54 protein-coding genes (1 of these 54 running past the window's edge) are annotated in these 57,671 nt (G+C 68.6%); 16 read left to right on the top strand and 38 right to left on the bottom strand.

Annotated features, from left to right (window positions below):
* From H9Y04_RS36425 to H9Y04_RS36400, 6 genes are all read left to right on the top strand, one after another.
* A protein-coding gene (locus tag H9Y04_RS36425) for a VirB4 family type IV secretion system protein (RefSeq protein ID WP_187818475.1) crosses the window boundary here: on the top strand, positions 1-837 show its final stretch. The gene continues 999 nt to the left of window position 1, outside the view; the window shows 837 of its 1,836 coding nt (coding positions 1,000-1,836); its start codon lies off the left edge, out of view; it ends in the stop codon at positions 835-837.
* Positions 834-3,233, top strand: a complete 2,400-nt coding sequence (locus tag H9Y04_RS36420; protein WP_187818474.1) for a type IV secretion system DNA-binding domain-containing protein — start codon at positions 834-836, stop codon at positions 3,231-3,233. Before H9Y04_RS36425 ends, H9Y04_RS36420 begins: the two co-directional genes overlap by 4 nt.
* A gap of 16 nt (positions 3,234-3,249) precedes the next feature.
* Positions 3,250-4,236 carry a replication-relaxation family protein gene (locus H9Y04_RS36415; RefSeq protein ID WP_187818473.1) on the top strand — a complete coding sequence of 329 codons (987 nt, stop codon included), beginning with the start codon at positions 3,250-3,252 and terminating at the stop codon, positions 4,234-4,236.
* 3 nt (positions 4,237-4,239) lie between these two features.
* Positions 4,240-5,202, top strand: coding sequence for a C40 family peptidase (locus H9Y04_RS36410; RefSeq protein ID WP_308801595.1), 963 nt, complete (start codon positions 4,240-4,242; stop codon positions 5,200-5,202).
* Positions 5,199-6,116, top strand: coding sequence for an extensin (locus H9Y04_RS36405; RefSeq protein ID WP_187818472.1), 918 nt, complete (start codon positions 5,199-5,201; stop codon positions 6,114-6,116). Before H9Y04_RS36410 ends, H9Y04_RS36405 begins: the two co-directional genes overlap by 4 nt.
* A gap of 329 nt (positions 6,117-6,445) precedes the next feature.
* Complete coding sequence (locus tag H9Y04_RS36400; protein WP_187818471.1) at positions 6,446-7,180, top strand: hypothetical protein; 735 nt, start codon at positions 6,446-6,448, stop codon at positions 7,178-7,180.
* 138 nt (positions 7,181-7,318) lie between these two features.
* Here H9Y04_RS36400 and H9Y04_RS36395 read toward each other — a convergent pair whose 3' ends face one another.
* Entirely contained in the window at positions 7,319-8,584 is a 1,266-nt protein-coding gene (locus tag H9Y04_RS36395; RefSeq protein ID WP_187818470.1) for a hypothetical protein, read from the bottom strand.
* 409 nt (positions 8,585-8,993) lie between these two features.
* Between H9Y04_RS36395 and H9Y04_RS36390 the strand changes: the two genes are divergently transcribed.
* Positions 8,994-9,857 carry a GIY-YIG nuclease family protein gene (locus H9Y04_RS36390; protein ID WP_187818469.1) on the top strand — a complete coding sequence of 288 codons (864 nt, stop codon included), beginning with the start codon at positions 8,994-8,996 and terminating at the stop codon, positions 9,855-9,857.
* A gap of 182 nt (positions 9,858-10,039) precedes the next feature.
* Here the strand turns inward: H9Y04_RS36390 and H9Y04_RS36385 are convergent, their stop codons facing one another.
* The 32 genes from H9Y04_RS36385 to H9Y04_RS36230 form a co-directional block, all read right to left on the bottom strand.
* A complete protein-coding gene (locus tag H9Y04_RS36385) occupies positions 10,040-10,387 on the bottom strand; it encodes a hypothetical protein (RefSeq protein WP_187818468.1) in 348 nt (115 codons plus the stop codon).
* A 157-nt stretch (positions 10,388-10,544) separates the two neighbouring features.
* A complete protein-coding gene (locus H9Y04_RS36380) occupies positions 10,545-10,946 on the bottom strand; it encodes a hypothetical protein (RefSeq protein WP_187818467.1) in 402 nt (133 codons plus the stop codon).
* Complete coding sequence (locus tag H9Y04_RS36375) at positions 10,943-11,143, bottom strand: hypothetical protein (protein WP_187818466.1); 201 nt, start codon at positions 11,141-11,143, stop codon at positions 10,943-10,945. The genes H9Y04_RS36380 and H9Y04_RS36375 overlap by 4 nt, the downstream gene beginning before the upstream one ends.
* 205 nt (positions 11,144-11,348) lie before the next feature.
* The gene (locus H9Y04_RS36370) at positions 11,349-11,750 is read right to left on the bottom strand and encodes a hypothetical protein (RefSeq protein ID WP_187818465.1); all 402 of its coding nucleotides are present in this window, start codon (positions 11,748-11,750) and stop codon (positions 11,349-11,351) included.
* 212 nt (positions 11,751-11,962) lie between these two features.
* Positions 11,963-12,439, bottom strand: a complete 477-nt coding sequence (locus H9Y04_RS36365) for a hypothetical protein (RefSeq protein ID WP_187818464.1) — start codon at positions 12,437-12,439, stop codon at positions 11,963-11,965.
* A 65-nt stretch (positions 12,440-12,504) separates the two neighbouring features.
* Positions 12,505-12,885 (bottom strand): hypothetical protein, encoded by a 381-nt coding sequence (locus H9Y04_RS36360; protein WP_187818463.1) that lies wholly within the window; start codon positions 12,883-12,885, stop codon positions 12,505-12,507.
* Positions 12,886-12,912: 27 nt separating this feature from the next.
* Positions 12,913-14,763, bottom strand: a complete 1,851-nt coding sequence (locus tag H9Y04_RS36355) for a vWA domain-containing protein (RefSeq protein ID WP_438818200.1) — start codon at positions 14,761-14,763, stop codon at positions 12,913-12,915.
* Between the two features lie 92 nt (positions 14,764-14,855).
* Positions 14,856-16,013, bottom strand: a complete 1,158-nt coding sequence (locus H9Y04_RS36350) for an AAA family ATPase (RefSeq protein WP_187818462.1) — start codon at positions 16,011-16,013, stop codon at positions 14,856-14,858.
* Between the two features lie 197 nt (positions 16,014-16,210).
* On the bottom strand, positions 16,211-16,501 hold the full coding sequence (locus H9Y04_RS36345) for a hypothetical protein (RefSeq protein ID WP_187818461.1): 291 nt from the start codon (positions 16,499-16,501) through the stop codon (positions 16,211-16,213).
* A gap of 676 nt (positions 16,502-17,177) precedes the next feature.
* Entirely contained in the window at positions 17,178-19,871 is a 2,694-nt protein-coding gene (locus tag H9Y04_RS36340) for an AfsR/SARP family transcriptional regulator (RefSeq protein WP_187818460.1), read from the bottom strand.
* Positions 19,871-20,314, bottom strand: coding sequence for a pilus assembly protein TadG-related protein (locus H9Y04_RS36335; RefSeq protein ID WP_187818459.1), 444 nt, complete (start codon positions 20,312-20,314; stop codon positions 19,871-19,873). Before H9Y04_RS36335 ends, H9Y04_RS36340 begins: the two co-directional genes overlap by 1 nt.
* Complete coding sequence (locus H9Y04_RS36330; RefSeq protein WP_187818458.1) at positions 20,311-20,733, bottom strand: TadE/TadG family type IV pilus assembly protein; 423 nt, start codon at positions 20,731-20,733, stop codon at positions 20,311-20,313. Before H9Y04_RS36330 ends, H9Y04_RS36335 begins: the two co-directional genes overlap by 4 nt.
* Positions 20,734-20,737: 4 nt before the next feature.
* Positions 20,738-21,097 carry a TadE/TadG family type IV pilus assembly protein gene (locus H9Y04_RS36325; RefSeq protein WP_187818569.1) on the bottom strand — a complete coding sequence of 120 codons (360 nt, stop codon included), beginning with the start codon at positions 21,095-21,097 and terminating at the stop codon, positions 20,738-20,740.
* Between the two features lie 70 nt (positions 21,098-21,167).
* The gene (locus H9Y04_RS36320; RefSeq protein WP_308801593.1) at positions 21,168-21,365 is read right to left on the bottom strand and encodes a hypothetical protein; all 198 of its coding nucleotides are present in this window, start codon (positions 21,363-21,365) and stop codon (positions 21,168-21,170) included.
* A 39-nt stretch (positions 21,366-21,404) separates the two neighbouring features.
* A complete protein-coding gene (locus H9Y04_RS36315) occupies positions 21,405-22,310 on the bottom strand; it encodes a type II secretion system F family protein (protein ID WP_214661987.1) in 906 nt (301 codons plus the stop codon).
* Positions 22,310-23,179 carry a type II secretion system F family protein gene (locus H9Y04_RS36310; RefSeq protein WP_187818456.1) on the bottom strand — a complete coding sequence of 290 codons (870 nt, stop codon included), beginning with the start codon at positions 23,177-23,179 and terminating at the stop codon, positions 22,310-22,312. Before H9Y04_RS36310 ends, H9Y04_RS36315 begins: the two co-directional genes overlap by 1 nt.
* Positions 23,176-24,519 (bottom strand): TadA family conjugal transfer-associated ATPase, encoded by a 1,344-nt coding sequence (locus H9Y04_RS36305; RefSeq protein WP_187818455.1) that lies wholly within the window; start codon positions 24,517-24,519, stop codon positions 23,176-23,178. Before H9Y04_RS36305 ends, H9Y04_RS36310 begins: the two co-directional genes overlap by 4 nt.
* Positions 24,516-25,304, bottom strand: a complete 789-nt coding sequence (locus H9Y04_RS36300) for a hypothetical protein (RefSeq protein ID WP_187818454.1) — start codon at positions 25,302-25,304, stop codon at positions 24,516-24,518. Before H9Y04_RS36300 ends, H9Y04_RS36305 begins: the two co-directional genes overlap by 4 nt.
* Positions 25,305-25,357: 53 nt before the next feature.
* Positions 25,358-25,945, bottom strand: a complete 588-nt coding sequence (locus tag H9Y04_RS36295; protein WP_187818453.1) for an SAF domain-containing protein — start codon at positions 25,943-25,945, stop codon at positions 25,358-25,360.
* A 224-nt stretch (positions 25,946-26,169) separates the two neighbouring features.
* The gene (locus H9Y04_RS36290; protein ID WP_308801620.1) at positions 26,170-26,787 is read right to left on the bottom strand and encodes a hypothetical protein; all 618 of its coding nucleotides are present in this window, start codon (positions 26,785-26,787) and stop codon (positions 26,170-26,172) included.
* Between the two features lie 266 nt (positions 26,788-27,053).
* Positions 27,054-27,476: a hypothetical protein gene (locus tag H9Y04_RS36285; RefSeq protein WP_187818452.1), complete on the bottom strand. Its 423-nt coding sequence runs from the start codon at positions 27,474-27,476 to the stop codon at positions 27,054-27,056.
* A 323-nt stretch (positions 27,477-27,799) separates the two neighbouring features.
* Positions 27,800-28,306: an ATP-binding protein gene (locus tag H9Y04_RS36280; RefSeq protein WP_187818451.1), complete on the bottom strand. Its 507-nt coding sequence runs from the start codon at positions 28,304-28,306 to the stop codon at positions 27,800-27,802.
* Between the two features lie 299 nt (positions 28,307-28,605).
* The gene (locus H9Y04_RS36275) at positions 28,606-29,460 is read right to left on the bottom strand and encodes a phosphotransferase enzyme family protein (protein WP_187818450.1); all 855 of its coding nucleotides are present in this window, start codon (positions 29,458-29,460) and stop codon (positions 28,606-28,608) included.
* Complete coding sequence (locus tag H9Y04_RS36270) at positions 29,450-29,890, bottom strand: NUDIX domain-containing protein (protein ID WP_187818449.1); 441 nt, start codon at positions 29,888-29,890, stop codon at positions 29,450-29,452. The genes H9Y04_RS36275 and H9Y04_RS36270 overlap by 11 nt, the downstream gene beginning before the upstream one ends.
* A gap of 12 nt (positions 29,891-29,902) precedes the next feature.
* Positions 29,903-31,015 carry a hypothetical protein gene (locus tag H9Y04_RS36265; RefSeq protein ID WP_187818448.1) on the bottom strand — a complete coding sequence of 371 codons (1,113 nt, stop codon included), beginning with the start codon at positions 31,013-31,015 and terminating at the stop codon, positions 29,903-29,905.
* On the bottom strand, positions 31,012-32,709 hold the full coding sequence (locus H9Y04_RS36260) for an HAD-IA family hydrolase (RefSeq protein WP_187818447.1): 1,698 nt from the start codon (positions 32,707-32,709) through the stop codon (positions 31,012-31,014). Before H9Y04_RS36260 ends, H9Y04_RS36265 begins: the two co-directional genes overlap by 4 nt.
* Positions 32,706-33,731: a Gfo/Idh/MocA family protein gene (locus H9Y04_RS36255; protein WP_187818446.1), complete on the bottom strand. Its 1,026-nt coding sequence runs from the start codon at positions 33,729-33,731 to the stop codon at positions 32,706-32,708. The genes H9Y04_RS36260 and H9Y04_RS36255 overlap by 4 nt, the downstream gene beginning before the upstream one ends.
* Before the next feature lie 30 nt (positions 33,732-33,761).
* Positions 33,762-34,460, bottom strand: coding sequence for an SDR family NAD(P)-dependent oxidoreductase (locus H9Y04_RS36250; RefSeq protein ID WP_187818445.1), 699 nt, complete (start codon positions 34,458-34,460; stop codon positions 33,762-33,764).
* Positions 34,457-35,350, bottom strand: coding sequence for an aminoglycoside phosphotransferase family protein (locus tag H9Y04_RS36245; RefSeq protein ID WP_236071901.1), 894 nt, complete (start codon positions 35,348-35,350; stop codon positions 34,457-34,459). Before H9Y04_RS36245 ends, H9Y04_RS36250 begins: the two co-directional genes overlap by 4 nt.
* A complete protein-coding gene (locus H9Y04_RS36240; RefSeq protein ID WP_187818443.1) occupies positions 35,347-36,708 on the bottom strand; it encodes a glycosyltransferase family 2 protein in 1,362 nt (453 codons plus the stop codon). The genes H9Y04_RS36245 and H9Y04_RS36240 overlap by 4 nt, the downstream gene beginning before the upstream one ends.
* The gene (locus H9Y04_RS36235; protein WP_187818442.1) at positions 36,692-38,710 is read right to left on the bottom strand and encodes a sugar phosphate nucleotidyltransferase; all 2,019 of its coding nucleotides are present in this window, start codon (positions 38,708-38,710) and stop codon (positions 36,692-36,694) included. The genes H9Y04_RS36240 and H9Y04_RS36235 overlap by 17 nt, the downstream gene beginning before the upstream one ends.
* Before the next feature lie 174 nt (positions 38,711-38,884).
* A complete protein-coding gene (locus tag H9Y04_RS36230; RefSeq protein WP_187818441.1) occupies positions 38,885-39,583 on the bottom strand; it encodes an HAD family hydrolase in 699 nt (232 codons plus the stop codon).
* A 92-nt stretch (positions 39,584-39,675) separates the two neighbouring features.
* On the opposite strand from H9Y04_RS36230, the gene H9Y04_RS36225 reads away from it, so the two are divergent.
* The gene (locus H9Y04_RS36225) at positions 39,676-40,419 is read left to right on the top strand and encodes a helix-turn-helix domain-containing protein (RefSeq protein WP_187818440.1); all 744 of its coding nucleotides are present in this window, start codon (positions 39,676-39,678) and stop codon (positions 40,417-40,419) included.
* A gap of 3 nt (positions 40,420-40,422) precedes the next feature.
* Positions 40,423-40,890 (top strand): NUDIX hydrolase, encoded by a 468-nt coding sequence (locus H9Y04_RS36220; RefSeq protein ID WP_187818439.1) that lies wholly within the window; start codon positions 40,423-40,425, stop codon positions 40,888-40,890.
* Here the strand turns inward: H9Y04_RS36220 and H9Y04_RS36215 are convergent.
* From H9Y04_RS36215 to H9Y04_RS36195, 5 genes are all read right to left on the bottom strand, one after another.
* On the bottom strand, positions 40,878-41,459 hold the full coding sequence (locus tag H9Y04_RS36215) for an HD domain-containing protein (protein ID WP_187818438.1): 582 nt from the start codon (positions 41,457-41,459) through the stop codon (positions 40,878-40,880). The two genes, H9Y04_RS36220 and H9Y04_RS36215, sit on opposite strands and share 13 nt — an antisense overlap.
* A 193-nt stretch (positions 41,460-41,652) precedes the next feature.
* Entirely contained in the window at positions 41,653-44,961 is a 3,309-nt protein-coding gene (locus tag H9Y04_RS36210) for a type I restriction endonuclease subunit R (protein WP_187818437.1), read from the bottom strand.
* Positions 44,958-46,163 (bottom strand): restriction endonuclease subunit S, encoded by a 1,206-nt coding sequence (locus H9Y04_RS36205; RefSeq protein ID WP_187818436.1) that lies wholly within the window; start codon positions 46,161-46,163, stop codon positions 44,958-44,960. Before H9Y04_RS36205 ends, H9Y04_RS36210 begins: the two co-directional genes overlap by 4 nt.
* The gene (locus tag H9Y04_RS36200; RefSeq protein WP_187818435.1) at positions 46,156-47,790 is read right to left on the bottom strand and encodes a class I SAM-dependent DNA methyltransferase; all 1,635 of its coding nucleotides are present in this window, start codon (positions 47,788-47,790) and stop codon (positions 46,156-46,158) included. The genes H9Y04_RS36205 and H9Y04_RS36200 overlap by 8 nt, the downstream gene beginning before the upstream one ends.
* Before the next feature lie 16 nt (positions 47,791-47,806).
* Complete coding sequence (locus H9Y04_RS36195; RefSeq protein WP_187818434.1) at positions 47,807-49,948, bottom strand: DNA methyltransferase family protein; 2,142 nt, start codon at positions 49,946-49,948, stop codon at positions 47,807-47,809.
* 306 nt (positions 49,949-50,254) lie between these two features.
* Here H9Y04_RS36195 and H9Y04_RS36190 point away from each other — a divergent pair, with 306 nt between their 5' ends.
* The 7 genes from H9Y04_RS36190 to H9Y04_RS48000 all read left to right on the top strand — a co-directional run bounded on the left by H9Y04_RS36190 (position 50,255) and on the right by H9Y04_RS48000 (position 57,613).
* A complete protein-coding gene (locus tag H9Y04_RS36190; RefSeq protein ID WP_187818433.1) occupies positions 50,255-52,012 on the top strand; it encodes a DUF6119 family protein in 1,758 nt (585 codons plus the stop codon).
* Positions 52,013-52,305: 293 nt separating this feature from the next.
* Complete coding sequence (locus tag H9Y04_RS36185) at positions 52,306-52,638, top strand: hypothetical protein (protein ID WP_187818432.1); 333 nt, start codon at positions 52,306-52,308, stop codon at positions 52,636-52,638.
* Positions 52,639-52,663: 25 nt separating this feature from the next.
* Positions 52,664-52,975, top strand: a complete 312-nt coding sequence (locus H9Y04_RS36180) for a pore-forming ESAT-6 family protein (RefSeq protein ID WP_187818431.1) — start codon at positions 52,664-52,666, stop codon at positions 52,973-52,975.
* A gap of 71 nt (positions 52,976-53,046) precedes the next feature.
* The gene (locus H9Y04_RS36175; RefSeq protein ID WP_187818430.1) at positions 53,047-53,433 is read left to right on the top strand and encodes a DUF6507 family protein; all 387 of its coding nucleotides are present in this window, start codon (positions 53,047-53,049) and stop codon (positions 53,431-53,433) included.
* Complete coding sequence (locus H9Y04_RS36170; RefSeq protein ID WP_187818429.1) at positions 53,430-55,712, top strand: ICP22 family protein; 2,283 nt, start codon at positions 53,430-53,432, stop codon at positions 55,710-55,712. Before H9Y04_RS36175 ends, H9Y04_RS36170 begins: the two co-directional genes overlap by 4 nt.
* Positions 55,709-56,725 (top strand): hypothetical protein, encoded by a 1,017-nt coding sequence (locus H9Y04_RS36165; protein ID WP_187818428.1) that lies wholly within the window; start codon positions 55,709-55,711, stop codon positions 56,723-56,725. Before H9Y04_RS36170 ends, H9Y04_RS36165 begins: the two co-directional genes overlap by 4 nt.
* A 456-nt stretch (positions 56,726-57,181) precedes the next feature.
* Positions 57,182-57,613, top strand: a complete 432-nt coding sequence (locus H9Y04_RS48000; RefSeq protein ID WP_187818427.1) for a DUF6177 family protein — start codon at positions 57,182-57,184, stop codon at positions 57,611-57,613.
* The last annotated feature ends 58 nt before the right edge of the window (positions 57,614-57,671 follow it).

Below are 57,671 nucleotides of genomic sequence, written 5' to 3'. Positions count from 1 at the left end.
TTCCTGAGCGTGCTGCTCGGCACCGAACTCGCCCCGGGGGAACGGTCGGTGCTCGACCGGGCGATCCTCGCCACCTACCGCGCCGCCGGCATCACCACCGACCCCACCACCCACAGCCGTCCCGCACCGTTGCTCGCCGACCTCCACGCTCAGCTCACCGCCCTGGGCGAAGACACGGCGAGTGAACTGGCCGCGCGCCTTGACCCGTACGTGAACGGCTCGCATCAGCGGCTCTTCTCCGGCCCTACTACCACCCGGCCCACGGGTCACCTGGTGGTCTTCTCACTGCGCGAGATCCCTGAGGAGTTGAAATCCGCGGGCATGCTGCTCGCGCTGGATGCGACCTGGCGGCGCGTCGCCTCTGGTACGCGGCGTCGGCGACTGGTCGTGGTGGACGAGGCATGGCGGCTGATGCGCGACCCGTATGCGGCTCGATTCCTGTTCCAGATGGCCAAGGCCGCCCGCAAGTACTGGGCCGGTCTCGCCATGGTCACTCAGGACGCCGATGACGTCCTCGCCTCCGAGCTCGGCCGGGCGATCGTCTCCAACGCCGCCACCCAGCTCCTGATGCGGCAGGCCCCGCAGGCCATTGACCAGATCGCGGCCGCCTTCCACCTCTCCCGCGGCGAACGCCACCATCTGCTCGCCGCCCCAAGAGGGTGCGCCCTGCTGCTCGCGGGCCGGACCAAGATCTCTTTCAGCCCGCTGGCGTCCGAAGCGGAACATTCCTTGATCACCACAGACCCGGTGGAACTGGCCGCGGATGCCGAGCGGGCGTCGGCGGAAGAACCCGGCGATCCGTACGGGCTGCCGGATCTGACGGGACTGGAGCTGTGAGCCCGCTCCACGGGGCCGGTATCCTCGGCGACTTCCTGATCGATCCGGCGGGTTTTGTGCCCTCGGTCCTGCAGACGGCGGGCAGATTTCTCGCCACGTCCTGGCCGTGGCTCATCCCCGCCACCACTGTGTCGATTGCCGTCGCGCTCTGCCTGCGTACCGCCGTGCTGCGCCGCAGGCGCGCTGCGTTCGCGGCCGGCTCCCGGCTGGTGACGATCCAGGCGCCACCGACCGTGCCGGCCAAAGGCGGGGAGGTGTTGTGGGCCCAGCTGTCCGGTCTGCTGCGGCCTTGGCATCAGCGCCTGCTGCATGGCCAGCCGCACCTCGGCTTCGAATACGCATGGTCCCGCGCCGGGTTGACGATCCGCCTGTGGCTGCCCGGCACCATCCCCACCTCCCTGGTCCGCCGCGCGGTCGAGGCCGCCTGGCCCGGCGCCCACACCACCCTCACCGACGCCACCGCGCCCCTGCCCGCCGGGCATGCCTGCACGGCAGGGGCGCTGCGCCTGGCCCGCCCGGAGAACCTTCCGCTGCGCACCGACCACCCGGAAGACCCGCTGCGCGCCCTGCTGCAGGCCGCCACCGCCATGAACGAGCAGGAACACGCGCTGGTTCAAGTGTTGGCCCGGCCCGCCACCGGAGCCCGGTTGCGCCGGGCCAGGCGCAGCGCGCGTCGGCTGAAGGCTGGTCACACAGCGCCCCGGATCTCCTCCCTGTTCCGGCTGTTCGCGCACGCCCCACAGCGCACCTCGGCCGCCACCACCGACCCCTCACACGGCGTGGAGGTACGCGACAGCGCCGGCAAACTCCTCGGTCCCCAATGGGAGGTGGCAATCGGCTACGCCGTCACCCAGGGGGTGAAAGTCACTGAGCCGAGCAAGACCACGGACCGACTGCGGGGCCGGGCGCACGCCATCGCCTCCGCCTTCTCGTTGTTCGCCGGCCGCAACTGGCTCACTCGTCACCGTCTTACGAGACCGCACCCGGTGCTCGCCGACCGGTACTTCCCGCGCCGCGGTGACCTGCTGTCGGTGCCCGAACTTGCCGCACTGGCCCACTTGCCCGTCGATCCGGACGCCCCCGGACTGGTCCGCGCCGGAGCCCGCGCCGTCGCACCACCCCCGACGGTGCCCGCCCCCGGCCCCGGCGTGAAACCACTCGGTCACGCCGACACCGGCACCCCCCGCGCCGTCGGACTGGCCGTTACTGACGCCCGCCAGCACACGCACCTCACCGGAGCCACCGGCTCGGGCAAGTCCACCCTCATCGCGCACCTCGTCCTCGACGACGTCCGAGCTGGTCGCGGCGCCGTCGTCATCGACCCCAAGGGCGACCTGGTCACCGACCTCCTGCACCGGCTGCCCGCCTCGTGCGCCGACCGTCTGGTCGTCATCGACCCCGACGATCCCCACACCCCACCGTGTCTGAACGTCCTGGACGGCAGCGACATCGACGTCGTCGTCGACAACATCACCGGCATCTTCCGCCGCATCTTCGCCGCGTTCTGGGGGCCGCGCACCGACGACATCATGCGCGCAGCCTGCCTGACCCTGCTGCGCCACGCCCAGACCACCCACCGCCTCGTCACGCTCGCCGACATCCCACGCCTGCTGGGCGAGAGCGCCTATCGGCTCCGGATCATCCCCACCATCAAGGACCCCGTCCTACGCGGCTTTTGGACCTGGTACGAGTCGATGTCGGAGCCCATGCGAGCCGCCGTCATCGGCCCCGTCATGAACAAGCTCCGCGCCTTCCTGCTGCGCGCCTTCGCCCGCCAGACCATCGCCTCCGGCGAATCGACCTTCCACCTCACCGATGTCCTCGACGGCGGCATCCTCCTGGCCCGCCTCCCCAAGGGGGCGCTCGGCGAGGAGACCTGCCGGCTGCTCGGCTCGTTCATCGTCGCCAAGACCTGGCAGGCCACCGCCGCTCGCGCCCGCACTCCCGAACACCAGCGGATCGACGCCTCGCTGTACGTCGACGAGACCCACAACTTCCTCAACTTGCCCTACCCGCTGGAGGACATGCTCGCCGAGGCCCGCGGCTACCGCCTCGCCATGACCCTCGCCCACCAGAACCTCGCCCAGCTTCCCCGCGACCTGCGCGAAGGGATCTCCGCCAACGCCCGCAACAAGGTCTTCTTCAACGCTTCCCCCGAAGACGCGGCCCAGCTGGAGCGCCACACCCTGCCTCTCCTCGGCGCGCACGACCTCTCCCACCTCGGCCCCTTCCAGGCCGCCGCCCACCTCCTTCACGGCGGCGCCGAGCAGGCCGCCTTCACTCTCACCACCCGACCACTGCCGCCACCTTCCCCTGGGCGCTCCAGCGAACTGCGCGCGGCCGCCGCACGCCGGGTCGGCGGCTCCGCCACTTGCGCAACCCATATCCCGCTCTAGTCGCAGGAGTTACAGCATGACCACCGACAGCCCGCACCCGAACCCCGGCTACCTCCCACGCACCGCCACCCGCAGGCGCCGCCCTGCCCAGCCGTCACGGACGCGCACCGACCTCGCCTACCTCTCCTCCCGGCTCACCGGCCGCGACGTCTGGCTGGCCGAGATGCTCCACGAGCACAAGGTGCTCACCACCCACCACATCACCGCCCTCGCGTTCCCCGGCCAGCGCACCGCCAACCGCCGCCTGCGCCAGCTGTACTTCATGGGCGTCCTCGACTCCTTCCGCCCCCTGCGCCAGCGCGGCACCGCCGCCGAGCACTACACCCTCGGCCGCGCCGGAGCCGAAGTCCTCGCCGCACGTGCCGGCGTCGACCTGGCGGCCACCGGCTGGCGCAAGGACACCTGCTCCCGTATCGCCTTCTCTCCCACTCTCGAGCACACCCTCGGCGTCAACGCCCTCCTCGTCCACCTCGCCACTACCGTCCGCCTCACCACATGGCTTTCGGAACGCTCGGCCAACCGCCTGTGGGGCGACTGGATCCACCCCGACGCCTACGCCCACACCACCTCGACCGACAGCACCAGCGGCCTGCCGTTCTTCCTGGAATACGACACCGGCTCCTACAACCTCGCCCGCGTAGAGGGCAAACTCCCCGGCTACGCCTCCCTCAACGCCACCACGGCCACCTACACCCCACTACTCATCCACACCCACGGCAGCCGTCGTGAAACGGCCCTTCGCCGGCGCCTGGCCAGCACCGCCGCCCGCCTCGACCTCCCCATCGCCACCAGCAACACCGACCTCGGCGATCCCACCGGTCCCGTATGGCTTCCCCTCGGCGGGGCGCCCGCCGCCCGCCTCGACCTGCCTCAACTCGCCGCGCATTGGCCCCGGCTCACCCCCGCGCTCGCATCCGACACCGCTTCTCTACCGGTTACCGGCCGCCCCGACTCCTTGCCTTGGCGTCCCACGCCGCCCCGGCCCCCGAGCGGCGAGGAGTAGACGGTGGGCGCGCTCGCCAAGACGGTGGGGGCTGTGGGGTGCATCGTCCTCGCCCTGCCGCTCCTCGCCGCCCTCGTCGTCGCCGCGACCGTGAGCAGCTTCCTGCCCTCAGGCACCACTGCCGGTGCGGCCGCTGCCCCCAGCAAGACCGCGCTTGCCGACATTCCGGCCTACTACCTCGCGCTCTACCAGCGCGCCGCCCCCGAATGCCCCGGCCTGTCCTGGACGATCCTCGCGGCCATCGGCAAGGTCGAAACCGACCATGCACGCCACCCCACGATGCGCTCGTCGGCAGGAGCAGTGGGGCCGATGCAGTTTCTGCCGACCACATTTCGGGCGTACGCGTACCCCGTTCCACCTGGGGGAAAGCGTCCGCCGACGCCGTGGGACCCGGTAGACGCGGTCTATGCCGCCGCCCGACTCCTCTGCTCTAATGGCGCCAAGAACGGCAAGAACCTCAAAAGGGCCATTTGGCACTATAATCACGCCGACTGGTACGTTCGGAAGGTCCTCAAGCAGGCATCCGTCTACGCAGCCGCCTCTCCAGCCCCAACCGTCGCTGCTGCCCGAGCAGTTGCCTTCGCCCGCGCCCAGATTGGCACCCCGTACGTATGGGGCGGCGACGGACCGTCCGAGGGTGGTTTCGACTGCTCGGGCCTGACTCAGGCCGCCTACCGCGCCGCCGGAGTCAGCATTCCCCGTGTCGCCCAGGCGCAGTACGACCACGGGCCACGCCTGCTCCGCCAATCACCGCTGGCTGTAGGCGACTTGCTGTTCTTCGGCAGCAGCCCGCACAACATCACTCACGTCGGTATCTACGCGGGCGGCGGCCGCATGATCGACGCACCCCGACCGGGAGCACGCGTCAGGGAAAGCGCGATCGACCTGTCGTCCCGGACGGACTACCAAGGCTCGTCCAGGCCCGCCGCCACCCCTGTGCGCACGAATGTGCAGGACGGACAATGAGCGCGCCGACCCCCTCCGAAGCGCAGGCGCTGCTGCGGGTACTGACTCGTACACTGTGCGCGGTCGCTGTCCTGGCCCTCGTCTTCACCGCCGTAAACATCACCCTCTTCGCCCACTCACGTGGCATTCCGCTCGGCATCGCGGTGCTCCTGGACCCGATGCTCAGTCTGGCCCTGGCCGCTGTACTGCTGGCAGACTCGCGCCTCGCTTCCTGGGGGCTCAGGCCACCGCGCTGGTCGGCCACGCTGCGCTGGTTCACCGGCGGCGCCGCCACCTTGATGAACACCTGGGAATCGATCTGGCCGACCGGACAGATCGGCTGGCCGATCAACGCCGATCCGGCCGCCGTACTGCTGCACGCCGCCCCGACCGTTCTGCTGATCCTCCTCACCGAGACGATCGCCGCCTACCGCAGAGTCGTATCCGACATCCTGCGCCGCACGGATGAAGCCGACCCTCCTCCCGCCCCGTCTTCTCCGACCGCCGCTCACTGCACGGCCGGCACCGATCGGCCAGACCAGATCGACGTCGACACCGCACCCTCCATGCGGCGTGACTCCCACACCCCAAGAGAGCCCCGCACGCCAGCGCCCACCGTTCACCCGACACCGACCGGGGTAGCGTCGTCGGCTGGCATCCCCGCCGTCGCGCCCCGCACCCCGCCCGCCGGGTCCGTCGGCCCGCCGCCGGACGACAGCCCGGCAGACGGCGATCTGTGGCTGCGCGCCCTGGCCGTCGACGCCGACGCACGGGCCGCTGGGCGCGGCCCGGCCAGCCGTTGGCGGCTGCGCTCCGAACTCCACATCGGCCCGTCCCGCGCCCGCCGGATCCACAACCAGCTCACCGCCCACCACCAAAGCGCACTCACCATCGGCCCAGATCCGTCCATCGGCACTGCGCGATCCGATTCGTGACCATCGATCGCGCTCACCGATCGGTCGACGATCTGGCCGTCTCTAACAGCGCTGCCCGGAGGGCGAGTTCACGTGCGGCCTCGGCCTCCACAACGCTCACCGTCACGCTCTCCACCAGCGCGAACGAGCCGCTTGACTTCACCGGCGATCAGAGGGTCCATGGTGGTCCGCCAGACGGGTTTCACGATTTCCGAAGTCCCATCGGCGGACCGGCGGGCGAACTCCGCGCAGCGCACGCGGCCCACCGGAACCGCGGCCCGCTCTCCGCAGACCGCACCCCGGCCGGGGACCTCACCCACCCATCACCACCAGGACCGAGGTACCCCACCATGTCCAAGAACCCGACCACCGAACCCTGCACGCTCCAAGCCGTACCCCAGCCCCAACCGCTGACCGGCCTCACCGGCGCCCCCGCCGCCGTCTACACCGAACTCGCGGCCCTGACCGCACCGGCCACCACCGCCGAACTCGCCCTCGCCACCGGACTCGGCCGCTCCACCGTCGGCAACGCCGTCGCCCTCCTCGAAAAGCACGGCCTCGCCCAGCGCACCCCCGGCGGTCACGAAGGCGCCCGCAGGGTCCCCGACCGCTGGCAGATCGCGCCCGCGGACGGGCACCGAGTGAGCCCGGAACCGCACCAGGCAGCGGAAGAGCCGTCGGCCACGGGCGATGACCCCTCCGAGCCGACCACCATGCAGGCCACCTCCACCACGGACACCGAGCCCGAAGCGGCCGCCCAACCCGCCGCTGCCCCTGAGGACGCCCCCGACGCCGAAGTCACCGAGTCCGAAGCATGCAGCCTGGACACGAACGAACCCCCCGTGCCCCATATCTCACTGGAGGCCAAGCAGCGCCTCGCCCCTGGCGCCCTGCGGCAGATGGTCATCGACTATCTGGAGGCGAACCCGGAGGAGGCCTTCACGGCCACCCGTATCGGCCGGGTACTGGGGAAGTCATCGGGCGCCGTGGCGAACGCGCTGACGAAGATCGCTTCCGAAGGCGGCGCTGAACAGGTGACTGAGTGTCCGCGCACCTACCGGTGGGTCAAGTCCCAGACGATCTAGGAGGATCCGGAAGCGCTTGTGGGTGTGGCTGGTTTCTGGGCCTCACCCACAAGCGCTCTGCCGTGACACCCCACGCACCTATCGGGCACCACCCCGCCCACACCCGCGTGGCCACGCTCGGCGGCCGGTTCGGGTAGGTCAGCGCCGCACGCGTAGCGACAGCACCGGAATGTCGTCCGTATTGCGGTCCACGAACAGCCCGGTCGTCTTCAGGGCGCGCAGGGGCAGCTTCGTTCCCGTGGCGAGAGCCTTCGGCTGTGCACTGTTCAAGGGCACTTGGACTGCGACGCCTTCGCTGCCCGCTTCCGCGGCCACCGCGCCGTAAGCCATTCCGTCGTTGTCGATGGTTCCGATGATGACGGCCTTGCGGTCGCCGTCTCCGGACAGGCACGTGCCCGTCTTCTTCTCCCGGTCGAAGACGACGGAACCGGCCCCAACGTAGCGGTTGTTGGCCGAAACGGTGAGAGAGGGGATGCGGTCGTCCGCGCTGGACGTATTCGGGTCCAGACATGCGACGCTCGCCATGACTTTCCCGGTGCCGGTGTCGTGCAGGGTCCAGATCGGCGCGTCGTCCCGGTTGGCCCCGGTCTGCCAGGACGCGACCAGATGACCCGAGGCCGCGCCGCGCACGGCACCGTTCCATCCCCCGACGAACCCCCACCGAGCCGGTGCGCCTTGCGGAACGACGTCTCTGCTCAGCCAGTTGCCCTCCACGCCGAACCCGCCGCCGTTCATCGCCACCACAGGCCCGCCCGGAGACAGCGCGGCGACCCGGCTTCCGTAGCAGGCTCTGTCAGCACAGGGCGACAGGATGTCGTCGGCGGATCCGTACGGGGTGACCTTTCCGGAGGCCATGTCGACCCGCGTGCCGAAGGTGGTGTTGGTCATCCCCTGGCCCCAGGTGATCAGTAGGCCGGCGCCGCCGTCGCGGACCCTCAGGCTGTCGTCCCCGGGACTGACTGGAACAGAGACCTCGCGTACCGGCTCGACCTGGTCTCCCTTGCCCTGCACCTCGTAGAAGGCGAGTTGGACGACTTCCTTGCCATCGTGCAGTTCGTCCTCGCCCTTCATGCCGTGCGAGTAGGCGACGATGTACTCGCGGCCGTCCTGCTCCACCGTGATCACATCGGGGATTTCGGCAGGCTCACCCATGCTCGGATCGCCTTCGGCGCCGTCCATCTGGGGCGGTGGGTTCCACAGCTTGGAGGTGAAGCGCACCCGCCCCGTGCCGGCTTCCCGGGCCTGCACGGTGTAACCGCCGGAGGACGCCAGCAGGTAGGCCACCACGTCGGCGCGCGGAGCGGTCGTGATCGGAAACGAACCGGCGTGTTCCGGAACCCAGGCGAGCTCCTGATCCCATCCCCGCTCTGCGTCGTACGTGGCTGGCAACTCCAGCTTGGCCAACGGGCGCTCGTCCCGTTGGAGGGGGCCATTGCCCTGCTGGGAGCCTGACTTGCCGTCGGAGCTGGAACTGCAGGCAGCGAGTAGTCCCACCGCCGCCGCTACAGCCAGCCCTCGTCTCAACCTGCGCATGCGCACCCCCGTCTCGCGGGCAGGAACCAGTGGCCGCACCGATGTCGGCCCCGCCCGGATCAACACAACGGAAGCGGACGGTAGCAGCACAGCAACCCCAGATTCCTCACCCGCCCCAGACCATGGCCGGGAACCGCCGTCTCTCCAATTCGACTTGGTGTGACGGCAGTTGCTCACCTGCGTGAGATAGCCCGACCCGAGTGTCAGGGCCACCACTCGGCGAAGGGAGGGTTGGCCGCGCCCTCTCGTCAGCCACACTTCGCCTCCGTACGCTGCCGCCATGACGATCACCGAGGCCAGCGAAGCCGTCAGCGCGGAGTACTACGTCTACATCTACCGAGACCCGGAGACCCGCGAGGTCCGCTACATAGGCAAGGGCGTACGGAACCGTGTCGAGAAGCATCTCGACGAATCCCACAATCCCGAACTCGCCGCCTGGATCGAGCGCTTGCGCAAGCGGCGTGTGGCGCCACTCGTGGAGCACTTCCCCTGCGCGAGCGAGAAGGAGGCGTACGCGGTTGAGGGCGCATTGATCTCCACATTCTGGAGCGACCCGGCGGCACGCAACGGCTCGGGAATCTTCAACGGGGTACACGGCCGTGGCCACTTCGCCCCGCTCGGCCTGCCCTCCACGCTCGCCAAGTCCGCGTACAAGCCACCGCTCACGCGCGACGACATCGCGGAACTCGGCGGTGCACTGATGGTCCTGATCAGCACCACCGACTTCGAGAACGAGTTCGACCAACGCCCCGGCGCAATGCCCCGCCTGCACCTGCCCGACGCAGTAGTCTACGAGCGCATCGTCGGGTGGTGGCAGATTCACCAGCACGTCAAGGCCTGGCAAGACGGCCAAGGCGCGCCTCCCCAACTCATCATCGGCGTCACCGGCCCGATGAGCCGACGCTGGGTCTGGGGCTCGGTGCGGGTGCCCAGGTCAGCTTGGGCGAAGGCCGAGCACGAGAGCGGAGGCCTGTGCCGCGTGCCCGCGTCGACGAAGACCATCAACGCGGCCCATCTGCGTGGACGCCTCCTCACTTCCGACGACTTCGGTCCGCTGCAGGCCTCCGGTGTCCGCCGCTTCGGCAGCGTGCGCGCCCACCAGTTCGACATCGTGGAGCCGGCGCCACCTGCGGATGCCCCCTGAGCCACCCGGCTGCTCGGACAAGGTATCCGAGTCATGGCCGTCGGCAGTCCGCCAAGGCGCAAGGGCGGCGTCGGCGGCCGCCCAGCTACTGCTCGGGGACGGTCCACTTCAACGGGTCCTCGCACCTTCTTCCAGACCGTGTCGCCGAGGCTCCGGTCGCCGTCAAAGCCCGCGCGCAGGTGCTATTCGCCAGTGTCCTGGAGATCTTCGCGGCCGAGGCTGACCAGGTCAGCGCGGACGTACCCGGTGACGTCGAGGTCGTGGAAGGTGCCCTTGATCCATCGGCCGTCGGTGCGACCGTGCACCCGGCACCGATCGCCAAGGTGCGCGATGGCCAGTGCGGTGGAGGTGGTGCGGGGCTTGGCCCGCACCACGGCCGCATCCACGACGACCGTGCAGGTCGCCGCACGAACGGCCCGTGCTGCCGCGGGCGTTGCGAGGGCCCCGGTGTCGGCGTGCGCGGCCGAGGGCAGTGCGCACAGCCCGATCATTGTTGCCATGGACAGTGCGATGTGTACGCGACGGGTCATGGGCCCGCCTCCTTTCCTGTGCCCTTGATAGGGGCCGGTGCCCGGCAGTGGGCGGGCGCTCGGACGGCACCCACCGGGTGGAATGCCCGGCCTTGCGCGAAAAGATCATTTGCCGGGCTGATTCAGCGCATCGAGTGACCTGAGCCGCGTGATGGTGTCATCCAGTCGCCTCGCGCACGGTCGCATCGCCGCCCGCCGGGACCACGGGAATGACCAGATCGAGATAGGCCGCGAGCAGCCGGACAAGCGCCGTGTCGATCAACTCGCAGTGGGCGAGAACAGCTTCCAAGTCGCGCGCGATATGGGTCGGTTCGGTTGAACGGTGGGCCAGTTGCGTGGTGCCCGAGGTCTGGTCGCATTGCCTGCGCAGCTGGCGTCCGAGGCTTTGGGCGTGGGCGTAGGCCGTGTCGAGTTCGGCGGCGGTCTGCACCAGTGCTCGTGCCAGCCGGAAGCCTGGCTCTCCTGCGGGGTGTCGCCGGCCCAGGAGGCTTCGAGGATCGGTGGTGTGCAGGTACTCGGCCAGCAGGCGGGTGCCCGGTCCGGCCTCGGGCTTGTTCACGGCGGGTCCACCTCCTTGAGGGTGCCGAGCGCACGAGCGAGGCGAAGGGCGAGGCTGCGGTGCCGGTCCGGGCCGTCCGCGTAGCCTCGGCAGATCGCCGGTTCGGCCGTGCCCAGCGTGGAGTGGCAAATCACGTGGCCCTCTGCGGCGGAGGCTTCGGCGACCATGGCTGCCACCCGCCCCGGCTGGAGATCCATCGCGCCACGCCGGAAGATGCACGTCGTGCACATGCTCGCGCACAACCGGACGGTTCCGGTGTGGGGTCGGCGACGTCTCCGAATAGCTCGCCATCGGTTTCCGGTTCGAGATCGTCATCCGGCGCGACGTCGCCCGACAGCGGCCGTTCCGGGCTCAGGTGGGGCACGGGGACGGGGTGGCGCCGGTCGGGGCCGTAGGGGGTGTTCACCGCCTCCCACCGCCGCATCCGGCATGGCCGCATCCCCCGCAGAACCCGCCGCTCGTACACGCGCAGGAGCACGTATCTACGGCGCGGCGTCCGCCGGGCCGCGACGGCGCCCCGGTCGTGGCGACGGCCCGCACGCGTCGTTCAGCGCGGTCAGTGGTCGCGGGCGCGAGGCGGCGGGCGGCGGTACGCAGCAGCTCCGTCTTGACGGCGAGCGGTTGCTCGTCGAGCCGGGCCAGGTATGCGGCGAGGTTGGGGTCGGTCAGGCCGCTGACCGTATACCCGGCTGTAGCGACCAGGTGCCACGCGGCCTCCGTGGCGAGCAGTGCGACGAGGTGCGGCGGAAGGGGAGCGTCGCCGTCGAGTACACGGCTGTGCCGCGTCGCAGTGAGTAACAGCACCTCAATTGATGGGACTTGGACGCAGTCGGTTTGGGTTTGGGCGTTGTCCAGGACGATGTGGCAGTGATCGAGGACTGCGCGGACGCGGGTGCGGTGTTCTGTGAGGCCGATGGCGTTCACGAGGAGGACTCCCGTCGAGGGTCGGTTCAGCGGGTTGCGAGAGGGTGCCGGGGCCGCCCCCGGTGCGGCGGCCCCGAGTCGTTGCGGGCTGGTCAACACGGGTCGCCGTACGCACAAGCGCTGGCGTGCCCTGAGTCGTCGGCGAAGGTCTCCGGGACTCCGCCAGGGCGGTTGATGTCCGTGTCCGTGAGTGGAGGGCGGGCGAGGAAGTCGCCCAGGTCACCAAGGTGACGCACCCACGCGACCGGTACCGGTGCCGCGCATTGCGGGCACGGGCCGAGCAGTTCGAAGGCGTCGTCCTCGTAAAGAGGGTGGCGGGCGAGGAACACGTATTTCTGCCCGGTGTCGGGGCACGTTGCGGTGGCCAGAACCGGCTCGCCCGCTTGGGTACGGCGGCGGCGCCAGTCCATGTCGGTGGTGATCTGGTCGATCGGCAAGCCGAGGGCGGCCGCGAGGCGGAGCGCGGTCCGGGCGTGCTCCTCGCCTCGGTAGGGGCCGTGCGGATGTGCGGCACGGGTGCGGTTGATGAACACGGCGGCGGCGTGGGCGCGTTCGGCGAGGCTGGTCATGGCATGGAGTCCTTGTCTGTGTGGAGGGGCCGCCCCGAGGTGCCGGAACGGCCCTGAGTGGGGTTTCAGGTCGTGCGGGTGAAGGCGGCGAGCAGCCGCCGCAGCTGGGTGGCGGTCCAGGTGCGGCGGGCGCAGTGGTCGGCGAGTTCGGCGGCGAGCTCGTGTACGGCGCGGGCGTCGCGGAAGGGGCCGTCGCTGTAGCGGGAGCCGTGGGCGGCGCGGTGTGCGAGCTGGACGCGCAGCGCTTCGGTGTCTGCGTCCAGGGTGTCCAGTTCGCGCACGGTCAGGATGATCAGCTGGGCGAATTTCGCGAGCGGGCCGCCGTGGCGGTGGGCGGCGTCCAAGGAGTCGAGTGGGTCGGGTGATCCGGTGAAGTCTCGGGCCAGGCGGCTGCCCAGCCACAGCTCGGGGGCGTACTCGGGCGTGGTGGCGTCGGTGGTGTTCACGGGTGGGTCCTTTCGCGTGAGGCCGGGTTAGCGGGTGGTGGTCAAGGCGGTGGTCGCGGCGCGGCCGATCGCCGCGATCGCGCTGGCGGGGTCGGTGAGGACCAGGGCGGTGGCGGGCGGGAGCGGGCAGGGGTCGGGGTCGAAGGCGAGCCACAGCAGTGCGCATCCGGCGTTGTGCAGGCAGCGGGCGCGGTCGGCAGCTCGGGCGGCTTCGCCTGGGGAGTAGTAGCCGTCGGAGGCGATCACCAGGAGTCGGCCAGCGCCAGGGGTGGCGAGGTCGAGGGCGGCGTCCAGGGCGTCGATGGCGATGTCGAGGCTGTGGCCCATGCCGTCAGCGTCGAACTCGGTGACCCGGTCGGGGGCCTTGCCCGGGTGGGTGATCGCGGTCAGGTGGTGGTCGTAGGCGATGGTCGCGGAGCGTGAGTCGGGGTCGGTGAGCGCGGTCGCCTTAGCGAGGATCCAGGCGGCCGAGGCCATCGGTGCGGTAGCAGTGCCCATGGAGCCGGACACGTCTACGGCGATCCCGACGCGCAGGGGCGGGGTCGAGGTCTGGCGCCTGGTGGTGCGGGTGAAGGGCAGGGCGGTGGGGGTGGCTCCAGCCGCCCTCTGCGCGTCCCGAGCCAGTGCGCCGCGCATGTTCAACCGGCCCGGCGGGACAGCCGACTGGCTCTGGAGTACGGCGCGTTCACGGTAGGCGGCCTGTCGCAGGGCGCGGGCGAGCTGCCCGGCCGCTGCCTTCTCCGCTGGGTGTGGTGCTCGGGTCCGGGCCACCGGGCCGCGCGCGATGGGCGGTTGCCTACGGCCCTTGCGGGCAGGCGGCGTCGCACTGCGGCGCGGGGTGTAGGGGCCTGCTCCGGGGGTGAAGATCTCCTTCGCCGCCTGGGCGGCCGCCTTCGTGCGGGCCGCCTCGGCCTGCTTCTGGGCCGCCCGTCGCTCTCGTGCGGAACGCACGGCGGCCTCCGCCTCCTCCCGCTCGGCAATGTTGCCGACGGTGCGTCGCACCGCCTCGGCCAAAGAACCCCCACCGCCCTGCGGTTCACCGTCACCACCGCCGCTACCGGGGCGGGGCGGGGGCTGGTTGGCCTCCGCGCCGAGGACCTGACACCAGGCACGGGCGTGGGCGGTCATGCCGACCGCGTCGGTGTCAGCCGTAGCGTGCGCGGCCTTCCAGATTGCAGCCAGGTCGGCCAGCACATCGGCACCGAGGAGGGCGACGGCCTGCTGTTCGAGGGGGTCTACTTCGTCCGCGTCGAGGATCCCCGCGTCCCGTCGCGCCAGCAGCAGTCCGGCCGCCGTAGCTGCGTCCCATCGGGTGTTCAAAGTCCGGGAGGTGAAATCGGGTAGGACCACCGTGGTGACGCAGGCCCTGAGGTAGCGGCGGTCGTCCGGGCGGCGGGCGAGATGCGCGGCCTCTGCCCGCGATTCCTCCAGCAGCTGGGCCGCGTCGTCCAACGTGGTGCCGCGCAACTTGTCCTCGATGCGCCACCGGGAATGCGCCGCATGGGCCGCTTCATGGACGAAGGCGCCCCAGGCCGCCGGGTAGCGCTCCTCGTCCCCGGGCTTGGCGGGGCGGATGCTGGCCGCAGGGTGCGGGGCGAACAGGTCGGCGTCGATCTCCAGCATGGCCAAGGCGGGGAAGAAGGCCGCCGGGGCCCCCGAGCGGGTGCCCGGCGCGCAGGTGACGATCACGTCTTCCCGTCCCGCCAACTCGGGCAACCGCCCGCCCAGTTCGGCTGAGACGCGCGGCCACTGGTCAGCGGTGCGGCTCGGGTGCGGGGCGTGAACCGGGCCGCCGTCGTCCTCCCACCGGAGTGCGGCGAGGTCATCGGCGGACAGCGCGGGTGGCGGAGTGTGCGATACGTGCGCGTGGGTGGTCACGGAGATCACGTCCCTTTCCGTACGAGGTCAGGCGCGGGCCAGGCGGAGGGCGGCGGGCCGGGGCTGGCACAGCCCGCCGGGCAGGGCAACCGTCAGAGTTGGCGTCCGAGGGTGAGGTGGGTGATGGGGCGGCCGACGGCCTTGGTGACGATCTCCGCGACCAGGTCCCGGTCTTCCAGCGGCGCGATGCCGACCAGATTGGCGAAGGCCGCCTCGGCCCCGAGAACCGTCAAAATCTTTTGGAAGGCGATCAGTTCGCGCAGTTGTGGCGCCCAGCCCAGCTCCCCGGTCTCCACCCGGGCGGCCAGGTTCCGGGCGATCCGTACGGCCGTCTTGTCGATGCTCAAGGCGGTGGCGAGGTCGTAGTCGGAGCCGACCTGGATCTGCACGCTGAACCGGGAGGCGAGCGCCTCGGTGAGCACAGCTCCGTGGACGCCGGGGTTGTGTCCGGCGATTACGTAGAACCCGTCGGCGGCGGTGATCGTCTCGCCCTTGTGCGCTTTGACCTGGATCTGGCGGCGGCCGTCCATCGCCGGATACAGGGCAGCCAGCACCTTCGGGGAGATCAGCGTTGCGTCATCGAGGAGCAGGGCCCGGCCGTCCTGCATCGCCGTGATCAGCGGCCCGTAGACGAAGGTGTAACCGCCGCCGGGATCCTGGGTGTACTCACCGATCAAGTCCCCGACCGTGGTGTCACCGTCCCCGGCCACCGTGATCAGATCGTCGAAGGCGGCCTCGATCAGGGAGGTCTTGCCTGTGCCTGGCGGCCCGTACAGCAACACGGGGACGTTCGCCGCACGCAGCTTCCGCAGCGCCTCCACATCGGGCAGGTTCGCCAGTGCGCGCGGGTGGTACGCCTGGCCGTTCGGTCGCACGATCGGCTGTGGCTTCCCTGCCGCGCCGGGCGACGCCCCGGGCGGTGGGACGACCCGTTTGGGCGGTACGAGATTGGGCGATGGCGGTGCTGCGGAAGGCGGTCCGGGACAACCCGCCGCTGCTGCGGCCGTGGTGGCCGTGGCCCGGTACAAGCGGGGCTTGTTACTCATCCGTTCTGCCTCGCCCCGGGCGACGAGGGTCTCGCAGGCGTTGCCGACCGCCCCGCCCGAATGCCCCAACTGGCGGGACAGTTCGGTCACCGAGTACGTGCCGGTCGGGTTGGCCGCGAGCCACATAGCGACCCTCGCGCGCAGCTCACCAGGGCGGGCCTTGCTGGACGTGCCCGCTAGGGCGTTCGGGGTCGGCGTAGGCATGACGGAGCCCTTCTACTCAACTCTTAAGGAGAATCCGGGAGTGTTTTGCGCCATACCACGCAGCCGGAGACGGCCGGGAATCAGGCATGGGGGTGCCGGCGGAGGTACTCACGCACGGCGGCGAAAGTCTGTGATGTTCTGCCGCCCGACGGGTATTACGTCACGCGCCGGGCGGCGCTGGGGTGTTGCGGTCGGGGTCAGCTACAGACGTCGGTCAGCGTGACCGTGCGGTGTGAACCCAGCGTCGAGATGATCTCCACCGTCTTCCCGGTGGTGGGGGCGGTCACCCGCACCCACACCCGGGTGTAGGCGCGGCTCATGGTGTGGCCGTTCTCGACCGTCATCAGCATTCCGGCGATCTTCACCGGGTCGCCGAGTTCACCGAAGCCGAGCTCTTCCCACTCGCTCAGACACACCGTTTCGAACTCGATCCAGTTCAGCGCGTCAGATTGCCGGAGCTCGATCGCGTTCTTCGTCTGACCGTCCACACCCCACACCGCAATCACCTTTCCCCTATTCCCGCGCCCGGTTTAGAATTTCACCGGCCGGACACTTTTCCGAATTTCCGCCCCCGCTTTTCGGGAACAATTTAAATATAGCTCGCGGGCGGGGCGGCGTGAAGCGCCTTTCCGGCTTGATAATGCTGGAATATCTCGAAATCCACGACGCATTTACGGCCGAATTCCCGGACGGGCGACCGGTTCTGAGTTTCCGTCACGCGGGTACGACCGAATCCAAGCCCCGCCGCACCCGCCGCCGGAACCGTATTCGAGCATTTACGCGAAAGGCCCGGCACGGCGGCCCGGCACGGCGGCCCGGCACGGCGGGCACCTACGGCTGACGCCGGGCGCCCGCCGTTCCACGGAGCGGTCGGCACGGGTGTAGCAGGCCGCCGGCTGTGAAGTACGGGGTATGGAAAGGAAGTCTCGATCAGAGAGCCAGTAGGCACTGCTGGCAGCGGGACACGTAAGGCAGCGAGGGGTCCGGGCGTTCACGTGCAGATCGGGATAGCTGCATGCACCGATATGCAGGCTGGCCCGGTCCGCCGTGGCAGACCGGGCCGTGAGCTGGGCATATAGAGGGACTGGGGTGCTCCTATACAAGCAGGACGCCCGATTCGAACCCCGTGGATGGACGCCCGTCAGGACGACCCTCGGGACATCGCTATCTGCTTGCCGCCGGGCGGACCGCACCGTACAGCAGAGCTGTTGTGGCGGGTTCGGGCTCAGCATCGATGTCAGCGAGGCGGTGGCTGAGCAACGCCAGCGTGCGGTGAGCGGCGTCATCGCGGCCGACATCGCGTTGTAGCCGGACGATCCGCTGGTAGACGCGTTCGTTGGTGGGGTCAAAGTCGGCGGCCTGATTGAGCAGGGCGAGCGCGGGCTCGGGATCAGTGGAGTGCTGAGCCATGTGGTCGGCGAGGAGCACGAGAGCATCGACAGCACGTCGGTGGAGGGAAGGGCGCAGGTCGTCGAGCCACATGTAGTCGGAGCCGTCGCACAGTTGACCGTCGTAGGTCTCGACGATCTGTCGGAGGGCGTCAGCGTGGGCGTAGGGAGTGGTGGTCGAGGCCGCCTCACGGACGGCGTCGGTGAAGGCGGCCAGGTCGGTGGCGACAAGCTGGGGGTCCAGCCGCTGGCGTTCGCCGCTGAGAATGACGAACGAGGGGGTGTGGGTGCCGGTGGCGGTGCGCAGGAGACGGCGTGCCGAACGTCGCAGATTGGCGACCTTCGCTTTCGTCTCTTCTGGGTTGCCGGCAAGGTTCATTTTGTCGGCGATTTCTTCGGCGTTCAGTCCGCTGGGGTAAGCTCCGAGAAGAGAGAGGTATTCGCGAGTTTCTTCTTTCCGTGCGTCCGCGAGTGCGCATTCTTTGCCGTGCACGGTGAGGGTGAATCTGCCGAAGAGCTTGATGTGCACTGGGTGCTTTCCATTCGAGGTGGCGGATTCCTTTCTCGATGCGGGGCCCGCCGGATCGGATTCCGGAGAAGGTGGCGTCGGAATTGGGGCGTCGGTCCGAGTGCTATGCGCCACGTCAGTGGCATGCGTCTTCCGTGCCGCACTCGCCGTCGGATGCTTGCCATGGGCTGCACGCAGAGTGGTGAGAAGTTCGATGGCCGGCTCTGGCGCGAGGGTGAAGAGGGTCGCGTCGGCGAGGGAGTCGGGGCCGGTATCGACCGCGCCGCCCACGTCAATGTGCAAGGCGTGCTGGGCGGGGGCGGCATCGAGGGTGAGGACGGCGAGGCGGCCTGACCTAGCTTGAGCGGCGAGTGCGGCCAAGCGCGGCTTGAGGTCCGGGTCAGCACGGTCGAGGAGCAGCACCGCCATCGCCGGGACGTTGTCCGGATCGCCCTGCCCCTCTGCGTGTGCGGTCAGTCGTTCTTGCTGGTGCCGTGCGTGTTCCAAGAGGAAGTGCTCGGCGGTCTCGAGTGCGGCAAGCGGGGTGTCGGTGACGGTCCAAGCCTTCGGGAATTCGCCTCCCGCGCCGGGCAGTAGTCGGTCCAAGGTCGGGGCCGGAGTGATGAGCCGCACCGCGTGTGGCGCGGGCCTGAGGCGTTGCGCCGCGGCGCCGACGGCGAGTGCGATGGCCCGTGCGACGTCGCACGCACCGGGTCCGACGAGATGGACTCCGCCCGGCAGGGCCAAGGCGTCCATGTCCAGTTCGCAGCCGCGTAGTTCGGCGACGGTGACCGCTCCGGGCTCACGTGGTGTAGCAGGCACCGGGCGTCGCGGCAGGTGCGCGTCAGTGTCGTGTCGGGTCGTGCGCGAGGCGAGCACGGCGCGGTGTGCGCGGTCCGCCGCGCTTCCCAAGTCCCGCTTCGGCTCCGGTAGCGGTGCGGTGAGGTCTGCTTCGTGACGGCGGGAGGCGTGTCGGCGGGCGAGGACGATCGCCGCGGTGATGCCCGCGGCCGCGGTGATGCCGATCGTCGAAGCGGGGCCAACGCCAATGGCCACGGGCCGCCGCGCGGACGACTGGCCAGGTTCCTCCGTCTGTTCCTTCTGCGAGGGCTCGTGGTCGGCGGGTGGTGTCGCTTCAGCAGTCGGCGGCGCCGTCAGTGCGGGTGGACTGCTGGGCTTAGGTGAGTCCTGGCTGGGCGGTGCGGGTCGACGGGTGTCAGAAGCGTCCTTCGAGAGCGGCAGGCGTAGCTCCCAGCCCGGCATGATCAGATCCGGGTCGGACAGCAGGGAGCCGTCGGACTGCCTGATGGCGCAGCTGAGTTCGTAGATCTTCGGCCATTGCAGGGGGTCGCCGAGGTGCGCCGCGGCGATGTCCCAAAGAGTGTCTCCGGGGGCAACGGTGTAGGTGACGTACGCCTTCGTCGACCTCGATGTCGTCGTCTGCGGGGGCACCGGGGATGCGTGTACAGGCGCTGCCGCCACGACCTGCCGCAGGGCCGGCAGCCGGTGATCGCTTTCATCGGCGTCGGCGGTGTACGGCCGCCACAGGCCGATCAAGGCCAGAAGCAGGGTGGCAACGAGAACCGCGGCTGCCGCCCGGTGCGCGGGCAGGCTCGCAGTATGCCGCCGCACCGCACCGGCATCGCGCAGCAACTGCGGCAGGCTCCGCAGCACCCAGAGCGTCTCCCGTGCCAGGACGGCCATGAAGTACGCCCAGCACACCCACGCGACGAGCGCGACCAGAGTGAGGACGAACGGGTCGCTGACCGGCTGGCTGAGCCGGTCGAGCAGGTCATCCACAGAGGTGACCCGGTCCGGCCAAGGCGAGCCCACGCTGAGGAAGAGGGCGTACGGAATGCCGGCCACCGCAGCCGAGAGCGCTGCCGCGCTGACCGCCAGACGCAGAGCGCAACCCAGCCGCCGTACAGCCGAATTGAGCGCAGTGGAAGGCTTTGAGGTCATCACAGCGCTCCCTCGTCCCAAGGTGTGGTGGTGCCGCGTTCGATATGGGCGCTTGCCTGAGCGCGCGTGGTCAGCGTGCTGATGCCGATGAGAGACAGGATCTGCATGGGCTGACGGTGAGTGACCTCGACGGTCGCCGTATCGGCCGTGATGTGCACCGTTCCGCTGTCCCCGGCTGCACTCACGCGGGCCTGCGCCGCCGCACGGGCGCGTGGCTCGTCCAGGCGCAACTCCTGAGTGCTGCGCAGGTATTCGAGGTCGACTGCCTGGCAGGCAGCACGGGCCGCCTCCTGCGCGGTGTCGGCAGCCCTCACCTTGCCGGCCAGGGCGAGCCCACCGTCGAGGACCAGCCCAGCGAACAGGAACAATCCCGCCACCATGACCACCACCATCGCGCTGACCTGTCCAGCGTCGTCCCACTCCGGTCTCGACCGCCTGCTCATTCGCGTACTCCTCTATACAGATCCACCACGGAGGCGGCCTTGGCGGTGAGCGTCTGGTCGGGCAGCCCAGGGGTGTCCAGGTCCACATGGCAGGAAACCGTGACGGTCACGCTTCCGCCGGGCTGGAACCCATCGGTGCTGGCGGTGATCTCGGGTTGGCGGCAGGACGATCCGGCACCGTTCAGGCTCGCGACGGCGGCCGTCTGGGCCTGCGCCTGACCATCGGCCGCGGCACGAGTGAGGGAGGCTGCGCGGGCGGCCTGATGGGCGGCCTCGTCAGCGTCCAGCCGGGCCCCAGCCAGTTTCCCAAGGTCCACGGCGACCAGCAGGAGAAGGATCAACAACGGTGTAATGAGGACGAGTTCGGTGGACGCAGACCCCCGGTCCGACCTGGCCCCAGCCCGGCGACGTACGCGCATTCGCTCACCCGCCCGCATCCGTGGTCCACTTCTCCACCGGCCCCGCCGCATGCCCCGACACCCGAAGATCAAGGCCAGGCACGATCGCGACGACATCCCCGCGCACATCCACGGCCACACTCTGAGCCCCGCGCCGCACGTGCACCGTTGGCGCCAACAGGACCTTGCCACCGAGCAGTTTCAGCGTGTCCGCCGCCTCGGCGCTGCCCTGGCCGGCGGTGGCGTCCTGAGCACGGGCAGCGGCCAGCGCACGCGAGGCGGCGGTCTGGGCGATGTGCTGGGCGTGGGCGGCGAGCGCGAACTGCACGATGAGCAGCAGCAGGAAGGCCAGTAGCGGCATCGCGACAACCAAGTCCGTGCTCACAGCGCCCCGGTCATCCAGCCTCGCTCGCCTCCCCGACCTGGGCAGTTCCCTGACCTGGGCCTTCGACCGATCACCCAAGATCGATGCCTGAGGCCTTGCCAAGGACCTTCGCGGCGATGATGCCGATGACCGCGATTCCCATGATGACCAGCAGCGCGGTGACGATGACCGTCTCGGTCGAGTACCCGGCATCATCGGCAAGCCCCTTCCTGACCTGACGAGCCCAGCCACGCGTCCGGGCAGTGACAGAACGGATAGTCACGAACACGGCGTTGTCCCTCCGACGAGTTGTGTGGTGCAGGACCTCTCACATTCCCGCCAGCACTTTGTGCAGAGCAGGGAACCCAATGAAGATCAAAAATCCGGCGAACATGACGACCACCGGCAGCGACATCCGCTCGGTGGCCGCCTGCGCGGCCCCGTCGGCCTCTGCCAAACGACGCGTGCGCATCGCAGCCGCCTTCGCCTCCAACGACGCTCGGATCTTGGCGCCCTCGCTGCCCGCGAGGGCCACGCTCGCGGAAAGTTCGGTCAACTCCCGTACGCCGCTGTGGCGGCCCAACGCGCCGATCTCGTCCCACACACCGGTCCGCCCGACGTCCGCCGCCGTGAGCGCACGGCGCAACTGTGAGGCAGCCCAGCCGTGCATCAGCGAGCCGGCGTCGGTGAGCGCCTGGTGGATACCCGCGCCGCCAGCGAGGGCGACCACCGTGAGGTTGAGGAACACCGACAGGGTGTGGCGCAGTTCTTCGCGACGCTTGCGCGCGGCGCTGCGGACGTTGAAGTCGGGGGCGAAGAACAGAACCACGCCGACCACCAACGACGCCGCACCCGTGACCTGCCAGCCAGGCCCGGACCCGGTCGCGCCCCACAGCGCCGCCACTGCCGCACCGGGTGCGATCACTCCGATCAGGGCGGCGATGGCCTTCTCCGCCAGGAACGACTCCACACTGATCTCCGCCAGCCGCAGGTCACGACCGAGTGAAGCACCCGGCAGACCCAGCGACTTCAACGCGGGCACGGCCCTGCGTCCTGCCCGCGCGGCCCAACCCTCCGCTGCATCCGCGTCCCGTCCTCGGGGCGCGGGCAAGGCCACTGCGGGTGGCCTGCCCAGTGCCGCGACCCGTTGGGCCAGCGAAGGGCGCGGTGGATTGAGCGCGTACACGAGCAGGGTCAGAAACGCCCCGAAGACGATCCCGAGGAGGATGCCCATCACCGGCCACCCCCACCTGCGCCTGAGGTCGCAACGCCCTTGAGGACCCTGGATTCCTCGCCCAGAGTCGCGATCTTCGCCAGCCACCACAGGCCGACACCGAACAGCGCCCCGACCAGGCCCAGCACCAGCTGCCCCAGCCCGGTTCCGTACGGCCCTAGATAGGGACGGTTGAGAACCACCAGGCCGGCCGCCAGGCCGAGCGTGGTCGCGGTGATCACCCGTACCGAGGTGCGTACCCGGGCCCGCCCAGCTTCGGTGCGAAGCCGCATGACGACCTGCTCGCGCGTGGACTGCGCCAGCGCGCCAAGGAGCGGGGCGAGTTGGCGTGCCTGGCGCTCAGCGGCCATCACCAGGGCGGCGACGGCCATATCGGCGACGGGATCGTCAACTTCGTCGGCGAACGCCCGCAACGCATCGGCCAGCGGTGCTCCGTCCTCGATCCGCGCGGCCAGCGCCTCAGCCGGAACCTTCAGCGCGGGTGGGGCCACGGGAACGGTAGCCAGGATGGCCTGCTCCAGACCGGCCGCGGCCGAGAGGGTGTCGCGCAGCATCTCGGTCCAGGTTGCGATCGCCTCAAGCCGCTCGGTACGTGCCGCGGCCTGCCGGTCCCCGCCCAGCAGCCTCGGCAGCGTGAGGACGCCAGTGAAGGTGAGGAGCGCGGCGACGGGCCAGCCGGTCACTATCCCGACCGTCACCGCGACGGCTCCGGCGATCAGCAGCGACCGCCCTCCCACGTCGGCAGGCAGCCGGCCTCGCAGGCGCGGCTTGACGCGCGGGCCACCGCGCAGCGCCAGCACGAACAGTCCGACGCAGGCCGCGAACCCGCATCCCAGGGCAAGGCCGATCAGCATCCGTGTCGTGGTCATCCCGCGTTCCTCCACCTCTCGCCGCGCAGCACACCGAGGTCGAGTCCGGCGTGCACCAGGTCGTCCAGGGATTCGGTGCGCAGCGGAGCCGCGGGAACCGCTCGGCCGTCGGGGCCGGGGCGGTAGATCTCGTTGGAGACGACCATCGCCCCGTCCGCGCCGACCACTTCGCGTACCGAGTCGATGGCGCGGCGTCCCTCGCGGTCCCAGCCGAGGTGGACCACGAAGTGCAACGCGGAGGCGATCATCAAGTTGGTGGCCTCCAGCGACAGCCGCTCCGGCGACTGCGCCGCGTACGCGGCGAGCTTGGTGAATACACCGGCCGACGTGGAGGAGTGGATGGTGGACAGCGAGCCGTCGTTGCCCTGGGACATGGCGTTGCACATCGGAATGACCTCGGCTCCGCGTACCTCGCCGACGATCACCCGGTCCGGGGACATCCGCAGACCGCACCGGACCAGTTCGGCCTGGTCGATGGCTCCCTCGCCCTCCAGGTTCGCCTCCCTGGCCTGAAGGGCCACTACGTTGGGGTGCGCCTCGAGGTTCTCGTGCAGGCCGAGTTCGAAGGTGTCCTCGATCGTCACGATCCGCTCGCTCGGATCGATCGCCGAGGTTAGGCAGTGCAATGCGGTCGTCTTGCCGGTGTTCGTTCCGCCCGAGACCATGATGTTCTTGCGCGCTCTGACGGCCGCTTCCAACAACGCGGCCAGCGCCTTGTCGCACACGTTCAGCCTGGTCACCAGGTCGGCGATGGTGGCCTGCTTGAATCGGTGCTTGCGGATCGCCAAGGAGACGCGGCTCGACACACCCATCACCGCGAACAATCGTGAGCCGTCCGGCAGCGCGACGTTCAGCGTGGGCGAGGCGCGGTCGAAGCGCCGTTCCTCTTGTCCGGCCCGTGCCGCGATCCGCCGTACCAGATCGATCAGTTCACCATCGGAGGCGGCCACCGGACCACACCGCCGCACCCGGCCGTCCGCGTACCGGACGAAGACCCGGTCGGCCCCGTTGATATGAATGTTCTCCACCATCTCGTCGGCCAGGAGATCCTCAAGCGGACCCAGACCGAACAGCCTCTCCAAGACACTGCGCTCAATGCGCTCCAGCGCGTCATCGCCCAGGGCGGGCCGCCCGGCCCGCAGTCGCGTCTGGTTGTACGCGGTGATCTCGTCCGTCAGCAGTCGCCGGGCCAAGACCCGGCGCTCCGCGCCATCCTGTACCGGCAGCCCGGACTCGCTGCGCGTGTGTGCGAAGGAGCTCAGCGTCTTAGCGATCGACTCCCTGATCGAATCGGTCGCCACCTGCTCTTCCACCGCTGCAAGTACGTCCTTGTCCTTCACGTGGCGCCTCCCGTCGGCTCGCTGTGCAGGTCCCAGCCGCCCTCGATGGCCTTCGGCCCGACACGGCCGGCAATCTGTGCCAGCTCGCCGGTTGCCTCCAACTCCGGGCCGTCCGTACGCTGCTGCCCCAGACGTACGGCCAGGGCACTCGCCCCCGCCGTGAGTGCGGAGCGCCGCCAGCGCCGCCGGCCCACTTGCCCTCGTCCGTCCAGCGCGGCCGAGGCCCGCGCGTCGAACCCCACCAGATGGATCCGGTCCCGGCGCATCTTCAATGCCTCGGCGATCTCGACTTGCGGGTAGTCACACGCCCCCATGACGACCACCTCGAAAGGCGCACCCTCCAGCCAGGAACCGCGCACGGCGGCATGTACGAGAGCGTCCACCCGGCCGGCGCACACGAGCACCAGACCATCCGCCGCACGCGCCAAATCCCGCGTCGGGCCGTCCACCAGACGCCCCAGGTCCAGCACGACGACTCCTTCGGTGTCCTCGTCGCCGCGCAGTACCTCGACGCAGGCCGCGACCTCGGCGACGCTCGCGGCCGCCTGCTCCGCGCCCGCTGGTGCCACCACCGCCCGCAGTCCACCGGGCACGTCCTGGACACAGGCGTCCAGCTCCTTCTCCGGTGACCCTCGGCGGGCGCCGGCCGCCAGAGCCATCAACCCAGCGGCGTCCGAGAGCGCGAACCGCGTAGCCAAGTCCCCACCGGACACGTCCGCCTCAACCACCACCGGCCGGACTCCGCCGCTCGCGTGCGGCCAGGCCGCCGCCAGCGCCAGGCTCATCGTGGTCACCCCTGGCGCCCCGGACAGAGAACCAACCGCCACCATGCGCCGCATCACGGCACCTCCGTCGCCTGTGGCCCGAGCACCGCGATCCTCGGATCGGCCAGCTGTGCCGCCGACCGGACAGCCGCGGCGTCCAGCAGCACGGTTACAGCACCCTTGCCCGAGGCCGCCGGCGGGCGGCTGACCGCGCTCACCACCCCCACCAGCGGGTCCGGCAGCTTGTCCTTCTCATCGGCCCCGACTCGCCCGCCAGGCCCCGCTCCCGGTACCAGCGCGATCCGCTGCCCGGCCGTGATCCCGGCGGGCAGCATCTCCTCCTCCACCGCCACGACCATCTGCGCCTTGCCCGCCGGCGGATACGCCGCCGCCGTCCCCACCTGTGCGGGCCCCAGCAACGTGCTGGCCGCAAGCGGCACCACCGCCCGATGTCCGACCACCGCACCGCGCTTCTCAGCAGGCACCACCTGCGAGGCGTCATCGATGCCGAGCCGCACCACCCGCAGGTCGGCTGCTTCGATCACCTGCCCGGCCGCCACCGGCCGCGCCACCGAGAGCACCGGGACCCGCTCGCCTGCCGTGCCCAGCAACCACGCGACGAGTGCGCCGATCGCGAGCATCCCCGCCAGCGACAAGGCCACCAATCCCGGCCGTACCCGGGAGCGCGCACGCACTGGATCACCACCAGGCGACGGCGCCCGCGCCGAACGCTGCTGCGACCGCAACCGCGCCCACACATCAGCGACACCCTGCGCCCGACTTGAAGTAGACATGGAGGTACCCATAATTCGCCTTTCATGATGAGAAATCCGCCCCGCCTTCTGCGCACGGGACCCTGTCGGCGTCCGGACCTACCGGCCGGCGCTCACGCCCCGCCCGTGACCAGCGCCTGCGCTTCAGCGACTCGCAACGGCAACTCCGCCTGCGTCTCCAGCCCCGGAATCACGCCCTGTTGGCCACCCCCGTGCCAGACCACGTCCCAAGTGATCGTGGCGATAACGGTGTAGGCCTCGCCTGGCTGCCCGGCCGACGACTTCTCATAGGTGTGGCCGCAGTCCGGCGATGGCTCATCTGCCGCGAACTCCACCGAGTACGGCGTGCCGGGTCCCGTACACACCACGCTCGACCCGTCACCCATGACCCACACGGCCTCGACCGGTGTCGCGGTCGCCGTCACCGATACTCCCGGTACGGCCACCGTCTTCGAAACCGGCTTCCACACCCCCTTGTCGATCCACATCCAGGTCGGCACCCGCACCAACTGCGCGGCATCCTCATCCGGATTCGTACGGATCACCGGCTCCGGCATCCGCAACTCCCCGACCGCCTGGCGCACCACCACTTCCACCGGCACGGGGTCCGCCCCATCGCCGCCCGCTGGTTCTGCTTCCATCGGCCCGCCCCCGAACTGCGGAACCACGCACAGTCCGCCCTCGACGACGTACTCACAGCCTGTCGACTTCACCGTCGGCACGACCTTCACACTGGCCAACGCGCCACCACGTCCTGGGCGCGACGACGACGCATGATCGGCAACGTGTCGACTGCGGGGCGGCGGAGCCTGCTCCGCACGAACCGACATCCCGCATCTGGGCGACGAGCAACCGACGTTGACCGCTTTCCCCATGGCCCCGGGCTCGTCACCACCGCTGACAGCCCACCCCGCGCCACACCATCCGCCCATCAGGACCATTCCTGCAGACAGGACGCAGGTCCCCGCCCTCACACTCCGGCCTCGGAGCCCTCTGCTCAACATGACCCGGCACCTCGCCAGAACAGCTTCGACACCTTCCAGCCGCTCTTGGTGAGCGTCACCGTGGCTTCCGTAAGGTGATGCCCTCCAGGCTCCGCGCTCTTCGGATCAGCCCCCTTCTCGTACGTGACCCAGCCAGTCCCGTCTACGCAGTCGCGGAGCTCGACCTGGCCGTTACCAGCCGACACGATGTCAGGTGCCGCCTTCGGCTCACCTGCGGACACCTGTCCGGCTTTGCGCGTCTCGCGCTGCATGACGCGCAGCAGCCCGAGGGCGCCATCACTGGCGTGATCGTCAAGTTGAGGGTGGTGTTCATCAGCAGTCCGCGACGCGACCGACGCGTCCTTCCACATCTCCTGATACGCGGCGATGGCCGCCCGCTCCGCCCCTCCGCCTGACGGAGTCGGCGTGGAAGTCACGGACGCAACCGAGGGTTTCGACCTCGCACCGTCGTCAGACGTCTCGGCGGTGTCGCACGCGCCGACCCCGAGCACCGCCATCACGGCGACTACCGCTCCGACTACGGATCTCCGGCCCTCGCTCTGGACTCCCACCACGGCCAACCCCCACTACGCGCGCAACAGTCACTCACGGCGATGCGATGTCACGCTTTGCAATCGCCCCAGGTGATCCGCTTCCTCCCCTGCTCGCCGTCACGCAAACGCGAAGCGGAAGCAGAACTTCCTTCGCTTGCCACGGTGACGCTCTGAGCAGCGGCGACTCGCCGGAGAACTATCGGAGTTCACTCGATCGTGGAACTGGGACGACTGCTCCGATTCGCCTGGGCCGAAAAGGCGAACCACACAAACTTTCCATTCGGGCTGTCGGATCTCATCCCCCAGGCCCCACGGGCGAGTTCGTTGACGATCTGAAGCCCTCGCCCTCGTTCTGACAGGAGAGCGCAGAGGGCGTCGAGCCCACCTCCACGGGCGGCCTCGACCGGAGCGAACGGGGATGTGGCGGGAAAGGCGGGCAGGTCTGGGATCTCGGAGTCGCCGTCGCGGACTTCGCAGATGTACTCGGCCCGTGTGCGCCGCAGCCTGAGTTCGTACGGACCGCAGGCGTGTTCAGTGGCGTTGGCGACGAGTTCGGATGCCGCCAGAACGCAGTCGCTCACCGTGTCCTCAGGTAAGTGAAGCCGCGCCAGGACGCGGCGCAGCACGGCCCGCGCCGCAACAGCGGGACTGGGGGTGCAGCTCGTCCACCGGTACACCACAACGCCACGAGCGCAGGGGGGTGTTGTCGTCATCGCGATCCTCCACGCAGGCCGTGACGGCGCTGAGACGGACGACGGTGACGGCCCGGTGGACGGACCAGGGTGCGAACGTCCCCCAGGGCGACCGGGACGCTCAAGAGCACGGCGGCCAGCAGCAGGACAGTGGCGAGCAGGGCAGGGGACAGCACGACGGCCTCCGAGGGAATCGCGATCAGGGACACATCGACGACACCCGGTGCTCTGGAAAAGCGGAAGCCCACTCTCCAAAGTGCTTTCGGCGACCCCCTGAGCTCGGAAAAGGCGCTCTTGCTCGCGCTCCCGTGGGCTGTCAGCTACAGCACGGAATCCTCCCACTCCAGTCGGTCGAGAATGAGATACGCATGTCGCTCGAAGTCGTGGTCCTGGCGAGGGCGGGCGTACGGGAAGACTCCTGCGGCGGCCCAGAGGCGGACGGCGTCGATGGCGGAGAGGTCCACAGCGATGTCGCGTTGCTCCTCGCCGTAGCCTGTGAGGAACGCCTTGCGGGCGTCGGCGGCGTCCAGTTCGCGGTCCCAAAGCTTGGCGAAGTCCAGGAGAGGATGGCCGATTGCCGCGTGCTCGAAGTCGAAGATCCAGAGCTTGTTGTCGGCGTCCTGGTGGAGGTTGCGCCAGCCCATGTCGCCGTGAAGGAGGCAGGTGTGCTCGCCGAGAGCGGCTGCCGTTCGGGCCATGATCGCATCGCGGAGTGCGCGGATACGTGCGGCCAAGGGCTCGTCGAACTCGGCGACTAGAGCGGCTTTGGCCTCGATGAGCTCGGGGACTCTGCCGTAGCGCCGCAGGTGGGGTGAGGTCGCGCCGGCGGTCGTGGCGTGCAGGCGACCGAGAATGCGGCCCGCTTCCTCGATGGCGTGCGGGACTGGGGCGAAGGAGTGGAAGTCGTGCCAGGTAAACGCGAGCCAGTGCCCGGATGGTGCGAGTTCGCCATGGGCAACAAGCTGTGGTGTCGGTAGCCCGGTCGACTGCAGGAGCATCAGGGCGCCAGTCTCGGACACGTAACTGCGGTCACTGGTCGTGACCTTGATGAACAGGTGCGGGCTGCCGTCACGGTCACCGCGGAAGTGGGTGTTGTTGTGTCGTTGGCCGTGAGTGAGCGGAACGAGGTCGCACTGCACCGCCGAGGCGATCTGCGTCTGGATGTCACGCGTCATCGGCGTGGCTTTCGGCAGTGAGGTACTTCTGGACCGTGTTCCACGTTTCGCGGTTGCTGTCCCAGAAGAGGGCCGCGGCCACATGGTCGGCCGCAACCCACTGGTGGTCCTGGTGTTCGTCGGGGGCGGTAACGACGTCGGTGTGCGGGGCGTTCGCGGTGAAGAGGGTCTTGCTGACGGTCAGCTCCGGTGAGATCACGACGTCGATCCCGGTGGCCACCTCGTGGACGTCACCTGCCGTGAGCTGCAGTGCCGTCTCCTCGGCGATCTCCCGCAGGACGGCTTCGCGCGGGGTCTCCGTGCCTTCGATACCGCCGGTGACGGGCTGCCAGAAGGCGTCGTGTTTGCCGGGGCGGGCTGGGACCTGGAGCAGGAGGACGCGCTGGTCGGGGGCGAAGATCCAGCACTCGACGCTGTACTTGGTTGTCACAGTTGACCCTTCTTACGCTTCTTGCTGTTGCTTCTTGCAGCACACGTACGGGGTGGGGGCGGGCGGAGCGACGTTCGCGAGGTCATTGATCCAGTCGTGGGGCAGGGCGTCCTGTGGACGGTAGTGCAGCAGCCAGCCATCGAGTGAGCCGTAAGGCGTCCGACGCTCCGGGGACTGGACCGGGGTCAATCCGAGCCAGTCGGTTTGGTAGCCGGGGTCGGAGGCGCCGGTGTCGGCGGCGGCCAGGACCGCGAGGATCTCGTGGTGTTTCAGGCGTCGCCACCTGGTCGGTGCGTCTCTTGACCGTACGACGGCGATGACGCCGGAAATGCGAGCCCATGGCTGCACGGTGACGCGGCACCAGCCTTGGGTGTCGGCCACGCTGAGGTAGTGCTTGCCGTGGACCGGCGGGTACTGGTCGGCGAGCGTCTCGGTGACAACGCCGAGGTCTGTGAGCGTGCCGTGGTGGACGTTCATCCCGAAGGGCAGCGTTCCGACGGCTGGATGGCCGTCGCGGTGCCCCAGGATGCCGCGGTCGACGGTCACGACGGAGGCTGTGAGAGCACGGGCGAGCTTCAGGGCGAGGTCGGTCTTGCCTGCTCCGCTCTCCCCGGTCAACAGCAGGCCATGGTCTTTGTCGAACGCGAGGGCTGCGCCGTGGCACAGCCGGAACCCGTGCGCACGGCCCGCATGGATGAGGACTTCGCGCAGCACGCGATCGGTCCAGGTCTGGGCGGTGGTGTGGTCGGCGCCCGCGATGATCACGTTTCGACCGTGCCGTAGGACGTAAGGACCGTGGGTATATCGGGCAAGCCAGTGGGTTCCTGGGAGCCACCGCACGGGAAACGCACCGTGTCCTTGGTAGTTGCTGTGCCGTGCAGCGGGGCTGCGGAGGAGGCGGTCCACGGCGGCCGGCGGCCGACTGCGGGTGATCACCACAGTGGCGAACGGCGAGGACGCCGCCCCTTGGTGCAGGGCCGTTGACGGCCAGTTCGGCGCCGGTTCGGCTAACGGTTCGGCGAGGATGTTGATCGGGCCGAGGACGGTATCGAGGCGCCGGTGTCGGCCCGTGGCGTGAGCGGCTTCGACAACGGTGCGGAACCAGTCGCTGATCTCGGAAGTCATCGAGTCCTTTTCGCCCGCAGGCCGTCGAGGGCGGATGCTGTGCCTTGGAATGAGGTCTTGGCGTACCGCTCGACGCGGGTGACCCACGGCTCCGGCACCTCCTCCGGGTGGAACGCGTAGGTGAGCCCGCAGGCCAGGGCGGCGACCGAGTCGAGGTCCCCGCCGTGCCGCCGTTGAAGAAGGGCGGGGACCAAATCCCTGGCCGGGATGCCGGACAGCCCGAGGAGGATCCCCGCGACGGCCGAGGAGCGGGCGCGTACGCCCAGCCCCACGGTCTCCTCGAGTTCGTCGATGTACTCGGCCGGGGAGTACGGCACGCCGTCACCTGCAGGAGCGTGCGCAAGGACGTGCTCCGCGACCTTGCGGCCGCCTCCAGCCAGCCGTACGAGTTTTGGCGCCCGCACATGCAGAGCTCGTACGGTGTCTTCGGTGGAGTCTCCCGCGAACGCGTGGCACAGTGCGACCGCGAAGAGGAGGGCGGCCACGATCGCCTCCGGGTCACCATGCGTGAGCGTCGCGGTCTTGAGGGTGTCGTACGCGAGCTCTCCGAGGTCGTCTGGCGTGTGGAGCGCTGCGAGCGCGGCGGAGCGGGCGACACAGCCGTTGGTATCGCCGTCCGTAGCGAGAGCGAACGTTTCTTCAGATTCGCGGAGTTTGTAGATCTGGCGACCGCCGTGGGGGTTGATGTGCCGCAGCTTGGCTTCGAGCGCGTCACGGTGGGGGAGGCCGAGAGTGCCGATCGACGCGGCGACGGCCAGGGTCAAGACGGTGTCGTCGGTGATCCGGCCGCTGAAGACCGCGGGTGGCGCGGTGTCCTTCGCGAAAGCGTCGAGCATGTCGGTGGTCTCGGGATCCAGGGTGGTGCGAGTGCGTTTGTCGATGACCTTGCCGAGGGCGTCACCGAGGCCGATGCCGGCGAGACAGCCCCGGATCCGTGCGACGGGCGGCACCGTTGGCCGAGCGCGTGGCCTCGCCGAGCGCTCGGGCGGATCGAGCAGAGCAAGTGACCTGCCCAAGGTCATCAGTTGCGGATCGGCGATCACCACCTTCGGCGCAGGAGCGAGGAGAGGCGAGGTCACGCGGTTCGGTGTGGCTATGACCGGAAGTCCTGCAGCGCGGGCTGCGGCTACGCCGTGGGGCGAGTCCTCGACCGCCACGGCCTGCTCGCCGGTGATGTTGAGGTACGTGAGGGCGTCTCGGTAGCCGTCGGGTGCGGGCTTGGCGGTGCGGTGCGCGGATCGGCCCACGACGAGCGCAATGTCGTCGGCCAGGCCGAGCCGGTCGAGGATGGTCTGCACGTACGGCGAGGAACCGTCCGTGACCACGGCGCAGCGCAAGCCGCGGGCCGTGCCCTCTTTGATCCAGGCGGCGATGCCGGGGCGCAGCGGCAAGGCGTCCCGCAAAGCGACGTAGCGCGCGCGAACTCGCTCAGCAACCGCATCTTCTAGCGGCCGGCCGAGGCGTGCTTCGAGCAAGGCCGTGACGGGCTGCTTGCGGGGCGCACCGAGGGTGCGGCCGCTGGCCCAGTGCTCGGCCCAGGTATCGGTGGCCAGCCACAGGCCGAAGCGTTCGAACTCCTCGCGCCAGGCCATGTAGTGGGCGTATTCGGAGTCGATGATGACGCCGTCGAAGTCGAGGAGTAGTGCCGCCAGACCATTCTGCGGGGCGGCCGACTCGCCACCAGCGGATCTCATATGGCGGCTGCCGATATGCCGGGCTGTATCTGAGACAGGCAGCGGCCGATGAGTTCGAGGGTGTCGGCGGCGCCGTCGAGCTCGCTCACGTCCGGCTCCGTGTGCGGGGAAGGCGCTTCGATGCGGTCGGCGAAGGCGGTCAGCTCCTCGGCGTATCCCTTGCGGGCCCAGCCGCGGTAGAGCTGTCCGGCTTCCCAGCCAAGTGTCGCTCGGTCGCGGAGCGAGCCCTCGGTGCCGGACCAGGTGGGCGACGTGGTGACGCGCAGCCGGTCCTTGGTGTCCACCTCGATCAGGTCCCCGGTTGTCGTGTGCAGCCAGGTGGCGACTTGATAGGCGTGGGAGCCAGTGGTCGCGTTGATGGTGGCGACGGCCTCTCCGGAAGGGCTGAGGAGGCGGATGCAGGTGGTGACTTCGCCGTCCCTGGCTCCCCCGAGAAGCACGGCATCGACGTCGCCAACACCACCGAGCAGGTGGCGTGCCCAGTCCAGAGGGTGGATGAACATGTCGTAGAACGCCAGCTCCTCGGCGCTCAGGTCCCAGCCGTCGCGGGCGTAGACCGAGGGGAAGCTGACCGCGATGTCCAGCAGCCGGGCAGCTGCGTGGTGTTCGGCGAGCCACTGGTCGACGAGGCGGTGCGCCGGTGCGTGCCGCCACATGGTGCCGACCGCCACTGTGCGGTGCTGCTCGCGTGCCAGAGCGGCGAGTTCGCGTACCGCGGCGGGGTCGGTGCCGAGGGGCTTTTCAACGAAGACGTGCTTGCCTGCTTGCAGTGCGGCGCGGGTCAGCTCCACATGTCCGGCGGGGTGGGTGCTGATCAGGACGGCGTCGACGGGGCTGTCCAGTACTTCCTTCGCGTCGCTCAGCACAGGGAGGCCGGGGAATCGTGTGGCCGCCTCGGCGCGGGTTTCGGGGTCCTTCTCTGCGATGGCGCTCAGGGTGAAGCGTTCACAGCCGAGGAGGTTGGGCAGGAGGCTGCGGCGGAAGTGGCGGCCGAAGCCGATGGCGGCAATCGATACGGGCACGACGGATCTCCTTGGGTGCGATGGAGCGGGTCAGGGCTGGCGGGCTTCGATGGTCTGGCCGGTCACGTGGCGGGCGTCGTCGGTCAGGAGCCAACGGGCCAGCGGCAGACTGTCGTTGACGGGCGGCAGAGGTGGGTGCGGGCTGGGCCGTCCCCGAAGTTCGGCCTTGACGGTGCGGTGGGTCCGCGCGAGGTCGGTCTCGGCGGCGATGCCGATGACGTTCGCCCGGACGCCGGTGCCGTGCAGCTCTTGCGCCAGGCTGCGGGTGTACGCCTCGGCGGCGGCTTTGGCCGCGCCGTAAACAGCGAGCAGGTCGATGGGTGTGCGGGCGGCCTGGGATCCGACCGTGACGATGCTGCCCCGGCCGGCCTGGCGCAGGGCAGGGACGAAAGCGCCCGCGATACGGACGAGGCCGAGCAGGGAGACCTCCAGGACTCGGGAGGCGTCCTGCGGATCAACTTCCCAGGCGCGGGCGACCGCTCCGGGGTCAGCGGCGCAGTACACGAGGCCGTCGATCTGCCCGAGGAGTTCGTGGGCCTCTTCGGCAAAGCGGGTCACCGATTCGGCGAGCGTGACGTCCACGCGCGCGTACGGCGCGGGCAGGTTCGCTGGCCGAGCGCGGCGGGAGCCGGCCAAGACGCGGTGCCCAGATGCGGCCAGGTCCTGGGCGAGGGCGGCGCCGAAGCCGCTGCCCGCGCCGACGACGACGATCCCCAAGGGCCGGCTCACCGCTTCGTCTTCTCGGCGCGTCGTACGGTCAATGGGCAGTGCACCCCGGTGTGTTGAGCCAGGAGCAGAGTCGCGGCGCGAGCGTGGCGGAAGTAGCTGGGGCGGGCGTTGTCATGCCAATACGCCAGGGCACCAACGCAATGGACGACGAGGTAGAAGAGGATCGGCTCCTCCGCCTCCGGTTCAAGACCGTAGGCGCGGCTGAAGGCCCGCCACGGACCGGTGTGCTGGGTGGCGAAGGTGCGCCACCACAACTTGCCCAGGTCGCTCAGCGGATCGCCCCCGCGTGCCTGGTCGAAGTCGCACAGCCGGAGGCTGCCGCCGGGCATGCGCAGGAGGTTGGCGGGCTTCAGGTCGTGGTGCAGCATCCGGGGGTTGTCGAGGGGCAAGAGCCTGGCGAGACGTTTCTCCAGCCATTCCCAGAGCCGGTCGGCGTCCCGAGGGCTCACGGGAAGCGTGGTGATCCGCATCTGCAGGTGCGCGGTCAGGAACTCCGTCCACGGCAGAGGCGAAGGCGCGCCCAGTGGGCCGGTGCAAGGAGCCGGGACTTGGTGAAGGCGGCGGACGATCTGCCCGAGTTGGGCGGCGATCCGTTCATCGTCACGACCGCCGAGAAGCACTTCACGAAGTGGTCGGCCCTCGGTCCTGGTCATGAGCAGCGTCCGGTGCTCCGCACAGACCGCCTTTGCCTGAGGGCTGAGGCCGTGCGGGCCGAGGATGAGTAACGCGCGTACCTCGCTGGTGAAGCGTTCCTCACGCGCGTACTGCTTGATCAACACGGCGGGATCAGCGAGTGGGGAGACCCGGTTCTCGTACTCTCCGTCGCGGCTTGGCGCCGCGCTCTGCGGTGCTCTCGCTGTTCCCGGGCACCAGTGGTCATGAACCGTCATCGACCCTCCACCGCCCCAGCCGGGGCGGCGGAGCGAGTCGCCTTTCCGTACGCGATCGTCTGGCCCGACACCGCGGCACGCACGGCGTCCCCGGCAAGCCGCCACGCACCGAGGGTCCGCCAGAAGCGCCGCCCAACGCTTGTCCCAGCCAGAGCGCCCGGTGACACGTTCCACGTCGCGGCATCCAGTTTGTCTGCGAGGAGGCGACACATCACGGCGCTCTGGAGCGGCGGCAGTGCCCACCACGCGGCAGCGAGTGCCCGGCCGCGCCAGCCGCTCCGCAGCAGGTACGGGGTGAGTGCCGCGCCCAGCCACGGCAGCACTGTGATCTCGGCGGTGTCGGTGATGCCGAGTCCGGCCAGACGTATCCGATCAAGCGCGCGGACCGACCGGTGCCTGCGGGAGTCTCGCAGGACGCCGGGCCAGCTGGTGATGCCGCGCGCGATGAACTTGAGCGAGGTCAGGTGGGCGGAGACGGTGTCGGGGAGATCCACTCGGTTCAGCACCGGCACCGTCGTGAAGCGGGCCTGGTGCAGGAACAGCCGGTATCCCAGTGGCACATCGTCCACGTACGGAAAGCCGCCTGCAGTGCGCAGGACGTCGCGTCGCAGGAACATCCCTGCGCCGACGAGGTACTGCGGCATCCGCCGGCCTGTCGTCGCTCGGTCGAGCTTCCACCGCTCCACGCCCAGGCTGCGGACCGCTTGATGGAGCGCCTCGGAATAGATGACCGCCCGAGCCGCGGCACTGGCCGGCGGCCCGGCGAGACATTGCGTCCCCACGGGTACTGCCTGAATCACGTCGGGCTCCTCGTCCGGGCCGTCCGCGGTCGCGGCGACCCATGCCGCCAGATCGGCGGGCGGCTGGGAGTCGAAGTCGAAGACGCCGATCCAGGCACGTCGCTCGTCCACCTCACTGATCCGGTCGATGTGCTCCACCGCCCAGTTGAGCTGGGACGCCTTGTTCCCGACCGGCCGGGGATCCTCGATGACGGCCATGCGCGAGGCGTCCTGTGCGCCGAGTTCCTTCTCCAGTAGCTCCCGGGTCGTGGGCTCTGCGTCTGGTCCGCCCTCCTCGCGCGCGGTGGTCACGAACCAGATGTACGCGTGCGGATAGGCGTCCCGTACGGCGGTGAAGGCGGCCACCGTCCGTGGAACGTAGGGCTGTTCACGCAGCCCGGGGACGAGGAGATGCACCACGGCCGGCGCCGTGGCGGGCACGGTGGGCGGTGTCCCAGGACGGCGCAGGGCAGTGCGAGCCGTCTGGCGCGCGCGGAGCAAGGTGGTGCCCTCCCACACCAGGTGGGCCGCGAGTGCGCTGACAGCGACCTTGCGTGCGACGTCAGAAGCGGAGCGCATGTGGTTGTCCTTCCAAAACAGCAGCCAGGAGCATCAGCCCGCGGGCGTAGAGGGCGTACTGGCGGTCGGAGTTCTCGTGGTGAAGCGGCACCATCGACAGGAACTGGGTCGCTTCCAGGAGCCGTACCTCGTCGATGTCGAACCCGGCCTCGGCGATGAGGTCGTCGCCGACCTGGGCGATCGGGCTCGGCCGGGGAAAGACCTGGAGCGCCCAGCTGGTGGGCGTGGCGCGGTGCAGCGTGAAGAGGTCTTCCCGCAGGGCGTCGTATCCGCCTGCGTAGGACTGGCGGAGTTTGGCGAGGTCATAGCGGACGTCGCCGCCCCAGGTGTCGCTGAAGGTCGTCCCCGGGTCGAGGAGCTTGAACGTCCCGAAGCCGCGCGTGAGCAGGATGTTGGAGAACGTCATGTCGCCGTGCACCAAGCTGCTCGACCCGCTCGTGGCGGCCAGGGAGCGCAGCGCGTTCCCGGCCGAGGGCCACACCTCGTCGAAGGCCGGAAGCTGCACACCGTTGACGACGAGTCGCTCTTCACGCACCCGGTCCCAGTGCTTCCAAGACGCAAGGCGCTGTTCGGTCTTGTCGACGTACTTCCGCTCGCACCACTCGGCCGCACCAGAGTCTGTCCGCCGGGTCGGCGCCCACAGCCTGCTCTCCATCACCTGCAGGAGTCGGGCCAGGACGTGACGCCAGGTCGCTGCGGGCAGCGGCTCGAACAGCAGGAGCTCGGCGAGGCTGGGGTAGTCCATCAGCTCGATGCGATACCAGCCCTCGCCCTCGCCGAGCAGTCGGGGTGCGAGGCCAGCGGCCGTATCGGGCAGCGAGCGGTACCAGCCCGCCTGCGCGGCCATCAGCGTTCCGTCCCCGCGCTTGACCACGGTGCCGTCGTCGGTCACTGCGAAGCTGTGGTCCGCCCGGCCACTTAGCGATGTCCGGTTGGCGGTCACGTACCGGTCGTACGAACCGAGATCCCACCACAGCTCCACCGGCACGGCGCTCAACGGCCGCTGCGCTCCGTAGGCCCGCAGGATCACGCTCAGCTCGGCCTGGGGTGGCACCTCGTCGCTGAGAAGTGTCCGCAGGCGGCGGCTGTCTGCGAACCGGTACACCCCCACGACCGCGTGCTGCGACAGCTCGGCGCCCTGCGGCTTGTCGGCGTACGCGATGATGCGGCCCGCGTCATCCGTCCCGACCACGCAGTAGTCCTGGGCCGCCTCCACCCGGCTGACCGCGACGGAGTCCGGCGGCAGAGCCCCCAGGTCACCGATCAAGGTGTCACCGAGGACGAGCGTGACGTCCCCGTCCGGGAGCAGATACGGAGCGGCCTGCGCCAGCGCGTTCAGCGGGCCGTACGGCACGGCCTGGACGACAAGGCGCAGTTCGAAACCGGCGCCCGCGAAGACCTGCTCCACCAGGGTGCGGATCTGCCGGTCGTCCCCCGGCGCGTGCACGATCACGAAGTGCCGCACTCCGGCGGCATGCAATTGCTGGAGCTGCGAGACGAGTACGGGACGGGCTCCCGTGGTCACGGTCGCTTTCGGCCGCCCGCGCGAAACGATCGCGATCCGTGTACCGAATCCGGCCGAGAGTATGACGGCCTGCCGTTGAGGTTGTGCCTGTCCAGGGACTTCGTGCTCCGGGAGGTCCAACTCCGCCCAGCAGCGCTTGCCCTCCGCGGTGGGGCTCACACCGTGGCGTGCCGCGAGGGCCTCGACGAGTAGGAGCCCACGTCCATGCTCGTCCTCGGCCTCCGGCTCGCGTCTACGCGGCAAGGCACTGCACAGGTCACCAACCTCCACCCGTACGCGGTGCCGATCAGCAGCAACCGCGACCACGACCTCATCGCCGACCGTGTGGCACACCGCGTTGGTCACCAACTCGCTGACCACAAGCCGCAGCGCATCGCGTACGTCACCGTCCCGTACGACCCCGTGAGCGGTGAGCCGCTCGACGATCGCGTGCCGGGCGGCGCCGGCCGAGGCAGGCTGACGCGGGAGACGGAGCATGAACTCAACTGGCTCCATGAAGATCGTCCCCCTCGCGCCGTCACGACAGGCCCGTCAGGCCCAAGGTCACGCCGACCACCGAAGAGTTCGGATGACCGGCGGCCAACAGCGTGCCGCTGACCGCCGGGACGCCGAACGCCGCGCCGGGACTTCTCCGGGACGTCCCGGGACGTCTTACTCGGCCGGACCCGCGAGGGTGCGCAAATGCTCTAGCAGGGCAGGGGTGTTGCGCAGGTCGGGGAGCACGAGGGTGGCGCCGGCCGCGCGGAGCTCGCCCTCCTCGTGGATGCCGGAGGCCACCGCGATGATGTGTGCGCCGGAGTTCAGTGCTGCCTCAACGTCGCGGGGGGTATCACCGATCAGGACGACGGGGACGTTACGAGCAAGGCCGTGGCGGGTGTTCATCCGTTCCCGCGCGACGTCGACGAGTGCGGCCCGGTCATCGGCGTCCGCCCCGTATGCGCCGCATTCGAGGTCAAGCAGCACGTCCAGGCCGAACGGGGCGAGCTTTACTCGGGCATTGGCCCGGATATTGCCGGTCAGCACGGATGACACCACGTCCGGCGCGGCCGCCACCGCGACGAGCGCGTCTCGCACACCGGGAAGCACCCGGCCCCGGCGGGCGAGTTCGGTCTCACGGCCCTTGCCGGCGGCTTCCAAGGCGGGCAGCAGGTCCGGCCAGGCAGGGGTGTCCAGCCCATGGTCACGGAACATGCCTGCGAGAATCAGCCGGTCCGTCCGCCCCTCCGTACGGGCCGGATACACCGCGGCTCGTCCCGCGACCCTCTCGAAGGCCGCCGCGTAAATCTCCTTGCTGACGCCCGCGTTGTCGATGAGTGTGTGGTCGATATCCCAGAGCACGATGAGCGGCACAGGACCCACCCTAAACAGCTACGTTCAGCCATCCTGGCGCAAACGATCAGATCCCCTGCACAGCTCCCGCTCCATCGGGTTGGATAGTTGGAGTGAACGAGCGACTGCGTACCGCCATCATCGAGCGTGGTCTGACGCTCGAAGAGCTGGCCGAGGCATGCTCGGTCGACCCGAAGACTGTGAGCAGGTGGGTCGGGGGTCGCATCCCGCACCGCCGCCACCGCTGGGCCGTCTCCCAGCAACTGGACCGTGACGAGACCTACTTATGGCCCGAGCAGCCCAAATCACCGTCCGAAAACGAACGTCCGGCGCTCGCGCCCTTCATCAACCGTGCCAGCGTCCCCCGTGACCTGTGGCTGTCGCTTCTTCGCGACGCCACGCAGCAGATCGACGTCCTCGTCTTCTCCGGAACCTTCTTCGCCCAGACCAACCCGCAGATCGCCCGCATGCTCCGCCAGCGCGCCACGGCAGGCGTTCAAATCCGCCTCTGCTTCGGCGACCCGACCGGCCAGGCCGTCGTCACCCGCGGCGTGGAAGAGGGCATCGGCGACACCCTGGCCGCCAAGATCCGCGCCTCACTCACCTACTACCGCGACCTCATCGGCACACCAGGTTGCGAGATCCGCCTCCACGACACCACCCTGTACAACTCGCTCTTCCGGTACGACGACCATCTCCTGGTCAACCCGCACATCTGGGGCCAGCCGGCCAGCGCCAACCCGATACTGCAGCTGCACCGCACCGCCCACACGGAATGGTTCGAGTCGTACACGATGAGCTTCGACGCCGTATGGAAGACCGCCCGCCCCTGGGCGCCCGACCACAAGGAGCAGTAACCCATGGGCAGGACCGAGTACTACCACGACCCCAAAGCACCCAAGGCCAACACCCTCATCCCCGCCAGCAACCTCCTGGTCGTCAACGCCGAGGGCGCCATCCTCCTGCAGCGCCGCCGCGACACTGGCCAGTGGGCACTGCCCGGCGGCGCCCAGGACATCGGCGAAAGCCCCGCCCAGTGCGCGGTCCGCGAATGCGAGGAGGAGACCGGCATCATCGCCGAAGTCACCGGCTTCCTCGGCGTCTACTCCAACCCGGCGCACATCATCGCGTACACCGACGGCGAGATCCGCCAGCAATACGAGACGGTGTACATCGGCCGCCCCGTCGGCGGCACCCCCACCATCAACGACGAGGCGGACGGCGTCCGTTGGGCCACCGAGGCGGAACTCGCCTCACTGGACATCCACCCGAGCATGCACGAGCAGATCGGCCACTACCTGCAGGGCACCTACCCCTACCTCGGCTGAGCCCCGCCGGCCGACAGGCCGTGTGCGGACCGCCGCGCCTCGATCCGCGCCACGCTCGCGTGAATCTCGGGCGCGGCCCGCCGGATGAACCGCCCTACGACGCTGTCCGCTCCGTACCGGCCGAGGATCTCGGCTACCCGCTCCGCCGACGTCGTGCGCTGCCCGTCTGAGGTCGTCGTCATGTCGCAGTACACGAGCGCGTCCACAAGCAACTCGTTGTCGAACAACGGGAACTCGGACTTGAGATACTCGCGCAGACCGCGCTCCTCGGCCTCCAAGGGCGCGAAGGAATGGTTGGCCACGAGCCGCACAATCCGCTCGTCGATCTTGACGTGATCTCGTAGATAGCGGGCCCCGTCAAGCGGGTGAAAGCCTGACTCCGTAAGCGGCGGCGCGTAGCCGATGTCGTGTAGAACAGCCGCCGACTCCAGCAGCTCCGCGTCCGAACCCAGGACCGGCGCAAGCTCGGCCGCCCGCCCGCCGACACCTTGGGTATGCGCCCACCTGCGCGGCAACGCGTCGCTCAGCAACGACTCCGCAAGCTCGTACGCCCAAGTTACGGCAGACATACCGGGATCCTAGACAATCGGGAAGCCGACGTCCGTAGCACCGGATGATGCCCCAGGGCCGCCTAACGCCCGTTCCGAACCCGTGCGGGCCGCCAGACTGGGTCGGGGTCGAGTCGCTCGCATCGGCTGCTGAGTCCCGTCCAGGGTGGCGTACGCACCCCGAGCATTGCGTACGCCACCGAGCACGGCACGATCAGGCTGCGGTAGAGCCATCCTGCGACCACTTGTCGGCGAAGTGCTCCATCTGCCGGAGGACCAGCTTGATCGCGTCCTCTGACTGCTCCGGCGGGTAGCCGTGGCGGGCCAGGAGGCGCTTGATCGTGGCACGGAGCTTGGCTCGGACGGATTCGCGGGCGATCCAGTCGGGCTTGAGGTTCTTGCGGACCTGGGTGACCAGGTCTCGGGCGATGCCGGAGAGGATCTCGTCGCCCATGAGTTCCCGGGCGGAGCCCAGGTCGGCTACCGCGTCGTAGAAGGCGAGTTCGTCATTGCTGAGCGGCGGGGTGAACTTTTCGCCGCGTCGGGCGTCCTCCGCAATCGTCTTGGCCATCTCGACCAGGTGGGTGATGACTTCGGCGCTGGTGAGCTGCGCGCGCATGTAGCGGGTCATCAGGTCTTGGAGACGTTCGGAGAACGCGGTCTGGCGGACGATGTTGTGTCGGGTCTGCTCGCGCATCTTCTGGTTGATGAGACGGCGCAGGGCTTCGGCGGCCAGGTGCGGGGTTTCGCTGTCCTGTAGGCGGACGACGAAGGTGTCGTTGAGATGGGTGAGGTCGGCCTTGTCCAGCCCGGCCTCGGAGAAGAGGTCAGTGACGCCGCCGGTCTCCACGACGGCGGAGGTGAGCTGTGAGAGGTAGAGGGCGACATCGCGGGCGACGGGCAGGCCCTGGGCCTCGCGTTCCATGGCATCGAGCTTCGCCATGTATGTACGGACCTCGACGAGGAACTGGATGTCGCGCTTCCAGTACGGCTGGTCGGTGAACCGGGAGCCGACGTCGGCGGATGAGCCGGCGAGCGCGAAGAAGCGCTCCAGGCGGTAGCCGTGCTCGCGGAAGCGGCGGCTGAGGGTCTGGTTCGGGTCGTCGAGTTGGTCAGGATTGTTGCCTGGAGTGGAGGGACTCCGCAGGTAGTTGGCAGTGGTGTAGGCCGCCTCGATGAAGGCCTTCGGGGACGGGCGGGAGAGGCGTTCGCGCCAGTTCCAACCGAGGAGCATCTGATCGAGGATGTCGTACTCGTTGCGGAGTTCGTCCAGGGCGCGGTCGATGTCCTGGCCGAGAGTCCGGTCCTTCTGGTCGTCCGCGGAGTACTCGGCGATGGCCTTCTGGAGGTTCTCGGTGAGGGGGGCGTAGCCGACGAGCAGGCCTTCCTCCTTTTTGCGGAAGCGGCGGTTGACGCGGGCGAGGGCCTGCATCAGGCCGGCGCCGCGCAGCGGCCTGTCCAGGTACATGGTGTGGATGGACGGTGCGTCGAAGCCGGTCAGGAGCATGTTGTTGACGATGAGGAGCTGGAGTTCGTCCTCGGGGTCTTTGGCGCGGTTGATGACGGCCTTGCGCTGGGAGTCGCGTAGCGCGTGGGCGCGCAGTTCCTTGGAGTCCTTGCGGGAGTCCGAGGAGAAGACGATCTTCATGGCGCCGGTGGTGTGATCGTCCGTGTGCCAGTCGGGACGCAGCTCGCGCAGGGCGTCGTAGACGCGGACGCAGATCTCACGGGTGGCACAGACGAGCATCGCCTTGCCGGGAGCCCCACCAGGCGCGTCGTCAGCATCCGCGACGAACGGCAGCATCGCCTCGCGCCGCGCGTCCCAGTGTTCGACCAGGTCCTCGGTCAGGTCGCGTATCCGGGCGGGGGCGCCGTACATCGCGTTCATGGTGGCGACGGCCTGCTCGATGCGGGTGCGCTCGGTGTCGTCCAGGCCGTCGGTGATGCGGTCGGCCTCGGTGTCGATGGTGGTGGGGTCGATGTCGCGGTCGAGGACAAGCTGGACGACACGGCTCTCGTGGTAGACCTTCACGGTCGCGCCGTCGTCAGCGGCCCGCTTGAGGTCGTACGTGTCGATGTAGTCGCCGAACACCTCGCGGGTGTTGCGGTCGGCCTCGGAGATCGGTGTGCCGGTAAAGGCGAGAAGTGTGGCGTGCGGGAGTGCGTCGCGCAGGTGGCGGGCGTAGCCGTCGAGGTTGTCGTAATGGCTGCGGTGGGCCTCGTCGACCACGACGATGATGTTGCGCCGCTCGGAGAGCAGCGGGTGGTCGGTCCCGGATTCCTTTTCCAGCTTGGTCCTGCCGAATTTCTGCAGGGTGGTGAAGAGGATGCCGCCGGTGCGCTTGGCGGCGAGTTCTTCGCGGAGTTCGGCGCGGTTGAGGAACTGGCGGGGCTGTTCTGGGAGGACCTCGCTCTCCTTGAAGGTGTCGTACAGCTGGTCGTCGAGGTCGGTCCGGTCGGTGACGACCACGACGGTGGGATTGTGCAGGGCCGGGTCGCGCATGACGAGGTTGGTGGTCAGCACCATCTCCTCGGACTTGCCCGATCCCTGCGTGTGCCAGACCACGCCGGCCTTACCGTCGGTCGCGGCGGCGCGGCGTACGGCGTCGGCGGCGCGGGTGACCGCGAAGTACTGGTGCGGCTTCGCGATCCGCTTCATGCGCTTGGCCGGCACGAAGTTGATGAAGGACCGGACGAGGGAGAGGAAGCGCGGCTGGGTGAACAGGCCGTGCAGGGCGAGGTCCTGGCCGGTCGCGATGTCGTCGCCGTCCGCGTCCCCGGTGGCGCTGAAGTCGCCGAGGGTGTCCACTCGGGCGCCGAACTCGTCGGTGTTCCACGGAGCGAAGTGCTCGTACGGGGTGAAGGGGGTGCCGTACTTGGCGGTTATCCCGTCGGAGAGCAGGACGACCGTGTTGTAGCGGAAGGCGGTCGGGAACTCCTCGACGTAGTGCTTGATCTGAGTGTGCGCGGCGGCAAGGGTCGCGTGCGGGTCACCGGCCCGCTTGAGCTCGATCACCGCGAGCGGCAGGCCGTTGACGTACAGGACGACATCGAACCGGCGGTTGCACTCACCCTTGATCACGGTCACCTGACGGACGGCGCGGTAGGTGTTGGCGTCCGGGTTCTCAAGGTCGACGATCCGGATGGTCGGGGTGTGGTCGGCGCCGAGCGCGTCGGGGTACGTAACGGAGTGGATGCCGTCGGTCAGGTAGCCGTGCGCGGTCCGGTTCTCCTCGTACGTGTCCTGTGAGGTGGGGGTCGCCGCGGTCGCGAGGGCCTCGCGGACGGCCGTCGGGGGGAGGCCCGGGTTGAGGCGCTCGATGGCCTCGCGCAGGTCGGAGTAGAGGGTCAGGTCGTCCCAGGAACGGCGGTGGCCGGAGCCGGGGGCGAGCTCGTTGCCTTCGGCCTTCGGCCAGTCGAGCTCTAGAAGCTCATCGAGGGCGAGGAGTTCCCAGTCGAGTTCGAGGGGCCGGAAGTTGTCGTGCGTGCCGCCGTTGCCGTTGTTGTTCCCGTACATGGTCATACGTGGTCCTCGACAATCTTCTCGGCGTCCTTGATGCGGAGGCGGCCGGACACTAGCGGGGAAAGAAGGGTGTCGCGGAGGGCCGCAAGGGTGACTGACTCAGCCCGGCGCTCGCGAATCAACTCCCACAGCAAAGAGAGCTCTTGCTCGCATCGTTCTCGTCGAGAACTACCAGGAACGACAATTGGCAGGCTGCTCAGATTCTTCATGTTGAGCTTTGGCTGAACTGCCCCGGTGATCCTTGAACTGACATTCGTAAATCGAAGACTAACGGCCAGGAGGTCTGTCGAAACGGAAGAGCCCGTCAAGACGTGAGCATGGTTACTGACCCAGAATTTACCCGAGACGTATTGCAGCACGGGACGTCCGTCCGGGGTGGCAACACTCCCATCTTCCCCCACCAGGACATGTGGGCCGGAGAAGAGGTAGTCGTCTACAGAATCGATGGCGCCAGCGGCCCCGAAATATGGGTACTTCCCTTGACGTTCAGAGCGCTCACGCGCAGACAGTGGAACTCGCCTGCGATTATGGAAGATAGCAACCTCGGAAAGCGATACCTCATTCGCGTCCTCCTCGACTGCAACTTCGTATTGCGCCAACAACAACGAGTCAGCCGCGGCCACGACGCGCTCGTTGACGGCAATCTTGTCATCCAGGGCTCCGAGCACGTCAGCGATACCTTGCTGAATTTCTCTCGGGGGCAGCGGAACCCGGAATCCAGCAACCTGCCCTTTCGTCAAGGCACGGCGGGAACCCCCCGAATTGTGACTTAGCATGAATTCGCGCATGGATGGCTGCGAAAGATACCTCTGGAGATACTCTGGAACCAGTCGATCGCCAGGGCGAAGAATCATGACATGCTGATTGACGCGAGCTGGGAGAACGTGCTCCGGAGCCACGCAACACCGCGCAATCGTGTCGCCGTCGCCTGTAATATTCAAGAGAACATCACGGTGCGACACCGTTACACTGGACAATTTTTCAGCGGCCAGGTCATCGATGCGGACTAGGCCAGCCTCAGAGAATCGATGGTCGAACACATTCTGGGAGCGAATAAAGTTCACGCCGTCGCTAACGTATACGGCCGATCCACCCTTCGGCGTCGCCCCACTGCCGATCTTGACGCAAAGGTCAGAAATTTGGTGAAGCTCCCAACCGGCCGGAAGCTCTACACCCAGCGGGCTCGTCAAAGAGTCAGTCATCGATCCTCCCCAACTGTGCACGCACCGTCGCAGTCAACTCGTCGGACCTATCAAAGAGCTCATACAACTCTTCCGTGAGCCGCTCGATCTTCTCAGCGACTGCCTCGGTGTCCACTTCCTCCGCTGCAACTGCCCCGACGTACCGCCCCGGTGTCAGCGCATACCCGTGTTCCTGGACTGTCTTCAGGCCCGCGCTCGCGCAGAATCCGGGGACATCCTTGTACGTATCTGCCGCGTTCTGCGCGCTCGCTGTTCCCCGCCACGCGTGGTACGTCTCCGCGATCTTTGCAAGGTCGGCATCCGCCAGAATGCGCTCGGTGCGGTCGACCATCTCGCCCATTTTGCGAGCATCGATGAAGAGGATTTCGCCGCGTCGGTCCGAAGCGGCGATCTTCTGCCCCCTCACGCCTCCCGGCGACTTGTCCTTGGCGAGGAACCACAGGCAAGCCGGAATAGTCGTCGTGCGGAACAGTTGCGGCGGCAGCGCGACCATGCACGCCACCATGTCCCCGTCCACCAGCGCCCGCCGGATCTCGCCCTCGCCGCCCTGCTCACTACTCATCGAGCCGTTGGCGAGGACAACACCAGCCGTGCCCCGCTCTCCCAGCTTGCTGATCATGTGTTGGATCCAGGCATAGTTGGCGTTGGACCTCGGCGGGACCCCATACTTCCACCGAGGGTCGGACTCGTTGCGCGCCCAGTCCTTGATGTTGAAGGGCGGGTTGGCCATGACATAGTCGGCCTTGAGGTCCGGGTGCTTGTCGTCGGCGAAGGTGTCGCCCCAGCGGGCAGCCAGGTTGCCGTCGATGCCATGGATGGCGAGGTTCATTTTGGCTAGGCGCCAGGTGCGCTCGTTCAACTCCTGGCCGTAGACAGAGATATCGGACTTGTGGCCGCGGCCACGGTGGGCCTCGATGAACTTGGCCGCCTGGACGAACATGCCGCCCGAGCCGCAGGCCGGGTCGTACACGCGGCCCTCGTACGGCTCCAGGACCTCCACCAGGAGGCGGACGACGCTGCTCGGGGTGTAGAACTCGCCACCCCGCTTGCCTTCGGCGCGGGCGAAGTTGCCGAGGAAGTACTCGTAGACCTCGCCGAGGACATCCTGGGCGGGCTTGTCGTCGTTGCCACCGAAGCGGGCGTCGGTGATGAGGTCGACGAGTTCGGCCAGGCGCTTCTTGTCGACGTTGTCCTTGTTGAAGATCTTGGGGAGGACACCGGTCAGCGACGGGTTCGCCTGCATGATGGCGTCCATGGCCTGGTCAAGGACCTCGCCGACATTGCCGCTCTTGGCGTTAGCGGAGATCGAGGACCAGCGAGCGCTCTCCGGGACCCAGAAGACGTGATGGCCGGTGTACTCGTCCTGGTCCTCCAGGAACTCTTCCAGGCGGTCTTCGGCGATGCCCTCTTCCGCCAATTCCTTGGCAAGCTGCTCGCGGCGCTCCTCGAAGGCGTCGGAGACGTACTTGAGGAAGATCAGGCCAAGGACGAACTCCTTGTACTGCGCGGCGTCCATCGAGCCGCGCAGTTTGTCGGCGGCTTTCCAGAGGATCGCCTGGATTTCCTTGGCGGTGGAGGCGGTGAACAGTTCCGGCTGGCCCGCGGGCTTCTTCTGCCTGGGAGGCATGGGAGTTCGGTGCTCCTTACGAGAGGGTCGGGTCGGTGATGGTCAGTGTGCCGTCGATGAGGCCGTCGGCCGTCATGGCGGCGAGGTCGTCCAGGGCGGCCGCCTGCTGCCGCAGTAGGGCGGTGCGGCGAGCGATGTCGACGAGCAAGGCCTCGTAGCGCTGTGCCTCGCTGTCGCTGAGGTCGGGGATGAGTAGCTCCTCGATACGCCGCGAGGCGCGGACAGCACCGGGGACACGCTCGTGCTCGGCCGCGGCGGCGCGCAAGACGGCAGCAAGTACGCGCGGCCGTATGGGGTTTTCGGCATCAGATCTCACGCGTAGGACACGTGCCGGGAAGGCGACGACGGAAAGGCCTTCATCATCGACGTACGCGCCGAAGGACGGGGTGGCGGTGACGACGACGTCGCCGGGCTCGGTGAACTCGGCGTGCTCGTACATGGTGTGGACGACGGCACGATCCATGCGGCGGCCACCGACCGGAGCGCTTCCGACGATCTCTTCCGGGGTGAGCACCGTGTAGTGGCCACCTGGCACGGACAGGTGCTCGGCGGCGATCCTGTGGCCGGGAAGGCGGCGCAGGCGGCGCTCTTTGATGAGTCGCACCACAGTGGTACGGCGGGCCGGCCGGTCGTCCGAGCGCAGGACTGCGTGGGTGCGGATTGCCTCGGCAGCGCTCAGTTCGCTGAGCGTGGCGTCGACGAGCTGCTGCAGCCGGAGTTCGAGATCGGAGATGCGGGCAGGACGTTCGATGACGTCGCGCGTGAAGCGGCTGGCATGCGGGCGGTGTTGCGGCCTGAACGCGACCCCGGGACTCTCGCTGAGAGCCGTGGCGTTGAGGATGACGCCGTGGCGCGGATCGTGCCGCCCATCCGATCGCCAGCCCCCGGCGCGGAAGATTTCGACGTCCTCGACGAGCGCATTCAGGACGGACTCGGTCAGTGGCTGCGCGGCCAGGTCGGCCAGCATCACCAGACCGGTCCGTTGGGCTTTCGGGGTGCGCGACAGGACCCAGATCGCAGTGCGGTGAGCAGGGCGGGAGGGGAATACACCTTCGGGCATGCTGACAACCGCCTTGAGCAGGTGATTGGTCAGGAAGGAGCGACGAAGCCTGTCTGCCTCGCCTCGCGGGGGCAGCGGTCCGACGAGCGCGTCAGCAGGTCCGAGGACGATAGCGACACAGCCGTACTCCAGGACTCTGGTGAGGTTCTGGATCTGCTGGAGCACGCCGAGCGGGGTGCGGGCTTCGGCTGCTTCGTACGGCAGGACGCACACGACGATGCGGGGATAGCCCCACTCGTCCGTGTCCAGTGTTTCGCCGTCCGCGAGCTCCATCTCGATCTCATAGACGCCGCGGACCAGCATGCGGCGCCGGGCGAGACGTGCGAGGTCACGGACGGGATCGGCGGACAGGTAGAAGGGGCGGGTCTCGGGGTCACTCTGCGACTGGAGGGCCAGCAGCAAGTCGCCGCTGCGTGAGTATGGGACCGCGACGACAAGTCCCTCTTCGCCCTCTTCCTCGTCCGCGATACCGGACAGGCGGGCCAGCGCTGTGGTGACCAACGGCATCGGCTCGCCCGCGGTGAGGTCGTCGCAGCCCAGGCGTCGCCGGGCTCCCATCACCCATTCAACGGCCTCGGCCGGGGAATAGGCGGCCTCCGTGAGCTGGTCCGCGAGCGTGGCGAGCATCGGGCCCTGGCGGTCGGCGTCCGGAATGGAGCGAAGCTCCTGGAGGAGGAATCTGTCCTCCGTGTCGATCTCCTCGGCCTGCGCCATCAGCGTGCCCCACGGAAGGGCTGCGACCGCGGTGTCGAGCTGATGGCGCAGGCAGATCAAGGCGGTGACCGCGTCGACCACGAGGCGGGCCGGCATCTGCTGCCGCAACGCGGACAGGGTGTACAGCACCAGCTCCGCTTGGATCTGGCGTGCGTCGGCATTGCCGCGCCCCGTAGTCAGGAGCCAATCCGCGACATCGGCGCCATCGAATAGCGGGCTGGCGCCCGCGTAGGCGACGGGCTTGGGGAAGTCGCCGTGGCGTCGCGCCCACGTGGTGACGACGGGGCGTTGCACCTGGGCCAAGGCCCCGATTTCGGAGTAACTGATCCGCCAGGAGGACCCCTCAGGCAGGGTGGGCCCGGCGGCTTCACGTGTGCTGGTCATGCCCGTTCCCCTCCCTTCGCGACGGCTGCCTCACGGCCCTCGATTGAGGACGTCTTCTCGCGGCACCTCACACGCTACAGGTGGGTCGCATCCGCTAGCGCTGTGCTGCTGATAACCGGGGTTATCAGGTTCTCGCATGAGTGCGCGACCCATCGCATGTCACCTTGGTCACCGTCACCCCCGGCGCCACCCGCCGGGCCGCAGGCCCCATGCGAGACACGGGGCCCGCCCCACGTCCGATGACCGCACTCCGTAAGGCGCCCCGTGTTACCGCACCCGACCACAACCTCACCCCGGGAGGGCCACATGGCCAACACCACCGCGAAGCGCACCATCCACCGTCTGCCCCACGTGAAGCCGGACCTGGACTCGATGCTGGACGCTTTCGGCCTCGACAGCCTGGACGCGGTGAACGCCGTCGTGCGCGACTGCAGCGACCACCTCGGCGTGCCCACGCTCGCGGTGTCCTTCGCCGTGGCCAAGGAGGAGTCCCCCTGGTGCGACGACTTCCTCAACCTCACCGGAGATGCGGATCTCACGCAGAGCGAGGAGCGCACCGGCGCGCTCCTCGTGCTCGCCGTCGACTCGGTGGTGTACGCCATCGGGTTCGGTCAGGGCTACCGGCTGCTCCCTCACCGCCTCAAGGACATGCGCTTCGGCCTGTCCTTCGCCATCCGTACCATCAACCCGCAGCAGGTACGGGACTTCACCGCGAACATGCTCGGTCACGCCCGCACCGATTCGTCCCTCATCCCCTCCGGCGCCTCTGTGCCGGCCCTCGGTCTGCGGGACCACGGGCGCGTCGTCCGCCAGCTGGGCGGATTCCTGGACGATGTCGACCTGACGGCGTGGAGCGACAGCAGGAGCGGGGCCATGACCGCCGACGGTGGCATCGGTCTGCGCATCAAGCTGGGCACCACCCCGGCCACGCTCATCAAGGACATCCGCGCCATCGCCGCGCTCTGCGAGCACGTTGCTCCCCACCCCGACCTGGCGTTCGTCGAGCACATCACCCCTGTCAAGGACCCCGCCCTCATCGACGCGCTCGATACCGAGCTGGACGCCACCCTCGGCAGCCCCGCCGACGGCCGGATCATCACCGCCGTGCCCTTCTCCCAGCACACCGACCTGCCCAGCACCACCGCTGTCACCATCAAGGTCGGAGCGTGCGCACCGCATCTGATGGACGAGTACAGCCTCGAATACGTGCTGGAGCGTGCCCGCGTGATCAAGCCCGGTGAACGGGTGAAGGCCCTGCGCCAGGGCACCGTCGCGCTCTACCGCGACACGCTCACCGCCCGGACGCCCCTCGCGCCGCGCACCGCGTCGCTCGAAGCTCTGTCGACCGAGTCCGCCATCAAGTGGATCGAGGCCAATCTCTCCCTCGGGTCCCGCAAGTTCTGCCTTCATGAGGGCGAGTGGTACGAGTTCGGCGCGGAATACCTGCGCACGATCCACGAGACCCTGGCCCCGCTGTTCACCGATCCGGCCTCCGTCGCCATGCCCTGGTGGCCGCTGGTCGAGAAGGTGAACAAGAAGGGGGAGACCGTCATCCGCCCCGTCGACGAGGGTGACTACAACGAGGCCGCGGCCAAGGCCCGCCCCGGCTGGATCTGCCTCGACAAGAAGAACGTCCGCAACCCGCTGCGGACGAGTACCTCGGTCGAGATCTGCGATCTGCTCACGGAGGACAACACCCTCATCCTCGTGAAGTCAGCGCACTCCTCGGCCCCGTTGAGTCACCTGTACAACCAGGCGCTCGTCGCCACCGAACTGCTCCGTGAGAACGCCGCCGTACGCGCAGACCACGTCCGCACCGTACGGAGCCGCAGGGGCGAAGAACACAGCATCTCCGAGGACTTCACTCCGCGTCGGGTCGTATTCGCGATCCTCTTGAAGGACGGCGCCAAGCTCACGCCGGAATCCCTCTTCCCCTTCTCCGCCATCACCCTGGCCCAGACCGCACAGGCGCTGATGGCTCGGGGCGTGAGCGTGGAGGTTGTTGGTATCGAGGCAGCCCCTGCCGCCGCAGTCGGCACGACCGGCTTCGAAACGGCCGCGTAATGGCGCGCCGTCCGCCGGGGAGCGTCAAGCCGACGCGCTCCCCGGCCGTGACCGAGCGGGGCAGCCGCGCCAAGGTTCGGGCGAATCTGCGTGTGCACGCGGTCAAAGATCAGCGTCACAGGACAGCTCCTCGCCGCTGTGATCCGGCCACCACCGGACCATTGCCCTTGCAATCGAACGCTTGAGTATGATCGCCTACTCACGTTGCGTGGATGACTCACGCGCAGGAAGCGAGTAGCGGGTCCACTTGGACCTGCTGGTCAACGGAGAGATCCACGGGGGTGGGTTCACGTATGAAGTTCGATATGGGTGCGTCGGTGCTGTCGAATCTGCGATCGCAGTCGCAGATCTCCAGTGACGATCTCGGATCACTGATCCGTCAGTTGATCGCTGCCGCACAGCCACTTGAGGGCAAGTTCAACGGTTCGGGCAAGGCGGCGTTCGACTCGTTCAAGAACAACTCGGACGAGATCACCGCGGCGCTCAACGGGGCGCTGTCGGCGATTCTGGGCGGTCAGTCCGGGATGGATTCCGCGTTCGGCACGGGCGACACGGAGGCGGCGGACAACGCCCGCTCGAACATGGCCGCTGCGAACTTCGATGCTGCTCGCTTCGGCGGACGCTGAACCACGGGGATAGGAACTTCTGATCATGGCTGCGAATGCTGACCGTCGCTCGTACGACATGGCCGCGTCCTCGGATGCGCAGGGCAATATCCAGGGTGTGATCGCGCGTCTGGAGCAGGTGATCACGGACCGGGACCGTCAGGTGAAGGCGGCGATGGCCGACTTCCAGGCCGACGGCGTCTCCGACTCGTATCACGACAAGGAACTGCGCTGGAACAAGGCCTCGAGCGAGGTCCGCACGATCATCCAGCTGCTGAAGACGACGCTGGAGAAGAACGACGGCACCGCGCAGCAGACGCTGTCGCGTGCGAAGGCCGCCGTCGACGCCATCGGCTGAAACGCAGGGATCCAGTAGGCAGCCGTGGTCACACGGCGGTGCGTGGGCGCGGAGTATTTCGGGGAGTGGGCATGACGGGGTGGGATATCAGGCCGAGCGGCGTTCAGTCGATCCTTTCCCTGGTGGGAGATGCCGCTGACGGGCTGGAGAAGGACGTCAAGGCGTACGGCACGAACATGGAGAGCGCCGCGACGTCGGCCGGCACCATCAGCGGCCTGTATTGCGGCGAGGCCCCGGTCGGTCCGGTGGCGGTGGCCTTGGCGAATTTCGCGAAAGACACCGAGAACATGATCAAATTCATGGCGGCGCGGACCGGCAAGACCATGGAGGGCACCGTCAAGGCCACCACCGAGTACGTCGAGGGCGACGTGGAGATGGCTGCTGAGGCGCAGCGTAAGGCGCTCGCCGCGCCGGACCTGTCCGAGCTGCCGGGTGGCGGGAAGCAGGACTCGAAGTGATCGAGCCGGGCGGAATTCCGCAGTACACAGGCAACCCGGGCGAGCTGGAGAAGGCCATCTCCGGCTTGCAGGACAACGCGATCGGCATTCGCAACGGCGGTGCGGACGTTCACTCCCGTTTCCAGGCGATGGCCGCGTACTACAAGGCGCCTGAGGCCGAGAAGCTGTTCGGGACGACCCAGCCGGTGATGGACACCGCCGAGGAGTTCGCCACCTCGCTGGAGACCGTGGCCACCGCGCTGGACATCTACGCGACGGAGATCAAGCCGCTCGCCACGAAGCTGGAGCAGCTCAAGAGTGATGCCGTCGCTTTCTTGAACAGCGTGGACGGCGACGACGAGTGGACCCAGGACCAGGACAAGCTGGACCGGCATCAGTCGCTGCTTGACGGCGTCCAGGCCGCGACTTTGGCCTTCCAGGCAGCAGAACGCGCGGCCGCAGACAAGATCAATGCGGCCAGCGGTCTGATGTGCCGCCCCAAGTGGGTTGCCGACGACGGCACTCACCAGGCCAACATGTACGGCTACACCGCCGACATGCTCAACAACGCCGAGGAACTTCCCTGGGGCACCCCCGAAGGCAAGACCTATGAGCGGTGGAGCCTGGACTGGTGGGGCCACGGCGTCAAGAGCTGGGCCTGGGACGGCATCGTCATGGACAGCGTGGTCGGCGGCCTCGACGGCCTGTGGACCCTGGCCGGCGGACACGGCGCCGAAGAGCGCGACCTCGCCTGGGACGGCCTGCGGCGCGCGTTCGTCGGCACCTATGCCTACGGCATGGACGCCATCGGGCAGGGCGAGCACCTGTCCGACTGGCAGCGCGAAAGCAAGCTGTACGCCAAGGAGTTCGGCAAGTCCTTCATCGCCTACGACATGTGGGAGGAGAACCCGGCCCGCGCCCACGCGGTGACCTCGTTCAACATCTTCACCCTGGGCGCGGGCGGCATCGGCGCGCTCAGCAAGCTGGGCAAGGGCGGCTCCCTGGCCCGAGCGGGCTCGACCGTGGCCCGCGCAGGTGAGTGGCTCGACCCACTCACCGCCGGATTCCGGGCATCAAAGGCCGCCGTCTCACTGCCCAAGGTGCAGGCAGTTATGGCCAACCTCTCCGCCAGTTTCGGCTCCATGCCCAATACCCGTATCCCCGACGCCATCCTCGACCTCGACGGCCGCTATGTCGTCGACGACCAGGGCCGCCTCGTCCCGATCAACGCCGACGGCACACCCGACTTCACCCCGCCCAGGCGTGAGGGATCGGCCGCGGAGCGTGTCGGCGACAGCACGCGGCCCGAACACGAACTCGCGGGTGTCGGAGGGCGCGGACCGGAGGCGTCCGCACACGCCGACGGTCCCGGGCCCGCCTCCGGTCAAGGACCGGGCGATCGCGGGGGCGTGGGCGACAGTGGGCGCGGAGGCAGTGCGGCCGCGGGGCAGGCGGAGGCATCTTCCCCAGGACACGCTGAGACAACCCCCGGCGGCCATGTCGATGGGCCCGCCACCGGCCACGGCGACGGGCCCCTCGATGGCGGGTTCGGCGACAGGACTCCCGCCGGCGACGGCCCGGGGACCGGCGGACAGGAGCCCGACCCCGCAGGCCCTGCGCCGGACGCTGATCCGCAACCGATGGTGCGTGGCGGTGAGACCGAGCAACGGCTGCGGGATGCCATCAAGGGCATCCCGGGAAAGCAGCGCCCGAAGCCGGATGTGCTGGAGCGCGCTCTGCAGAGGCTGGCTTCGGAGCCGGACGGGGCGCGGGTGGCGGAGGTCATCGCGTCGGGCCGGTTCAATCAGAGCGACGAGTTCGGGCAGGTCGTCTCTGCTCTGGGCGCGCGCAAGGAGCAAATGTTCCAGCCGAGTGCCGATCAGATTCTGTTCGCCGATGACCTGGTCAGCAGCGGCGTCCCGGCGCACAGCATTGATTTCGAGCAGAAGATCCCGGTGGGTTCGGATATCGATATCAAGGTGAAGACGGACGAGGGCGAGGTCTACGGCTATCAGCTGAAGCACCTCAACGACCCCTTGGATCCGGTCAGTGAGATCACTCGTGGCAAGTACTTGCTGCAGCTGGCCCGAGCCGAGGCCGATCACCACCTGCTGTTGGTGGACGGCGGCGCGGGAACGCGCGCGGATTGGATAGCCAATGGGAGCTTCGATGCCCTGATGGATATTCATCGCGGTGGTCGCGGCCCCAAGGGCGAAGGCATTACGTTCGTCATACGCCTGGACGATGGAACACTCGTGATCCCGCCAGGCAGCAAGACCGACCCGAAGGACATGCTGTGATCACCACCGTCCCTGTTGGCGACTGGTCCTGGGAAATCACTCCCAGTGCCGGAACAGCCAAGCCGACCACGGCCATGGAGATTGCGCTGGCGGTGTGGGGCGTACTTGCCGCCGATCAACTCGCCGTCCCGACTGGGCATGCCCAGGTGACCGCCCGGACGGTGGCGGATATGCGGGACATCCGGCTCGATCTTCAAGGACTCCCCGTCTCGACAGTCGATCTCACGGCTGATTCCGCACTGGCCCACGCCATGGCCCAGACCGAGTCACTGGACGGCGATGTCCTCGTCACCGTGCGGATTCAGTGTCCGGGAACATGGCGTGAGGCGGGCACCGTCCATCGTGCCGAACAGCTCTTCGCCATCCAAGTGGACATCTGGAAGGGCGCTCTCGTCGTCGTCACGCTGGAGACGTACTCCGACGCATGGCTCACCTTGGACACCCGGGAGCGCACGCAGCCGGAAATCCACGCCGAGAACGCTCCCCGCCTCACGGCCGCGCTACAGGGCATTTCCAAGCTGCTCGGCGGGCTGCCTACCCCTGGTGACGCCAACCGGCACGCGACGCCGACCGAGACAGGGTTCGAGGACCTGACCGTCGAAGGACCTGCCTACACCGACTCCTGGGGCACCTTCGAAGTGCCGACCCGCGCCAAGAAGCTGCTCGCCCTGCTTCCGCCGACCGAGAACACGTACGAGGAGGTCACCGAGCACCCCGTGCGATACCTCCCCGTCCGTCGCGACGGCGAGGTACTCGGCTATCTGTGGGCCTCACTCGGAGACAACGCGGCCGGGTTCGAGCCTCGCACCGCAGCAGGAGAAGCGGCGTTCGAGGCCGGGGCCGCATGGGTTTTGCGACTGCGGGAGGCGCACGCGCTGGGTCTCAGCGCGACGGAGGCACTCGACAGGCTTTGCGAGCTTGCTCCGCCTGCCGGAATGGGCTCCATCGCGGGAGAGACGCCCTTGGAATCCCCAACCTTGGACGCAGTGGAGGATCTTTCCGGCCGCTACTGAGCAGCACCCCGGAGACGACGGCGTCCGGGCGGGCCCACGCCGCGCGAGCGCAGACACCGCGCAACCCGCTCACATTCAGGAAGATCGGCAAGACTCGTGACCCAGGACGTTGTGGCTCTCACCCTGCAGATGCCGGACACAGCGGCGCTGTTGGCCGGACTGTACGCGGGCGGCCCGGACCTTCTGTTGGGTCACGCCTCCGAAGGCGCAGTGCTGCAACTGCGGGCAGGGGACGGACGTGCGTTGACATCGATCGAGGCCCCACTCTTCCTCCAAGTTCCTGGTGAGACCGAGCGCCTACTGAACACCAAGATTCAGACGCCGGTGTGGTGGACCGAAGCACGGGCCACGACCGCAGTCGACGAAGCTGGACGGCTGGCTGGGTCCGTCGCCGGTCGGCTCACTGCCGTACTCGGTGGAACAACGTGGCCACCCGGAGCCGGCCACACCGACGTCGTGTCCATACCGGACGGCGTGACCGCACACGCCGTATCACCCGACGCACCGGCCGCAGCCGACATCATCACGGAGAAAGCAATCGTGGTGATCCAGGACCGTCCCGTCGTGGCCGCCACCACCTGGCTCACGGACATCATCCGCACCGCCGTCGAGGTGGAACGCGAACTGCAGATCGTCACCCCTCCCGGCACTCGCCTCACCCTGCCCACACGCACGCTGCTCGACCGGATGCCCACCCGCTGGGTGGTCCGCGACGTGCACTGCGGCTACTACGACGGCCTCACCGGCGCCGTACTCCACTGGCACGAAGGCCACTTCACACCGCTGCTCGACAACAACGGCAAACCTCAGCTCGCGGACGCCTACCGCCCACAGCCGGACGGCAACAGCCACCGACAGCTGCTCCTGGCTGACTCTGTCTACGAGTAGCGACAGCGTTTGACGGTCAGTTCTGGCAGCGGCCGGTGACGGCGTGACGTGATGTCGA

The sequence above is a fragment of the Streptomyces polyasparticus genome (assembly GCF_014493765.1).
In the GTDB taxonomy this organism is placed as follows: Bacteria; Actinomycetota; Actinomycetes; order Streptomycetales; family Streptomycetaceae; genus Streptomyces; species Streptomyces polyasparticus.
The sequence above is the reverse complement of the archived record's forward strand: the minus strand, read 5'-3'. Positions and strand labels throughout refer to the sequence as shown.

Bases quoted from the DNA above. Each gene is read 5' to 3' on its own strand.
- H9Y04_RS36275 (WP_187818450.1), bottom strand. From the start codon at position 29,460: ATGACGCGTGACATCCAGACGCAGATCGCCTCGGCGGTGCAGTGCGAC.
- H9Y04_RS36185 (WP_187818432.1), top strand. From the start codon at position 52,306: ATGAAGTTCGATATGGGTGCGTCGGTGCTGTCGAATCTGCGATCGCAG.
- H9Y04_RS36200 (WP_187818435.1), bottom strand. From the start codon at position 47,790: ATGCCTCCCAGGCAGAAGAAGCCCGCGGGCCAGCCGGAACTGTTCACC.
- H9Y04_RS36220 (WP_187818439.1), top strand. From the start codon at position 40,423: ATGGGCAGGACCGAGTACTACCACGACCCCAAAGCACCCAAGGCCAAC.
- H9Y04_RS36375 (WP_187818466.1), bottom strand. From the start codon at position 11,143: ATGGATCTCCAGCCGGGGCGGGTGGCAGCCATGGTCGCCGAAGCCTCC.
- H9Y04_RS36215 (WP_187818438.1), bottom strand. From the start codon at position 41,459: ATGTCTGCCGTAACTTGGGCGTACGAGCTTGCGGAGTCGTTGCTGAGC.
- H9Y04_RS36180 (WP_187818431.1), top strand. From the start codon at position 52,664: ATGGCTGCGAATGCTGACCGTCGCTCGTACGACATGGCCGCGTCCTCG.
- H9Y04_RS36400 (WP_187818471.1), top strand. From the start codon at position 6,446: ATGTCCAAGAACCCGACCACCGAACCCTGCACGCTCCAAGCCGTACCC.
- H9Y04_RS36195 (WP_187818434.1), bottom strand. From the start codon at position 49,948: ATGACCAGCACACGTGAAGCCGCCGGGCCCACCCTGCCTGAGGGGTCC.
- H9Y04_RS36335 (WP_187818459.1), bottom strand. From the start codon at position 20,314: ATGAGCAGGCGGTCGAGACCGGAGTGGGACGACGCTGGACAGGTCAGC.
- H9Y04_RS36245 (WP_236071901.1), bottom strand. From the start codon at position 35,350: ATGACGGTTCATGACCACTGGTGCCCGGGAACAGCGAGAGCACCGCAG.
- H9Y04_RS36390 (WP_187818469.1), top strand. From the start codon at position 8,994: ATGACGATCACCGAGGCCAGCGAAGCCGTCAGCGCGGAGTACTACGTC.
- H9Y04_RS36235 (WP_187818442.1), bottom strand. From the start codon at position 38,710: ATGCTCCGTCTCCCGCGTCAGCCTGCCTCGGCCGGCGCCGCCCGGCAC.
- H9Y04_RS36330 (WP_187818458.1), bottom strand. From the start codon at position 20,733: ATGCGCGTACGTCGCCGGGCTGGGGCCAGGTCGGACCGGGGGTCTGCG.
- H9Y04_RS36300 (WP_187818454.1), bottom strand. From the start codon at position 25,304: ATGAGCCTGGCGCTGGCGGCGGCCTGGCCGCACGCGAGCGGCGGAGTC.
- H9Y04_RS36315 (WP_214661987.1), bottom strand. From the start codon at position 22,310: ATGGGCATCCTCCTCGGGATCGTCTTCGGGGCGTTTCTGACCCTGCTC.
- H9Y04_RS36310 (WP_187818456.1), bottom strand. From the start codon at position 23,179: ATGACCACGACACGGATGCTGATCGGCCTTGCCCTGGGATGCGGGTTC.
- H9Y04_RS36190 (WP_187818433.1), top strand. From the start codon at position 50,255: ATGGCCAACACCACCGCGAAGCGCACCATCCACCGTCTGCCCCACGTG.
- H9Y04_RS36175 (WP_187818430.1), top strand. From the start codon at position 53,047: ATGACGGGGTGGGATATCAGGCCGAGCGGCGTTCAGTCGATCCTTTCC.
- H9Y04_RS36385 (WP_187818468.1), bottom strand. From the start codon at position 10,387: ATGACCCGTCGCGTACACATCGCACTGTCCATGGCAACAATGATCGGG.
- H9Y04_RS36340 (WP_187818460.1), bottom strand. From the start codon at position 19,871: ATGACCTCAAAGCCTTCCACTGCGCTCAATTCGGCTGTACGGCGGCTG.
- H9Y04_RS36265 (WP_187818448.1), bottom strand. From the start codon at position 31,015: ATGACTTCCGAGATCAGCGACTGGTTCCGCACCGTTGTCGAAGCCGCT.
- H9Y04_RS36210 (WP_187818437.1), bottom strand. From the start codon at position 44,961: ATGACCATGTACGGGAACAACAACGGCAACGGCGGCACGCACGACAAC.
- H9Y04_RS36365 (WP_187818464.1), bottom strand. From the start codon at position 12,439: ATGACCAGCCTCGCCGAACGCGCCCACGCCGCCGCCGTGTTCATCAAC.
- H9Y04_RS36205 (WP_187818436.1), bottom strand. From the start codon at position 46,163: ATGACTGACTCTTTGACGAGCCCGCTGGGTGTAGAGCTTCCGGCCGGT.
- H9Y04_RS36415 (WP_187818473.1), top strand. From the start codon at position 3,250: ATGACCACCGACAGCCCGCACCCGAACCCCGGCTACCTCCCACGCACC.
- H9Y04_RS36260 (WP_187818447.1), bottom strand. From the start codon at position 32,709: ATGAGATCCGCTGGTGGCGAGTCGGCCGCCCCGCAGAATGGTCTGGCG.
- H9Y04_RS36405 (WP_187818472.1), top strand. From the start codon at position 5,199: ATGAGCGCGCCGACCCCCTCCGAAGCGCAGGCGCTGCTGCGGGTACTG.
- H9Y04_RS36350 (WP_187818462.1), bottom strand. From the start codon at position 16,013: ATGCCTACGCCGACCCCGAACGCCCTAGCGGGCACGTCCAGCAAGGCC.
- H9Y04_RS36280 (WP_187818451.1), bottom strand. From the start codon at position 28,306: ATGACGACAACACCCCCCTGCGCTCGTGGCGTTGTGGTGTACCGGTGG.
- H9Y04_RS36240 (WP_187818443.1), bottom strand. From the start codon at position 36,708: ATGCGCTCCGCTTCTGACGTCGCACGCAAGGTCGCTGTCAGCGCACTC.